General features: G+C 69.8%; 54 protein-coding genes, 1 tRNA gene and 1 pseudogene (1 of these 56 running past the window's edge). 22 read left to right on the forward strand and 34 right to left on the reverse strand.

All coding sequences use genetic code 11. The features are described from left to right. Window positions 1–13: 13 nt before the first annotated feature. From ABD289_RS23540 to ABD289_RS23550, 3 genes are all read right to left on the reverse strand, one after another. Entirely contained in the window at window positions 14–2,509 is a 2,496-nt protein-coding gene (locus ABD289_RS23540; protein WP_344137178.1) for a sensor histidine kinase, read from the reverse strand. 504 nt (window positions 2,510–3,013) lie between these two features. After that, window positions 3,014–4,147, reverse strand: a complete 1,134-nt coding sequence (locus ABD289_RS23545) for a hypothetical protein (RefSeq protein ID WP_344137181.1) — start codon at window positions 4,145–4,147, stop codon at window positions 3,014–3,016. After that, window positions 4,144–5,637, reverse strand: coding sequence for a sodium:solute symporter family protein (locus ABD289_RS23550; protein ID WP_344137384.1), 1,494 nt, complete (start codon window positions 5,635–5,637; stop codon window positions 4,144–4,146). Before ABD289_RS23550 ends, ABD289_RS23545 begins: the two co-directional genes overlap by 4 nt. 310 nt (window positions 5,638–5,947) lie before the next feature. Between ABD289_RS23550 and ABD289_RS23555 the strand changes: the two genes are divergently transcribed. The 5 genes from ABD289_RS23555 to ABD289_RS23575 all read left to right on the forward strand — a co-directional run bounded on the left by ABD289_RS23555 (window position 5,948) and on the right by ABD289_RS23575 (window position 10,234). After that, window positions 5,948–6,742 (forward strand): NAD-dependent epimerase/dehydratase family protein, encoded by a 795-nt coding sequence (locus ABD289_RS23555; RefSeq protein ID WP_344137184.1) that lies wholly within the window; start codon window positions 5,948–5,950, stop codon window positions 6,740–6,742. Window positions 6,743–7,170: 428 nt separating this feature from the next. Further along, the gene (locus tag ABD289_RS23560; protein ID WP_344137192.1) at window positions 7,171–7,407 is read left to right on the forward strand and encodes a hypothetical protein; all 237 of its coding nucleotides are present in this window, start codon (window positions 7,171–7,173) and stop codon (window positions 7,405–7,407) included. Window positions 7,408–7,478: 71 nt separating this feature from the next. Beyond that, window positions 7,479–7,760, forward strand: coding sequence for a metal-sensitive transcriptional regulator (locus ABD289_RS23565; protein WP_344137195.1), 282 nt, complete (start codon window positions 7,479–7,481; stop codon window positions 7,758–7,760). Window positions 7,761–8,099: 339 nt separating this feature from the next. Further along, on the forward strand, window positions 8,100–9,359 hold the full coding sequence (locus tag ABD289_RS23570; protein WP_344137198.1) for a multidrug effflux MFS transporter: 1,260 nt from the start codon (window positions 8,100–8,102) through the stop codon (window positions 9,357–9,359). A gap of 77 nt (window positions 9,360–9,436) precedes the next feature. After that, complete coding sequence (locus ABD289_RS23575) at window positions 9,437–10,234, forward strand: SAM-dependent methyltransferase (RefSeq protein WP_344137201.1); 798 nt, start codon at window positions 9,437–9,439, stop codon at window positions 10,232–10,234. Here ABD289_RS23575 and ABD289_RS23580 read toward each other — a convergent pair. The 3 genes from ABD289_RS23580 to ABD289_RS23590 form a co-directional block, all read right to left on the reverse strand. Next, window positions 10,229–10,501 (reverse strand): GlsB/YeaQ/YmgE family stress response membrane protein, encoded by a 273-nt coding sequence (locus tag ABD289_RS23580; protein ID WP_344137204.1) that lies wholly within the window; start codon window positions 10,499–10,501, stop codon window positions 10,229–10,231. The genes ABD289_RS23575 and ABD289_RS23580 overlap by 6 nt on opposite strands. A gap of 257 nt (window positions 10,502–10,758) precedes the next feature. Beyond that, window positions 10,759–11,646, reverse strand: a complete 888-nt coding sequence (locus ABD289_RS23585; RefSeq protein WP_344137207.1) for an SAM-dependent methyltransferase — start codon at window positions 11,644–11,646, stop codon at window positions 10,759–10,761. 224 nt (window positions 11,647–11,870) lie between these two features. After that, window positions 11,871–13,109, reverse strand: coding sequence for an NAD(P)/FAD-dependent oxidoreductase (locus tag ABD289_RS23590; protein ID WP_344137210.1), 1,239 nt, complete (start codon window positions 13,107–13,109; stop codon window positions 11,871–11,873). 211 nt (window positions 13,110–13,320) lie between these two features. Between ABD289_RS23590 and ABD289_RS23595 the strand changes: the two genes are divergently transcribed. After that, window positions 13,321–13,626, forward strand: a complete 306-nt coding sequence (locus ABD289_RS23595; protein WP_344137213.1) for a hypothetical protein — start codon at window positions 13,321–13,323, stop codon at window positions 13,624–13,626. Window positions 13,627–13,721: 95 nt separating this feature from the next. Here ABD289_RS23595 and ABD289_RS23600 read toward each other — a convergent pair whose 3' ends face one another. Next, on the reverse strand, window positions 13,722–13,973 hold the full coding sequence (locus ABD289_RS23600; RefSeq protein WP_344137215.1) for an SHOCT domain-containing protein: 252 nt from the start codon (window positions 13,971–13,973) through the stop codon (window positions 13,722–13,724). 272 nt (window positions 13,974–14,245) lie between these two features. Here ABD289_RS23600 and ABD289_RS23605 point away from each other — a divergent pair, with 272 nt between their 5' ends. Then, window positions 14,246–15,142, forward strand: coding sequence for an acyl-CoA desaturase (locus ABD289_RS23605; RefSeq protein ID WP_344137387.1), 897 nt, complete (start codon window positions 14,246–14,248; stop codon window positions 15,140–15,142). Window positions 15,143–15,166: 24 nt separating this feature from the next. Here ABD289_RS23605 and ABD289_RS23610 read toward each other — a convergent pair whose 3' ends face one another. From ABD289_RS23610 to ABD289_RS23630, 5 genes are all read right to left on the reverse strand, one after another. Continuing rightward, window positions 15,167–15,517, reverse strand: coding sequence for a TraR/DksA C4-type zinc finger protein (locus tag ABD289_RS23610; RefSeq protein ID WP_344137218.1), 351 nt, complete (start codon window positions 15,515–15,517; stop codon window positions 15,167–15,169). Window positions 15,518–15,568: 51 nt separating this feature from the next. Beyond that, the gene (locus ABD289_RS23615; RefSeq protein WP_344137221.1) at window positions 15,569–15,856 is read right to left on the reverse strand and encodes a hypothetical protein; all 288 of its coding nucleotides are present in this window, start codon (window positions 15,854–15,856) and stop codon (window positions 15,569–15,571) included. Between the two features lie 415 nt (window positions 15,857–16,271). Beyond that, the gene (locus ABD289_RS23620) at window positions 16,272–16,952 is read right to left on the reverse strand and encodes a methyltransferase domain-containing protein (protein WP_344137224.1); all 681 of its coding nucleotides are present in this window, start codon (window positions 16,950–16,952) and stop codon (window positions 16,272–16,274) included. Further along, window positions 16,949–17,602, reverse strand: a complete 654-nt coding sequence (locus tag ABD289_RS23625) for a TIGR04282 family arsenosugar biosynthesis glycosyltransferase (RefSeq protein ID WP_344137227.1) — start codon at window positions 17,600–17,602, stop codon at window positions 16,949–16,951. The genes ABD289_RS23620 and ABD289_RS23625 overlap by 4 nt, the downstream gene beginning before the upstream one ends. Beyond that, the gene (locus ABD289_RS23630; protein WP_344137230.1) at window positions 17,599–18,249 is read right to left on the reverse strand and encodes a glycosyltransferase family 2 protein; all 651 of its coding nucleotides are present in this window, start codon (window positions 18,247–18,249) and stop codon (window positions 17,599–17,601) included. The genes ABD289_RS23625 and ABD289_RS23630 overlap by 4 nt, the downstream gene beginning before the upstream one ends. 141 nt (window positions 18,250–18,390) lie before the next feature. Between ABD289_RS23630 and ABD289_RS23635 the strand changes: the two genes are divergently transcribed. From ABD289_RS23635 to ABD289_RS23645, 3 genes are read left to right on the forward strand one after another with little or no spacing between them, the layout of a single operon-like run. Then, window positions 18,391–19,674 carry a hypothetical protein gene (locus ABD289_RS23635; protein ID WP_344137233.1) on the forward strand — a complete coding sequence of 428 codons (1,284 nt, stop codon included), beginning with the start codon at window positions 18,391–18,393 and terminating at the stop codon, window positions 19,672–19,674. A gap of 5 nt (window positions 19,675–19,679) precedes the next feature. After that, window positions 19,680–20,384 (forward strand): response regulator transcription factor, encoded by a 705-nt coding sequence (locus ABD289_RS23640; RefSeq protein ID WP_344137236.1) that lies wholly within the window; start codon window positions 19,680–19,682, stop codon window positions 20,382–20,384. Next, window positions 20,372–21,391 (forward strand): sensor histidine kinase, encoded by a 1,020-nt coding sequence (locus tag ABD289_RS23645; protein WP_344137239.1) that lies wholly within the window; start codon window positions 20,372–20,374, stop codon window positions 21,389–21,391. The genes ABD289_RS23640 and ABD289_RS23645 overlap by 13 nt, the downstream gene beginning before the upstream one ends. Here the strand turns inward: ABD289_RS23645 and ABD289_RS23650 are convergent. Beyond that, complete coding sequence (locus ABD289_RS23650; RefSeq protein WP_344137242.1) at window positions 21,359–22,414, reverse strand: NAD-dependent epimerase/dehydratase family protein; 1,056 nt, start codon at window positions 22,412–22,414, stop codon at window positions 21,359–21,361. The genes ABD289_RS23645 and ABD289_RS23650 overlap by 33 nt on opposite strands. Before the next feature lie 137 nt (window positions 22,415–22,551). Between ABD289_RS23650 and ABD289_RS23655 the strand changes: the two genes are divergently transcribed. The 3 genes from ABD289_RS23655 (at window position 22,552) to ABD289_RS23665 (ending at window position 26,379) form a co-directional block, all read left to right on the forward strand. After that, window positions 22,552–24,081, forward strand: coding sequence for a molybdopterin-dependent oxidoreductase (locus ABD289_RS23655; RefSeq protein ID WP_344137245.1), 1,530 nt, complete (start codon window positions 22,552–22,554; stop codon window positions 24,079–24,081). Between the two features lie 76 nt (window positions 24,082–24,157). After that, entirely contained in the window at window positions 24,158–25,030 is an 873-nt protein-coding gene (locus tag ABD289_RS23660; RefSeq protein ID WP_344137248.1) for an AAA family ATPase, read from the forward strand. Beyond that, window positions 25,027–26,379, forward strand: a complete 1,353-nt coding sequence (locus tag ABD289_RS23665) for a vWA domain-containing protein (protein WP_344137251.1) — start codon at window positions 25,027–25,029, stop codon at window positions 26,377–26,379. The genes ABD289_RS23660 and ABD289_RS23665 overlap by 4 nt, the downstream gene beginning before the upstream one ends. On the opposite strand, the gene ABD289_RS23670 is transcribed toward ABD289_RS23665, so the two are convergent. From ABD289_RS23670 to ABD289_RS23680, 3 genes are read right to left on the reverse strand one after another with little or no spacing between them, the layout of a single operon-like run. After that, window positions 26,376–27,986, reverse strand: coding sequence for a hypothetical protein (locus ABD289_RS23670; protein ID WP_344137254.1), 1,611 nt, complete (start codon window positions 27,984–27,986; stop codon window positions 26,376–26,378). The genes ABD289_RS23665 and ABD289_RS23670 overlap by 4 nt on opposite strands. Then, on the reverse strand, window positions 27,983–28,738 hold the full coding sequence (locus ABD289_RS23675) for an ABC transporter ATP-binding protein (RefSeq protein ID WP_344137257.1): 756 nt from the start codon (window positions 28,736–28,738) through the stop codon (window positions 27,983–27,985). The genes ABD289_RS23670 and ABD289_RS23675 overlap by 4 nt, the downstream gene beginning before the upstream one ends. Further along, on the reverse strand, window positions 28,735–29,331 hold the full coding sequence (locus ABD289_RS23680) for a TetR/AcrR family transcriptional regulator (RefSeq protein WP_344137260.1): 597 nt from the start codon (window positions 29,329–29,331) through the stop codon (window positions 28,735–28,737). Before ABD289_RS23680 ends, ABD289_RS23675 begins: the two co-directional genes overlap by 4 nt. A 367-nt stretch (window positions 29,332–29,698) precedes the next feature. Here ABD289_RS23680 and lnt point away from each other — a divergent pair, with 367 nt between their 5' ends. Continuing rightward, window positions 29,699–31,264: an apolipoprotein N-acyltransferase gene (gene lnt / locus ABD289_RS23685; protein ID WP_344137263.1), complete on the forward strand. Its 1,566-nt coding sequence runs from the start codon at window positions 29,699–29,701 to the stop codon at window positions 31,262–31,264. 48 nt (window positions 31,265–31,312) lie between these two features. Then, the gene (locus ABD289_RS23690) at window positions 31,313–32,083 is read left to right on the forward strand and encodes a polyprenol monophosphomannose synthase (RefSeq protein ID WP_344137266.1); all 771 of its coding nucleotides are present in this window, start codon (window positions 31,313–31,315) and stop codon (window positions 32,081–32,083) included. Window positions 32,084–32,183: 100 nt separating this feature from the next. On the opposite strand, the gene ABD289_RS23695 is transcribed toward ABD289_RS23690, so the two are convergent. The 3 genes from ABD289_RS23695 to ABD289_RS23705 form a co-directional block, all read right to left on the reverse strand. Further along, window positions 32,184–32,522, reverse strand: a complete 339-nt coding sequence (locus ABD289_RS23695; RefSeq protein WP_344137268.1) for an RNA polymerase-binding protein RbpA — start codon at window positions 32,520–32,522, stop codon at window positions 32,184–32,186. A 486-nt stretch (window positions 32,523–33,008) separates the two neighbouring features. Further along, window positions 33,009–34,418 carry an MFS transporter gene (locus ABD289_RS23700; RefSeq protein ID WP_344137270.1) on the reverse strand — a complete coding sequence of 470 codons (1,410 nt, stop codon included), beginning with the start codon at window positions 34,416–34,418 and terminating at the stop codon, window positions 33,009–33,011. A gap of 72 nt (window positions 34,419–34,490) precedes the next feature. Then, entirely contained in the window at window positions 34,491–35,270 is a 780-nt protein-coding gene (locus tag ABD289_RS23705) for a glycerophosphodiester phosphodiesterase family protein (RefSeq protein ID WP_344137273.1), read from the reverse strand. A gap of 115 nt (window positions 35,271–35,385) precedes the next feature. Between ABD289_RS23705 and ABD289_RS23710 the strand changes: the two genes are divergently transcribed. Further along, window positions 35,386–35,733: a hypothetical protein gene (locus ABD289_RS23710; RefSeq protein WP_344137276.1), complete on the forward strand. Its 348-nt coding sequence runs from the start codon at window positions 35,386–35,388 to the stop codon at window positions 35,731–35,733. Between the two features lie 103 nt (window positions 35,734–35,836). Then, window positions 35,837–36,490, forward strand: coding sequence for a VOC family protein (locus tag ABD289_RS23715; protein WP_344137279.1), 654 nt, complete (start codon window positions 35,837–35,839; stop codon window positions 36,488–36,490). Between the two features lie 76 nt (window positions 36,491–36,566). On the opposite strand, the gene ABD289_RS23720 is transcribed toward ABD289_RS23715, so the two are convergent. The 3 genes from ABD289_RS23720 to ABD289_RS23730 form a co-directional block, all read right to left on the reverse strand. After that, window positions 36,567–37,526 carry a tyrosine-type recombinase/integrase gene (locus ABD289_RS23720; protein WP_344137282.1) on the reverse strand — a complete coding sequence of 320 codons (960 nt, stop codon included), beginning with the start codon at window positions 37,524–37,526 and terminating at the stop codon, window positions 36,567–36,569. Then, entirely contained in the window at window positions 37,508–38,230 is a 723-nt protein-coding gene (locus ABD289_RS23725) for a zinc ribbon domain-containing protein (protein ID WP_344137285.1), read from the reverse strand. The genes ABD289_RS23720 and ABD289_RS23725 overlap by 19 nt, the downstream gene beginning before the upstream one ends. A gap of 225 nt (window positions 38,231–38,455) precedes the next feature. After that, window positions 38,456–39,808, reverse strand: a complete 1,353-nt coding sequence (locus tag ABD289_RS23730) for a M20/M25/M40 family metallo-hydrolase (RefSeq protein WP_344137288.1) — start codon at window positions 39,806–39,808, stop codon at window positions 38,456–38,458. Window positions 39,809–39,930: 122 nt separating this feature from the next. Between ABD289_RS23730 and ABD289_RS23735 the strand changes: the two genes are divergently transcribed. Next, window positions 39,931–40,016 (forward strand) — tRNA-Leu (locus ABD289_RS23735). 6 nt (window positions 40,017–40,022) lie between these two features. Here the strand turns inward: ABD289_RS23735 and ABD289_RS23740 are convergent. The 7 genes from ABD289_RS23740 to ABD289_RS23770 form a co-directional block, all read right to left on the reverse strand. Next, on the reverse strand, window positions 40,023–40,178 hold the full coding sequence (locus ABD289_RS23740) for a hypothetical protein (RefSeq protein ID WP_344137291.1): 156 nt from the start codon (window positions 40,176–40,178) through the stop codon (window positions 40,023–40,025). A 146-nt stretch (window positions 40,179–40,324) separates the two neighbouring features. After that, a complete protein-coding gene (locus tag ABD289_RS23745) occupies window positions 40,325–41,377 on the reverse strand; it encodes an L-idonate 5-dehydrogenase (RefSeq protein WP_344137294.1) in 1,053 nt (350 codons plus the stop codon). 242 nt (window positions 41,378–41,619) lie between these two features. Then, complete coding sequence (locus ABD289_RS23750) at window positions 41,620–42,918, reverse strand: MFS transporter (RefSeq protein WP_344137297.1); 1,299 nt, start codon at window positions 42,916–42,918, stop codon at window positions 41,620–41,622. 124 nt (window positions 42,919–43,042) lie between these two features. Next, on the reverse strand, window positions 43,043–44,536 hold the full coding sequence (locus tag ABD289_RS23755) for a mannitol dehydrogenase family protein (RefSeq protein ID WP_344137300.1): 1,494 nt from the start codon (window positions 44,534–44,536) through the stop codon (window positions 43,043–43,045). 5 nt (window positions 44,537–44,541) lie between these two features. Continuing rightward, the gene (gene manD, locus ABD289_RS23760; RefSeq protein ID WP_344137390.1) at window positions 44,542–45,756 is read right to left on the reverse strand and encodes a D-mannonate dehydratase ManD; all 1,215 of its coding nucleotides are present in this window, start codon (window positions 45,754–45,756) and stop codon (window positions 44,542–44,544) included. Beyond that, on the reverse strand, window positions 45,756–46,760 hold the full coding sequence (locus ABD289_RS23765; RefSeq protein ID WP_344137303.1) for a 2-hydroxyacid dehydrogenase: 1,005 nt from the start codon (window positions 46,758–46,760) through the stop codon (window positions 45,756–45,758). The genes manD and ABD289_RS23765 overlap by 1 nt, the downstream gene beginning before the upstream one ends. Further along, on the reverse strand, window positions 46,757–47,767 hold the full coding sequence (locus ABD289_RS23770; protein WP_344137307.1) for a LacI family DNA-binding transcriptional regulator: 1,011 nt from the start codon (window positions 47,765–47,767) through the stop codon (window positions 46,757–46,759). The genes ABD289_RS23765 and ABD289_RS23770 overlap by 4 nt, the downstream gene beginning before the upstream one ends. Before the next feature lie 410 nt (window positions 47,768–48,177). On the opposite strand from ABD289_RS23770, the pseudogene ABD289_RS23775 reads away from it, so the two are divergent. Next, a pseudogene (locus tag ABD289_RS23775) lies at window positions 48,178–48,647 on the forward strand (integrase core domain-containing protein); the annotation flags it as partial. A gap of 24 nt (window positions 48,648–48,671) precedes the next feature. Here the strand turns inward: ABD289_RS23775 and ABD289_RS23780 are convergent. From ABD289_RS23780 to ABD289_RS23795, 4 genes are all read right to left on the reverse strand, one after another. Continuing rightward, window positions 48,672–48,797: a hypothetical protein gene (locus ABD289_RS23780; protein WP_344137310.1), complete on the reverse strand. Its 126-nt coding sequence runs from the start codon at window positions 48,795–48,797 to the stop codon at window positions 48,672–48,674. 135 nt (window positions 48,798–48,932) lie between these two features. Further along, entirely contained in the window at window positions 48,933–49,634 is a 702-nt protein-coding gene (locus tag ABD289_RS23785) for an SDR family oxidoreductase (RefSeq protein WP_344137313.1), read from the reverse strand. A 17-nt stretch (window positions 49,635–49,651) separates the two neighbouring features. Next, window positions 49,652–50,581, reverse strand: a complete 930-nt coding sequence (locus tag ABD289_RS23790) for an alpha/beta hydrolase (protein ID WP_425564769.1) — start codon at window positions 50,579–50,581, stop codon at window positions 49,652–49,654. 718 nt (window positions 50,582–51,299) lie between these two features. Continuing rightward, window positions 51,300–51,929, reverse strand: coding sequence for a cysteine hydrolase family protein (locus tag ABD289_RS23795; RefSeq protein WP_344137319.1), 630 nt, complete (start codon window positions 51,927–51,929; stop codon window positions 51,300–51,302). 121 nt (window positions 51,930–52,050) lie between these two features. Between ABD289_RS23795 and ABD289_RS23800 the strand changes: the two genes are divergently transcribed. The 3 genes from ABD289_RS23800 (at window position 52,051) to ABD289_RS23810 (ending at window position 55,690) form a co-directional block, all read left to right on the forward strand. Then, window positions 52,051–52,998, forward strand: a complete 948-nt coding sequence (locus ABD289_RS23800; protein WP_344137322.1) for a GlxA family transcriptional regulator — start codon at window positions 52,051–52,053, stop codon at window positions 52,996–52,998. Between the two features lie 1,223 nt (window positions 52,999–54,221). Beyond that, entirely contained in the window at window positions 54,222–55,310 is a 1,089-nt protein-coding gene (locus tag ABD289_RS23805; RefSeq protein WP_344137325.1) for a beta family protein, read from the forward strand. A gap of 41 nt (window positions 55,311–55,351) precedes the next feature. Further along, window positions 55,352–55,690: a nucleotide pyrophosphohydrolase gene (locus ABD289_RS23810; RefSeq protein ID WP_344137328.1), complete on the forward strand. Its 339-nt coding sequence runs from the start codon at window positions 55,352–55,354 to the stop codon at window positions 55,688–55,690. A 143-nt stretch (window positions 55,691–55,833) separates the two neighbouring features. Here ABD289_RS23810 and ABD289_RS23815 read toward each other — a convergent pair whose 3' ends face one another. Further along, window positions 55,834–56,951, reverse strand: the 3' portion of a protein-coding gene (locus ABD289_RS23815; RefSeq protein ID WP_344137331.1) for a TIGR02679 family protein. Its footprint extends 139 nt past the window's final position; only the last 1,118 of its 1,257 coding nucleotides appear in the window; its start codon lies beyond the right edge, outside the window; the stop codon is at window positions 55,834–55,836.

A 56,951-nucleotide genomic window follows, 5' to 3' on the forward strand; every position in this document is an offset into this window, starting at 1 on the left:
TTGACTGGTCTGCTCACGAGCTGCCGTCGGTTCCGTCATCGTCGGAACCACCGCGGAATGCCCGGCGGAAGCCGGCCAACTTGCTCGGGGCAGCAACCACCTGCTCCTCCTCCTGGTCGGGGTCGTCCTTGAGGCCGTCGACCAAGTGGGACTGGGGAACCCGTTTGGGCAGCGCAGGCCGCCCGCCCTTACCGGCGGACTTCCCCACCCGCTCCGGTTCGTCCTGCTGAGTCTGCCCCTGCTGGGTCTTCCCCTGCTGGGACGCGCTCTGCTGAGCCTCGCTCTGCTTCGACCCGGCCCGCCGGTTCATCACCGGCGTCTCCGGAGCCTGCTCCGAGGCCGCGGCAGCGGAGGGTCCGGCCGGCTCGGCGGCCGGCCACTCCACGGGCGTCTCCCCGGAACGGGACGCGGCCGAACGCGGCACGTCACCACCGGAGGCGAACTCGCGCGGACGCGGGACCGCGGGATCGGTCCGCTCCTGCTCTCCGGGAGCGGGAATCCGCAACGTCCCGGTGTTCTCGGAGCTCTCCCCGACGCCCTGCTCAAGGATCCCGTCCGGCAGCAGCACGGTGGCTCGCGTCCCGCCGTACGGCGAGACGCCGAACTCGACGCCGATGTCTCGGCGGCCTGCCAACCGGGCGGCGGTGAACAGGCCGAGCTGCTCGGCCTTGTTGCTCTCCAGCACCAGGCGGTCGAACTCCGGCGGACTGCTCATCATCTCGTTCGCCCGCTCGCGGATCTCCGGGGCCATGCCCAGGCCCTGGTCGGAGATCTCGATGGCGATCCCGCGCGCCACCTCGGTGGCGCCGACGTGCACCTGCGTGCTCGGCGGCGAGAACGCGGTGGCGTTGTCGATGAGCTCGGAAATGAGGTGGATGGTGTCGCCGACCGCGGCGCCGTGCACCGTCACGTCCGGGACGTGGCCGATGACCACGCGGGAGTACTGGTCGATCTCGGACACCGAGGAGCGCAGCACGTCCATCAGCGGCACCGGCTTGCTCCATCGGCGCCCCGGCTGCTGGTCACCGAGGACCAGCAGGTTCTCCACCGTGCGGCGGGCGCGGGTGGTGGAGTTGTCGAGGTCGAACAGCCGGGACAGCTGCTGCGAGCTCTCCTCGTCGCGCTCCAGGTGGTCGATCGTGGTGTGCATGCCGCGCAGCAGCCGCTGAATGCGGTGCGCCATGCCGACGAAGACCACCCGGGCTCCCTGCCTCGCGCGGGTCTCACCGGCGGCAGCCTGCATGGCCTCCTGCTGGAACAGCTGGATGGCGTGGGCCACCTCGCCGACCTCGTCGGAGCCGTAGTGGCGCATGTCGATCACCTCGGCCTCGACGTCGACGCTCTCGCCGACGCGCAGGCGTCGCACCACCTCCGGCAGCTTCTCGGCCATCGTCAGCGACTCGGTGCGCAAGCCCTGCAGCCTGGTCAGCAGCGCGTCGTCGACGACCGACTTGTAGACCCGGCGGGCGAAGACGAACGAGCCGATCGCGATGACCAGGGCGAGCACGCCACCGATCACGACCGTCCACAGCGTCTGGTTGGCGCGCGAGAGCGCATCGCTGGCGACCCGGCCCGCCTGCCCGCGCACCATGCCGGCCATCTCGGCGCTGGCCTCGTTGGTGATCCGCCGCCAGTCCGCGACCTGCACCTCCGGGGTGTTCCCGCCGGAGAAGGCGCCGTGCCCGACGACCTCGTCCTCGATGCTCTGCAACCGCTTCCAGTCCGCGGTCGAGGTGAGCCGGTCGTACCGCTGCCGCACACCGGGCAACATCGACCGCGTGTTGGACTGGACGAGCGTCTCGCGACCGGCGATGTAGCCGACCAGTTCGCGGTGCTCGGCATCGGTGAGCGAGCCCGTGCTCAGCGCGGTACCGACCATCGAGGCTTCCCGGGCCAGCATGTCCTGCGCCTGGAACAGCGCGACCGCCGCCCGAGCGCCCTGCGTCGCCTCGGAGTCCGGAGTGATCCGCGCCTGAACGTCGAAGACCCTGGTCGCCGTGTCGAACAGGTCGTTGTAGAACGAGTTGAGCTCGTTGACCGTGGCTTGGCCGGAGGCGATCCGCTCGCGCAGGTCGGGCAATCGCTTGAAGTAGCCGTTGAGCTCGTTCATCGGGGCTTGGAGATCGTCCGGTGCGTTCTCCATCACCGGCCTGGACTTGCTGGCCAGCTCCTCGAGCGCGCTATCGGTGGCGCGCTGCTGCGCCTCGAGCTCATCGGTTCCCAGGCCGGGCTCGCTGATCACCTCGAGGCTGCGCAGCCGTTCGCGCTGGACCTGGCCGAGCGCGTTGACCGCGGGCAGCGACATCGACTGCACACCCGAGGCCACGCGCTGCGCGGACAGGGCGTCGAAGGCGAACAGCGAGCAGCCGACGGCCCACAGCACGGCCACGACCACCCACGGGACGAACACCGCCCAGGTGAGCCGGGACCGAATCGAGGTGTTGGCGGGCCGCTCGCCGCGCCCGCTCCTCCGGCCATGGGGGTCTGAGGAGTCGTCTTGGTTCGTCACTTCCGGTTTCTTCCCATCGATGGTCGTCGCCCGGGCCATCCGGTCGGAACCGCACGCGGACGAGCCTGGCGCTCCCGGCGGCCCGGACCCGCTGCCCGGACCGCCGAATCGTCCTCGGGCCCGAAGGTGCTCGCGACAGCTCCGAACCGCAGTGCCGACCGCCCCGGGCGCACCCCGGAAACCGGCACGCGCACCCCGAGATACGGAAGGCACTCTATCGGATGATCTTCACTCCCCGGCGCCAGGCCGGACTCGACGCTCCCCCGCACCCGCACCCGTGCGCTTTCCCAATCTTCCGCCGAGATAACTGCTTTCGTGCTACGCGGAAACACGCGCGGCGCACGCACGACGATGCCGTCCGGGAACACGCTGGGTGATCCCGGACGGCATCGCTCTACCGTGAATTTTCCCGGTCGGCACTGAGCCGAACGGACTACTTCGAGAGCCGGCCGGACCCGTCGGGCTACCGCGGCAGATCGGCCGGCTTCGTAGAGGCGAGGTCCGTCATGGCCGGTGAGCCGCGTCCGAAGCGGCCCGCAACGCGGGCAGGCGCGCGGGTCCCGCAAGCCCCAGGTGGTAGAGGTGCAGTTCGGTCGCGCCCGCGGATTTCAGCCGCCCGACGTAATCGGCCACGTCACCGAGCTGCGGCCCGACCGCGGTGACGTAGGCGCCCACGCCCGTATTCTCCGGGAAGCTCGTGGACGCCTCGGCCACCTCGCCGAGACCGCTCGATTGCCAGCACGGCAGGACCACCGCATCGACCTCGCCGGCGGCACGCGGTGTGAGGCCCGGAAGAGCGCCCGTGGTCCAGGGGTCGGTGCTGCCGTGCAGCACGATCCGCTCGGCACCGCTCGCCGCGGCGAGAACCTCGCTCCGGAGCCGGTCGACCCCGTCCTGCCGGGTCTCGAGCAGGATCCGGCGCAGCTCGGGTGCCAGCTCGTCCTCGGTGGCCGCGAGGTCGCCGGTGCCGATGAGCCTGCGCACCTCGGCGCGCAACAGCGCCCTGGTCTCGTCGGGATCAGCCCCGCGCGCCGCCCAACCGCGCGCGCAAGCGGCGCAGCAGCAGACCGACAGCAGCCTGGCAGCCGCCGGAGACCAGACCGCGTCGGTCTTCTCGTGGTGGTGCTGGTGGATCGCCCCGAGCTGACCGCACGCCTCCAGCACGACCGAGCGCACCTCGAGGCCGTCCAGGCTCGCCGCGGTCAACCGGGCCGCGTACTCGCGCACCTCCTCGCGCGCCGGGCACAGCGCCCACGGATAGCGCTCGTCGAAGCAGTTGCGGACCGCGACGTCCGGGAACCGGGCCCCGAGCAGGGAGTTGTGCGTCAGCACCACCCAAGCCGCAGCGGGCACGCCCGCGCGCTGCAGCGCGCCGACGGCGTCTCCAGCGCTGTCCTGCCCGGCGACCCAGTCCGGGGCCGCCGGACGCAGCCGCCCCCAGCCCGTCCCGACCGGCCGGTACAGCGCCGAATGCGCGGCCACCACCGAGCTCCGCTCGGCCGAGTGCGGCGTCGCGGCGCGGGCGCTGTGGTACGAGACCGCGATGGCGACCTCGTCCACGCCCGCCGCCGCGGCCCGGTCGACGAAACCCGCGTCGACGTCCCAGGGATAGCCGTATCCGGTGACGTGCGCTCTCATCGGGTCACCGCCGGGCTGCGCTGCTTGGAAGCGCGGTCGAGCTCGTCGAGCATCCCGTCGACCTCGGCGGTGCGCTCGGAGGCCACCGCGCCCAACCCGATGAACAGCGTCAGGGACACCAGGATCGGCGAGGCCACGGTCGCCGTCTCGGAGGCGTCCATGCCGTAGTAGAGCAGCGCGTAGGTCACCAGACCACCGGCCCAGGAGATCAGCGCCGCACGCGGGCCGGAGCGGCGGAACCACGGCAGCATGCCCAGCAGCAGCGGTACCGAGATCGGCCCCATCAGGGCGGCGACCCAGGAGACCACGATCGACAGCACGCCACCGAGGTTCTCCGCCTGAGTGGCCACGATCATGGTCAGCGCGATGAACGAGAAGGTCGTGATCCGCCCCGCCCGCAGGCGCTGGCGCTCCCCGAAATCGCGTGCCTTGCGCCACATGACCGGCAGCATGTCACGGGTGATGACCGCCGAGATGGCGTTCGCGTCCGAGGCCACCATCGCCATGGTGTGCGAGAACATGCCGGCCAGCACCAGGCCGATCATTCCGGCGGGCAGCAGCTGCGCGCTCATCACGGCGTACGCCGTTGTCGGGTCTTCCAGGTGCGGGATGAACAGCGGAGCGGCGAACATCGGGAACATCAGCACCAGCGGCCAGATCAGGTACAACGCCGCCGAAAGCAGCGCGCCGCGGCGTGCCGCGTACGAACTCGGCGAGGCCATGTAGCGCTGCGCCAGGTTCCACATGCCGCCGTTGTACTCCAGCGTCTTGACCAGCACGTAGACCAGCAGGAAGACGGTGGTGTACTCGCTGGTGATCGGCGAGGTGTGCCCGGCCGGCAGCTGGCCCCACATGGTCCACAGCCCGGAGATGCCACCGAGGTTGGACAGCACCACCCAGATCATCACGATGCCCGCGAGCGCCTGGACGATGAACTGGCCCATGTCGGTGAGCGCGTCGGCCCACAGACCGCCCGCGGTGCAGTAGATCAGCGTCACCGTGCCGGTGACGAGGATTCCCCACAGAATCGGCACGCCCGCGTACGACTGCAGCAGGATCGAGACCGCGAACCACTTGGACGCGACGTCGAAGACCTTCAGCGAAGCACCGCTCCAGGCCAGCGCCTGCTGGGTGGGAATGTTGAAGCGGCGCGCCAGGAATTCCAGCGGCGACGCCACGCCGAACTTCTCGCGCAGCTGGTTCCAGCGGGTGGCGAACAACCAGGCGCCGATGCCCACGCCGATGCCGATCGAGGCGAATCCCCAGAAGTAGACGGTGATCCCCTGGGTGTAGGCGACACCGGCGTAGGCCACGAACAGCACCGCGCTGTAGCCGGACATGTGGTGCGAGATTCCGGCCAGCCACCAGGGCATTCGGCCACCTGCGATGAAGAAGTCCTTGTCGGTCTTGACTCTGCGGTGGGACCACCAGCCGATGCCCACCATCAAGCCGAAGTAAACGACCACCATTGCCCAGTCCAGCGCGTGCACCGGCCACCCCTTCGACATCCATTGTCCGAATTGGAAAAGTGAGCTGTTTCGCGGGATCGTTCCCACCCGGCCACGAACACGCCCGGCGGTTTTCCTTGTGGCGCCTGGGTTTTCGCTCCATCATCGAGATGTGGAGCGCACCGCGGGCCGCGGCGGCGGACCGGCGGTATTCGTTGATTTGTTTCGGAAAGTTGCAAGTTGCAAGTTAGTATGGCGTCGATCACGTGTCAACAGACAGAACAAGACCTCCCATGCATCGTGTAATGCGTCCCGTGCATCGTGGAATGCACTGACACCGAAAGGAAATCAGTTGCCACAACGCATTCTGATCACTGGCGCGGCAGGCGGCGTCGGAACCCTGATGCGCTCCCGGCTGCGCCGCCCGGACCGCACACTTCGAATGCTCGATGTCAAGGAGGTCCCGGCCGCCGAGAACGGGGAATCCGTCGAAATCGTCGAGGCCTCGGTGACCGACACCGAGGCGATGGTCCGGGCCTGCTCCGGTGTCGACGCGGTGCTGCACCTGGGCGGCTTCAGCCGGGAGAACGGCTGGAACGAAACGCTTTCGGTCAACATCGATGGCACTCATTCGGTGCTGGATGCGGCTCTACGAGCCGGTGTCCCCCGGGTGATCCTGGCTTCGAGCAATCACGCGGCCGGTTTCCGCCGGGTCGCCGAGGCCGGCGACAACGGCATTCCGGCGGACGCACCGCCGCGGCCGGACACCTACTACGGCGTCAGCAAGGCCGCGATGGAAGCGCTTGGCAGCCTGTACCATTCGCGCTTCGGCATGGATGTGATCTGCGTCCGCATCGGTTCGTGCTTCGAGCGGGTGCGCGACGAGCGCGGCCTGGAGCTGTGGCTCTCCCCCGACGACTGCGCCCGGCTGTTCGAGGCCTGCCTGTCGTGCCCGTCACCCGGATACCGGGTCGTCTGGGGAATCTCGGACAACACCCGCAAGACGGTCTCGCTGGACGAGGCCAGGGCGCTCGGCTACGAGCCGCAGGACGACGCCGAGCAGTTCGCCGACGAGGTCACCCCGAACACGAAGCACGAGTACATCGGCGGCCCCTTCACCACAACACCACTGGGCGAACCCAACTAACCCCAATCCAACGAACCTCCAGAAAACCCACAATGCGCAACCCGAAAACCAGGGAATTCGGGGGCCCGAATTCCCTGGTTTTCGAACCTCGACCAACCGGCCAGCGTCCACGAACCCCAACCATCCGCCGGACGCCGGGCGACGCGCCTCATCACGCCGGTGCGGATGACAGTTTTGCCTAAAACTGTCCGGACATTTCGGGCATCGGAGGCTCACAGTTTTAGGCAAAACTGTCACCACCGCCGCACTCCCGTTGCCGACGCGGGGGCAGACGCGGGGGCACTGGGTGCGCGGCGGGGTTGCGGGTGGTGCGGGGCTCAAGGCGGTGCCGTCGCGCGGGCGGCTGGCTGGTACATCTTCTCGGGCTGAGCTGTCGGGCGGCTGCGGTGCGGGGTGGTGGGCATAGACTTCGGGGTGGAGGTGCTGGGATGATCAACAAGAGTCGGCTCGGTGTGCTGCTGGTGCGCACCGGCCTGTTCTTCGCGGCCGCCGTGGTCATCGGCGTGGTGTACGGCTGGTCGTCGTTCGCGGTGATCGCGGTTGCGCTGACCGGCGGGGCGACGCTGGTGCAGCTCGGCGGCTGGTTGTGGTTGCGCCGGGCCGAGCAGCGCGATCCCGCGCCATCAGACGAGGCGAAGCCCAGGCCGCACTCCGAGTTCCTCTGAGCCGCTGGCCCTGCCTACCCCCCTGGGGTATAAATGGGGGCGGAGCCCACCGGCTCGCGAGGAGGTCTTCGATGTACGGCTACACCCACGACAAGGACAACTACGCCAAGCGACTGCGCCGCATCGAGGGCCAGGTGCGCGGCCTGGCGCGGATGATCGAAGAGGACGAGTACTGCATCGACGTCCTCACCCAGGTCTCGGCGACCACCAAGGCGCTGCAGTCGGTGGCCCTCGGCCTGCTCGACGAACACCTCAAGCACTGCGTGTCCGAGGCGATGACCGAGGGCGGCGAAGAGGCCGACGCCAAGATCCGCGAAGCCAGCGACGCCATCGCCCGCATGGTCAAGTCCTGACCTCTCCCCGGGATCCGCCCCGCGAGTCGCCCGATGGGGACGAGGGCACGCCCGCGCTCGCGACCGCGCGCACGACGCCGAAATCCGTCCCGGAAAAGCGCGGTCGCGAGCGAAATTGAACCCAGAATTCACCGCGCGCTCAGCCCATTGTCTTCCGACGAGCGCACGACCTCTCGTCACCGGATTGCCGGCCCGGAAAATCACCGCAGGTCACGCCGCCTGTAATGCGCGTCACCCATCGTTCTCCTGAAAACCCGGAACAAATCCATCCACCTCATCGCTGGAGCATGCGTCCGAGATCTCCAGAAATCGTGCATGGACTCGTTCCGAAAGGAAACAATGGAAGACGTTGCGGTGCGGACCGCGTCCGCGGACACCGGAACACCGGCGAGCCAGCAGCCGACCGGGTTGCGGCGACTGCGCATCATCGTCGTGCTCGGCGCACTGATCGCCCTGGGCCCACTGACCATCGACATGTACCTGCCCGCGCTGCCGTCCATCGGAGCCGACCTCGGCGCGCCGGACTCGACCGTGCAGCTGACGCTGACCGGAACCCTGATCGGCCTGGGGCTGGGCCAGCTGTTCATCGGGCCGTTCTCCGACGTCGTCGGCCGTCGGCTGCCCTTGATCCTGGGCACAGCGCTGCACGTGGTCGCTTCGCTGGCGTGCCTGGTCGCGCCGAACATCGCGCTGCTGGGCACGCTGCGCGTCGTGCAGGGCGTGGGTTGCGCGGCGGCCATGGTGGTGGCCCTGGCCGTGGTCGGAGACCTGTTCACCGGCCGGGCGGCGGCGACCGCCCTGTCCCGCCTGTTCCTGGTCATGGGCATCGCACCGATCCTGGCCCCGACGCTGGGCGGTGCGGTGCTGCTGTCGTCGAACTGGCGCGGTGTGTTCGGCGTGCTGGCGGTGCTCGGCGTGCTGCTGCTGATCCTCGCGGTGCTGGCGCTGCCCGAGTCGCTGCCGCCCGCACGACGCCAGCAGGCGCGGTTCCGGCCCGTTCTTCGCACCTACGGCAAGCTGCTCGCGGACGGCCAGTTCGTGCTGCTGCTGGTGGTCGCGGCGCTGGCCATGTCAGCGCTGTTCTCCTACGTCTCCGGTTCGTCGTTCGTGCTGCAGCAGCAGTTCGGGCTGGGACAGCAGACCTTCGCGCTGGTGTTCGGCGCCGGGGCGGTCTCGCTGATCGGTGCCTCGCAGATCAACGTCGTGCTGCTCAAGCGCTTCAGCTCACTGCAGATCGTGGCCACCGCGCTGATCGCCGCGACCGCGGCGGCGGTCGTGCTCACCGCGCTGACCGTCACCGACACCGGTGGCCTGCTCGGCTTCATCCTGCCGCTGTGGGCGGTGCTGGGTGCGATGGGCTTCGTGATGCCCAACGCTCCGGCGCTGGCGCTCAACCGCCACGGCGAGACCGCAGGCACCGCTTCGGCACTGCTGGGCGCATGCCAGTTCGGGCTCGGTGCGCTGATCGCTCCGCTGGTCGGCGTGCTGGGCAACGACGGGCCGGCCATGGCGATCATCATGACCGCCGGAGCCGCCATCGCTCTCGTGGCGCTCGGTGCGGTGTTGCGGCTCGATAACCGGACCGTTGCCGCGACCTGACCTCGAACCGGGGTGGTTCGGGGATTAGCATCACGGCTGGGCGGCGGCACGCCGTCCAGCCGTGAAAGGGGCGCGCGATGTCCGAGCCGGAGGAGATCGACCTGAACAAGCCGAACGCGGCGCGGGTCTACGACTACTACCTCGGCGGGGACCACAACTTCGCCGTGGACCGGGCGATGGGCGATGACGCGATCCGGATGTGGCCGGAGCTCCCGCTGATCATGCAGGCCAATCGCGCCTTCTTGCGCCGTGCCGTGCACTACTGCGTCGATCAGGGCATCCGGCAGTTCCTCGACCTGGGCTCCGGGATTCCGACAGTGGGCAACGTGCACGAGGTCGCCCAGCTGGCCGCTCCGGACAGCCGCGTGGTCTACGTCGACACCGATCCGGTCGCCGTGGCCTACAGCAGGACGCTCCTCGAGGGCAACGACCAGGCCAGCATCGTCCGCGCGGACGTGCGCGATCCGGAGGCGGTGTTGAACTCCCCCGAGGTCGCCGAGCAGCTCGACCTCGACGAGCCGGTGGCCTTGATGATGGTGGCGTTGCTGCACTTCGTCGACGACGAAGCCAACCCCCGCGAGGTCATCACCCGCTATCGCGACGCGCTCGCTCCGGGCAGCTACCTGGCGATCTCGCACGCGACCGACGAAGGACGGCCGGACCTCGCCGACGAGCACGCCGACCTCTACCGGAAGCGGACCTCGACCCCGATGACGATGCGCTCGCGGGCCCGGATCAACGAGTTCTTCGAGGGGTTCGAGCTGGTCGAGCCGGGCCTGGTCTACATGCCGCAGTGGCGCCCGGTGTCGCCGTCGGAGATCGACGACAACCCGGAGCGCTTCACCGCCCTGGTCGGGGTCGGTCGCAAGCTATGAGCGGAGGCGCCGCTTGCGACCGGTGACCTTGTTGTAGACCACCAGCACGATCACCGCGCCGATGATCGAACCGATCCAGCCCGCAGGCTGAAAACCGTTGAATCCCACGGTGAAGAACCCGAGCACCCAACCGCCGACGACGGAGCCGGCGATGCCGAGCACGATCGTCATGATCAGCCCGATGTCGTCCTTGCCCGGCACCACGGCGCGAGCGATGAAACCAGCGATCAGGCCGAACACGACCCAGCCAACAATGGTCCAGAACACGGCAATTCCCCGCTTTCCACACGACTACGTCGTAGCCAGCCTACGCCCGCCTGCCCGATCCGTTCGCGGTGATCGTCTTCACCCCGCCGCGACACCGGTCTCGGTCCGAGCGGCATCCGCATCCGGCAGATGACGCTCGGATTCGTCGGCTTTCGAGCGGGACCGCGAACAGCTGCCCGCAGTCCGGCCCAGGTCCGCTGAAAAACCGCGCGCGGCGGTGGAATCGCAAGGACACCGCCACGCCCCGGCGGAACCGCTCAAATGCCCTTCTCGGCCGCCAGGAAACGACCGACGCCCTTCATCGGGAAGGAATCGAGCGACCGACCGTAGCCCTCGGCGACCTCCTCGGCCTCGCGAACCTCGGTGGTCCAGCCGAAACCACCGACGACCTCGGCGGCGCTGCGCCGGTCGTCGGCGTGCAGCAGGTCGCGCATGTCGATGCCCCACTGCTTGCCCAGCTCGACCATCTCCTCGTCCTGGAGCATCTTGCTGAGATCGCTGAAGTCCTCCACCGCCAGGCGGCTCCCGGTCGCGGACAACCGTTCGACGGTCTCCAGCAACCGCTGCTGGGCCGCCGCGGACAGGTACGGCAGCAGCCCTTCGGCCAGCCACGCGGTGGGCGCGGATGAGTCGAATCCCGCCTCGAGCAGCGCGCTTTGCCAGTCCTCCCGCAGGTCGATCGGGATCGCGCGAGGTTCGCAGGAGGCCGTCGCACCCTGCTCTTCGAGCACGGTCTGCTTGAACTCCAGCACCTTCGGCTGGTCGATCTCGTACACGACCGCACCCGCGGGCCAGGCCAGCCGGTACGCCCGGGTGTCCAGGCCGGAGGCGAGGATGACGACCTGCTCGATGCCCGCCTCGCTCGCGGCGGCGAAGAAGTCGTCGAAGTAGCGCGAGCGCACGCCCATGTACTGGTCCATCTCGAGCTGGTTCCAGATCGAGGAGTACTGCTCGGCGAGTTCGTCCACCTCCTGCGGGGTGGTCGGCATCGGAGCCTCGGGCCTGGCCGCCTCGACGAAGGCGGCCGCGTACGGGTCGTGCACCAGTCGGTCTTCGCGGTGCGCCTCGAGCGCCCGAGCCGCGGCCACCGCCAGCGCGGTGATGCCCACGCTGGTCACGATGTCCCATTGCTGGTCAGTTGTCACGCTTGCGCCCCTTTCGAGCCCTGCCGAAACCGCTGGCTGCGCGCCGCGGTCGTCGGTTGCGCACTTCCGATCAAGACGGGCTGAGGCACCCTCAGCACTGTCCGTGACAGTAGCCAGGCTAGTTGCATAACCCAACTAATGGTGCGGTTCGCCACAAAACCCGGCGCGGAAGCGAGACAATGCGGATCTGCCAGGCAATCCCGGCTTCCGGGGCGATCTGCGCGCTAGCGCAGCGGATGCAGCGGCGCGAGCTCCGGTCGATTACGACCCGTGACGATCGAGTCGGCGAGCAGTCGACCGCTGACCGGGCCGAGGGCGATACCCCACATGTTGTGCCCACCGCAGACGTGCACCCGGGGCGAGGTGGTCGGGCCGATCAGCGGCAACCCGTCGGTGGTGCAGGGACGCGCGCCCACCCACTCGTCCTCGCGGTCGTCGAAGTCCACCCCGCGCAGCATCGGGCGCACCGACCCCAGCACGGCGTCCATCCGCCTGCGGTCGAACGGCCTGTCCGGACCGGTGAACTCCATCATCCCGGAGATGCGCAACCGATCCCCCCGCGGCGTGCAAACCGCCTTGCGAGCCGGGAAGTAGGTCGGCCCGCCCGGCAGCGTCGCACCGGAGACGCTGCAGCTGTAGCCGCGACCCGCCTGCACCGGCATCCGCACGCCGAACCGTCGGGCCAGCGGGTTCAACCACGCCCCCGCGGCCAGAACCGCGGTGTCCGCGCGCAATTCGGCACCACCGGCGGTGCGCACGGCCACCGCGTTTCCGAGATCGGCCAGGTCGGTGACCTCGGTGCCCTCCAGGACGGTCCCGCCTTGCGCGCGCACCCGGCCCGCCAGCGCGGCGAGGTAGGCGCCGGGATCGAGGTAGCGCTGCCCGGCCAATCGCAGCCCAGCGCCGGCCTCTTCGGTCAGCGCCGGGTCCAGCGCGCGGGTTTGCGCGCCGGTGAGCAGTTCGTAGTCGACCTCCTGGCCAGCGGCGCGGACCTCGGCCAGCTCCTCGACGATGTGCGCCCGCTGCGCGGCGTCGTCGAAGACGATCAGGAAGCGGTCGGTCGCGCGGGTCGGCTCATCGAGAGCGATGTCGTCGTAGGCCGCCAGGGCTTCGCGGTTGAGCGCGGCCAGCGCGGCCAGCGACACGCGCCAGCGCCGCCGCGTGCAGTTGCTCGCCAGCTGAACGAGGAAGCGAGCGAGCTGCGGGTCCAGCGCCGGGGAGACCGACAACGGCGATTCCGGGGAGAAGAGCTTGCTCAACCCGGTGCGCAGCATCGACGGTTCCGGCAGCGGCACGGCGAAGCACGGCGTCAGCCAGCCCGCGTTTCCCCAGGAGGAACCCGCCGCTACGCCCCGGCGGTCGACCACGGTGACCTCGACCCCGTGGCGTTGCAGGAAGAAGGCGGTGGCCAGGCCGGGCATCCCGGCGCCGACGACGATCGCGCTGCGCGGCTGCTCGAACATACCCGCAGGATCTACCATCGAAGAGTGAACACCAAACGAGAGCGAGAGCGCTCCTAGATTTCAACCGATTGTGCATACTCCCGATATCGTTCGGAGGAGCCCCGAACAGAGGAACCAATCGACGAAGAGGTTGCATAAATGAGCGAGATCCACCTATGTGGGTGATCTCTGGCCGCGAAAATGCCACGGAATAGCGCATAGACTCCGGCGCGTGACTGCACAACCGCATAGCTCGACCGAGGCGTCCCTGCACGACGCGGTGGACACAGCCTTCATCGACTTGCTGACCAGACCGCACGACCCCGCGGACCGAGCCAGGCAGGAGCTCAGCCGAGCCGTCGGACTGCTCGACGAGGACCCCCAGATCGCGATCTCCACCGCCGCGGCCAGCGCCGTGCGCAGTGCGGCACAGCACCTCGCGCAGGGCGAGCGCGGCTACGCCCGGACCGCGCTGGTCGCCGCGCGCAGCGGGCTGGCCGCACCCGGCTCCCGGCTGGGGGAACGCAACACCAGCTGAGCACCGCCGGCCGCGATGCAGCGGCCGGCGGTGTCGTTCGCGCGCACCTGAGCGCCGCCATCGAAGCACCGCGGAACCGCCTGCGGCCTTCGAGGTCAATCCAGTTCGCCGAGGCGTTCCCGGTATTCCTGCGCGCTGAGCTCACCACCGGCGAAGCGTTCGGCCAGGACCGACTTCGCCCGCTCGGTCGCCGACGGGCGCCGCGACCGGCGCAGCATGGTGATGATCGCGGTGACCACCAGTGCGGCGATCAGCGCCAGGAACACCAGGGGGAAGATCCAGAACGGGCCGTCCACGTGCGGACCGTGCCCGGCGGGGCCCCATTCCACGAGAAACTCGGTCATCATCGTCGCCACCTCTCGAAATCACCGGCTGATACCCATCAGCCTCCGCTCCGAGCGGTCCACCGGCGTCGGTCGGCGAGCGACATCTGCACTACCACCGCGTGCGTAGACCGGCGCGGCGCGATACGTTGCCAACCGGACGTAGTCGGCGTTCATCCCGGTTTGCCACGCAGTTCGTTGTACCCACCTGCGCACGCGCGGTTCCGTGGAAACGGGCCCGCTCGGGCAAGCAGAGGAGAGCAATCGTGGAAACTGAGATCACCGGACCGAAACCGATGCTGGCGGGACGCCGGGGCCCGGGCCCGCAGGTGGCCGTTTACGTGTTCATCCTCGGACCGTTCCTCGCCCTGCTCGCGGCCGTGCCGCTGTCCTGGGGATGGGGCCTGCGCTGGTGGGACGCCGCGCTGGCGGCGGGCTTGTTCGTGCTGACCATCCTGAGCGTGACCGTCGGGTACCACCGGTACTTCACCCACGGCGCCTTCCGGGCCAAGCGGTGGATGCGCATCACGCTGGCGGTGGCGGCGAGCATGGCGGTGCAGGGGCCGATCATGCACTGGGTGGCCGATCACCGGCGCCACCACGCCTTCTCGGACCGGGAGGGCGACCCGCACTCCCCGTGGGCGTTCGGCACCACGCCTGCCGCGCTGGCGCGCGGGTTCTGGCACGCGCACATGGGATGGGTCTTCGAGCGCGATCTGACCAACCAGCAGCGCTTCGCTCCCGATCTCCTGGCCGACCGCGACATCCGGCTGGTGCACCGGCTTTTCGGTCCGCTGACGCTGCTCACCTTCGTCCTGCCCGCGCTGATGGGCTGGGCCATCACCGGGACCGCCTGGGGCGCGTTCACCGCGTTCTTCTGGGCCGGGCTCGTCCGCGTGGCGTTCGCCCATCACGTCACCTGGTCGGTCAACTCCATCTGCCACCTGGTCGGCGAACGGCCGTTCCGCAGCCGGGACAAGGCCGCCAACTTCTGGCCGCTTGCCATCCTGAGCATGGGAGAGTCCTGGCACAACCTGCACCACGCCGATCCCACCTGCGCCCGGCACGGGGTCAAACCCGGCCAGATCGACATCTCCGCCCGCACCATCTGGCTGTTCGAGAAGCTCGGGTGGGTCTACAACGTCCGCTGGCCAACGCCGCAGCGCGTCTCCCGGCTCAGCACCGAGGACTGAGCGTCCGCCGAGCTCCCGCAGCCCTCAGCGGCGGGAGTTGGCGCAGCGGATGCAGGTCGTGGCAGCGGGCAGCGCCGCCAGGCGTTCCTGGGAGATGCGCTTGCCGCAGTTCTCGCAGGTGCCGTAGGTGCCCTTGGCCAGCCGCTCGTCGGCGTGGTCGAGGGCCTCGAGCTCGCTCTTGGCATCGCTGAGCAGCCCCTGGGTCTGGGCGCGCTCGTAGGCGATGGTCACGCCCTCGGGGTCGTGCTCATCATCGTTGGTGGTCCAGGCAGCGGACTCGACGATGGACGCGAGGTGGCGCTGCAACGACTCGATGCGCTGCTCCACCCGCTCGCGTTCCTCGGCGACCATCCGCTCCGGCGACTTGCGCGCCATGCCGTGACCAACACCACCGGACGCGGAGCTATTCCCGGTCGGGCCCCGCGCTCACCGGTTCGGGGGTAGCGGGACCTTCCGGCTTGCGGTTCCGGCAGCCTTGCGGTTCCGGGAGCGCAGCAGGCTGGCGACCGCGGGCACGGCCAAGGTCAGCACGATGAACCCCAGCGAGGTTGCGATGCCGATGTGCGGGGCGCCGCGCTTGATCTCCTCGATGTGCGAGCCGTGCAGCGCCTCCACGTGGGGCTTCGCGCCGATGAAGCCGAGAATCACCGCGAGCCCGTGGCCGAGGTAGCTGAGCCGCCCTCCGATGACGAAGTGGAGCTGGAGGTTGACCACCGGCGGGCTGTACTCGGTGATGTAACCGACGAAGAACTGCGCACCGCTAACGAACCGGCGAAGGCGTAGGGCAGTCCGCCGAAGATCGCGGCGAGCGCGACGTAGCCCACCACCCACGACCCGGGCTCGCGTATCCCGGCCTCGTGCGGCCGCCTGCCGACGACGACCAGGTCGGTCACGACCAGGCCGGACAGCGCGACCAGGATCACCGCCCACACCCGCATCGGGAAGCCCAGCTACGTCTGCGCGGCATCGTCCGTTCGAAACGCAGAACACCGCATGTACGACCCCGTTCAATCCTGCCAATGCGATGAGTTCGACCAAATCGGACAGGAATTCACGCCGAACGGAGGACTGGACGGCCGCGAGGACGCGTTTCATCGCGCTTCGACCGAATTGCGCTCACCGCACCGGTTCATCGCATCGTCCACATGGGGTTTGCTGAATCGTCTGCCTCCGGCCGCACCGAGTCGAGATCATCCGGGTTTGACGTTAGCGTTGCGAACCACCTGCCGAAAAGCTCGGTCACCCGGACGCGGCGGAACCCGGCGGCCAGCCCGAGGGCCTCGATGGCCTCGGCACCGACGACGGCCCACCGGAAGACCGCACCGCCGCGTCCGGCGCGCACCACGCGCGCACCACCGATCCAGACCCCGGCACCGGGCGGTTCGACCTCCACCCACGCCACCCCTCCGGGACGCAGGAGTCCGCGCACTCGCCGCAGCAGCGCTGCCGGATCGCCACCGATGCCGATGTTCCCGTCGATGAGCAGAGCTTCCCGCCAGTCGCCCGCACCGGGCAGCGCGGCGAAGACGTCGCGGCGCAACGCGGGCCCGTTGCGCCCGTTGGTCAGGCGCACCGCCAAGGGCGAAGTGTCGATGCCGAGTGCGACGACCCCGCGCGCCGCCAGTTCGCCGGTGAGCCTGCCCGGACCGCAACCGATGTCGAGAGTGGGGCCAGCGCAGGTGTCCAGCAGCGCCCGATCGGCCTCATCGGGCTCGTCGCACCACCGCTCTCCGCGCAGGGCGCGCGAACGTCCGTCGGAGGTTTCCAGGACACCGGAAGCGCCGTACAGCACGTCGAACTCACGGCTCATCGGAGCCCTCCGAGCGCGGCGGCGAATCGGCCGCGCGGGGCCAGGGCGCTGACGGCGCGCGCATCGGCGATGGTGTCCACATCGGTCATTTCGCGGAGCTCGTGGACCCGCAATCCGTTGTCCGCCAGCGCTTTGCGAGTGCGGTCTCCGGTATCGCCCAGGGAGGTGGGCACGTCGGCGAGCAGCGCGGCCGCGCGCGGATCGGGAAACCCGATGGCCCACCACCCGCCGTCGTCTGCGGGGCCGAACACGGCCTCGGTGCGTTCCAGCCCGGCACAGGCCTCGGTGAGCACCTCGGGGGTGAGCTGCGGGGTGTCCATGCCGATCTGCAACACCGGTCGTCCCGGAAACCGCGCGGCGGCGTCCGCGTGGGCAGCGGCCAGTCGTGCGGGAAACCCGTTGCCGCGCTGCTCGATCACCAGGCATTCCCGCAACTGCGAACGGAGCTCGACGGAGCGCCGAGCCGCGTCGAGCGAGCCGGTCATCGCGACGACCGGGCGAACCCCCGGCGTGGCGCGCACGGCCTCGAGAGTGTCCAGCAGGCAGGCCGCGGCGATGTCGGCGGCCCGTTCGGGCGTGGCGGGTGGGCACAGCCGGGTCTTGACCTGCCCCGGCACCGGAGACTTGGCCACCACCAGCAGCGCGGTCATCGCAGCACTCCTGCCATCCCGCGGGCGGCGCGCAACGTCCCGCGCACCGAACCGGACACCTTGGACCGGGTGCCAGCCGCTCGCGAGCGGTACGAGACGTCGAGCTCGGCGACCGTCCAGCCCGCCGCAGCCGCCTTGCACAGCAGCTCGAGCGGGTAACCGAAGGCGCGGTCCTCGATGCCCAGCCCCAGCAGCTCAACCCGCCGGGCGGCGCGCATCGGAGCGATGTCGTGGACCGCTAGCCCGCGTCGGCGGACGAGTGCGGCGATCAGCGCGTTGCCCGCCCTGGCGTGCCAGGGCCAAACCGCAGCCGAAACCGGCACTCGCCGCCCGGTACCGAGGTCCGCTCCGCGGCGCACCTGCTCGACCAGGGGCGGCAGCTCCTGCGGATCCAGCGACCCGTCGCAATCCAGGAAGGCCACCAACTCGCTCGTCGCGGCCTCCAGGCCGGTGTGCACGGCGGCTCCGTAACCGGGTCGCGGTTCGTGCACCACGCGAGCACCGTGTCGCTCGGCGATTCCGGCCGATCCGTCGCGCGATCCGTTGTCCACGACCAGGGCGCGGTAACCGGGCGGCAGGGCGGCGAGCACTCCGGGCAGGGCGGCCGCCTCGTCCAGGCAGGGCAGCACCACGTCGACTTGTTCCACACCGCCATGCAAGCGCACCGCCGCGAGACCGAAAAGCTCTGCGGTGCTTACCGAATCATTACGGCACAGGAATCTTACGGAGTTCTGACGGATCGCGGTGCGCGGTTGGCGGGCCGCACCGGCCGGACTACCTTGACGCCGGTGTCATCCTCGCTCCGCCGAGCCGGTCTGCCCGCGTTCCTGCTCGCCGTTCTGATCATCGCCGCCACCGCTGCGGCTGGATTCCTCGCGAACCGGGCCGGTGCGCCCTTGTTCGCCGACGCCGCACCGATCTTCGGTTTCTGGTACCCGCGCGCGGGGGTGGGCACTCCCCTGGCATTGCTGGTCGCCATCACCGTCATCACCTGGGGACCGTCGAGCGCACTGCCCTGGCGCGTCCTGCTCGCGGCCGGTTACGTGGCCTCGGTGGCCTGGATGCTGTCGCTGGCCCTCATCGACGGCTGGCACGCGGGGGTGGTCGCGCGCCTGACCGACTGGCCCGAATACCTCCACGACGTGCCCCGGGTGCACGACATCGGGACCACCCTCGCCACCTTCACCGATCACATCCTGGCAGGACAACCCGATTCGTGGACGGTGCACGTCTCCGGGCACCCGCCGGGCACGCTGCTGTTCTACGTGTGGCTCGAGCGGCTCGGACTCGGCGGTGGCACCTGGGCGGCCGTGGTCACGCTGCTGGTCGCCGCGCTGGTGGCGGTCGCGGTGCCGATGACCGCGCGGGCGCTGCGCGACGAGGCCGCGGGACGTGCCGTGATGCCGTTCGCGGTGCTGCTTCCCGGGGCGGTGTGGGCCGGAGTATCGGCCGACGGGATGTTCGCCGGGGTGACGGCCACCGGCGTCGCGCTGCTGGCGATCAACCGCGGCCGCTGGTGGCCCGCTCTGGCCGGTGGAGCACTGCTCGGGTTCGGGCTGTTCCTCAGCTACGGGCTGACGTTGATGCTGCCGGTGGTGCTGGCGGTGCTGCTGCGCACTCGAGACTGGAGGGCACTGCTGTTCGCCGGGCTGAGCACAGCGGCGGTGCTGGCGGCGTTCGCCGCGGCCGGTTTCTGGTGGCTCGACGGATATCACCTCGTCGTGCAGCGTTATCACCAGGGCGAATTCGCCAACCGGCCCTACGCTTATTGGGTGTTCGGCAATCTCGGAGCGTTTCTGCTGTCGGCCGGCCCGTTGGCGGTGGCCGCCGTGCAACGCGGTCTGCGGAACCGCGGCGCCCTGGGGTGGCTGGTGCTCGCCGCCGCGGCGTCGGTGCTGATCGCGGACCTGTCCGGGCTGAGCAAGGCCGAGGTGGAGAGGATCTGGTTGCCGTTCGCGGTGTGGTTCGCCGTCGGTGGCGCGTTGCTCCCGCGTGGCGCACATCGCTGGTGGCTGAGCCTGCAAGCGGTGACCGCGCTGGCGGTGAACCACTTGATCGCGACGAACTGGTGAGCGGGATGCGAGACAGCAGGGTGCTGGTCGTCGACGACGACCACGCGGTGCGCGACGTGGTGCGCCGCTACCTGGAGCGCGCCGGCTACGTGGTGGACCTGGCCGACGATGGGGAGTCCGCGCTGCGGTGCCACGCCGAACGGCGCCCGGACCTGGTCGTGCTGGACCTGATGCTGCCCGGCATCGGCGGGCTGGAGGTGTGCGAGCGGATCCGGAAGCGAGGGCCGGTACCGGTCGTGATGCTCACCGCGCTCGGCGAGGAATCCGATCGCGTGCTGGGCCTGGAGCTGGGTGCCGACGACTACGTGGTCAAACCGTTCAGCCCGCGCGAACTGGTGCTGCGCGTCAACTCGGTGCTGCGCCGCGCTACCAACGCTCCCCCGCCGCCGCAGGAACCCCTCGTGGACGGCTCGCTGGTGCTCGATCCGGGCGCGCGGCGGTGCACGCTCGACGAGGTGGAGCTGTCGTTGACCACCCGCGAGTTCGACCTGCTGGCGTTCCTGCTGCGCAATCCCAAGCGGGCGTTCTCCCGCGCCGAGCTGCTGGAATCGGTTTGGGGCTGGGACTTCGGCGACCAATCCACTGTCACCGTCCACATGAGGCGGTTGCGGGAGAAGATCGAGCCCAGCCCGGACCGGCCCGACCGGATCAGCACCGTGTGGGGCGTGGGCTACCGCTACGACCCGGAGGGCGACCGATGGACGTCCTGACCGAGCTCACCCACGTCGCCCCCTACGCGATCGGGCTGTCGCTGCCGGTGGCGCTGCTGGGCGCGGGACTGCTGTACCTGCTGCGCCAGCGGTCGCTGGCGACCGCGCTGACGGTGCTGGTGCTGGTGCCGCTGCTGGCCACGCTGGCCGGTGTGCTGGGTGTCACCGGGTTCATGTTCGGCCCGCTGCTGACCACCGTGGTGGTCATCTGCACCGCGGTCGGCGTGATCACGGTGCCGGTGGCGGTGGTGCTCGGCCGCAACATCGCGCGCCGGAGCGTGTGGGAGCGCGAGGCGCGTGCGCGCGAACGCCAGGCCGAGGCCTCGCGCCGCGAGCTGGTCGCCTGGATCAGCCACGACCTGCGCACTCCGCTGGCGGGCATCCGCGCGATGGCCGAGGCGCTCTCCGACGGCGTGGTCGACGAGCCCGGCGAGGTCTGCGCCTACGCCGACCGCATCCGAGACGAGACCGGCAGGCTCTCGCGGATGGTGGACGACCTCTTCGAGCTCTCCCGGATCACCGCGGGCGCGCTGCAGCTGGAGTTCTCCACGGTTCCGCTGCGCGACGTGGTCAGCGAGGCGATCGCGGCCGAGCACCCGCGGGCCCAGCGCCGGGGCGTGCGGCTGCGCACCGACACCAGCGAGTGGCCAGTGGTCACCGGCAGCGATCCGGAACTGGCGCGGGTGGTGCGCAACCTGCTGTCCAACGCCATCCGCCACACCCCGGCGGAGGGAACGGTGGTGCTCACTGCGGGGGTGGACGACGGCAGAGCCTGGTTGCGGGTCGACGACGCCTGCGGCGGTATCGACCCGCAGGACCTGGACCGCGTGTTCGAAGTCGCCTACCGGGGAAATCGGGCCCGCGACGACGAGGGCGGCGGGCTCGGGCTGGCGATCGCGCAAGGGCTGGTGCAGGCGCACGACGGCACGATCCGGGCCGCCAATCGCGGCGCGGGCTGCCGCTTCGAGGTCCGGTTACCGCTGGCCGAGCGCAGCGGCCTCGCGTAGCGGCGCGCTGGCGAATGCGGCCACCCCGTCGGCGAAATCGACCCGAGCGCGAAACCCCAGGACGCGCTCGGCCTTGGCCGGGTCGGCCACGATGTGCCGCACGTCGCCGCTGCGCGCTCCGCCCGCGATGACCGGATCCGGGCCGCCGCAGGACTCGGCGAGCGCATCGGCGAGGTCACCGATGGTGCGCGGCTGCCCGGAGCAGATGTTGACCGCCTCGAACCCGCCCGGCGGTTCGGTCTCCGCGGCGGCCAGATTCGCCGCTGCCACGTCGCCGACGTGCACGAAATCCCGGCGTTGCCGCCCGTCTTCGAGCACCACGGGCGCCTCCCCGCGATGCAGCGCGGAGCGGAACAGCGAAGCGACCCCCGCGTAGGGCGTGCCGCTGGGCATCCAGGGGCCGTAGACGTTGTGATACCGCAGCGCCCACGCGCGACCGCCCGTTTGCCGCGCCCACGCGGCCACGAGGTGTTCCTGCGCGAGCTTGGTGGCCGCGTAGGTGCTGCGCGGGTCCGGCGCGGCGTCCTCGGGTACCGGTTCCGATTCCGGTGCGCGTCCGCATTCCGGGCAGCGCGGCTCGAAGCGGCCCGCATCGATGTCCGCAGCGCTGCGGGCCGCGGGGCGCACGAGCCCGTGGCCGGGGCAGCGGTAACGGCCTTCGCCGTAGATCACCATCGAGGAGGCCAGCACGAGCCGCGAGACGCCGGTTTCGTGCATGGCGGCGAGCAGGACCGCGGTGGCGTGATCGTTGTTGGCCGTGTAGCCGGGCATGTCGCCGGGATCGACGCCATGGCCGACCATCGCCGCCTGGTGGCAGACCACGTCGACCCCGCGCAGCACGCGGCGCAGCAGGTCGCCGTCGCGGACATCACCGCGCACGAGAGATCGGTCGACCTCGGTCTCGACCCCGTGCGCCTGCGGCAGCAACGCGTCGAGGCGCACGGTCTCGTGACCGTGCTCGGTCAGGGTCCGGGCCACGGCCGACCCGATGAATCCGGCCGCGCCGGTCAGCAGTACTCGCATGACACCGACGCTAGGCACGTGTTGAGCCGGATGGACCCGCGCGCAGCGGGATGTCATCGTTTCACAAGAACTTTCGAGTCCCTTACCGATGCGGCCCGCCTGTGGCGTCCGGAGCCCGGGCGGCGTGTGATGGCGGTATGACGTCTCAACCGCGCGGCCGGGCGGCCGCGATCGGGCTTCTGTCAGCGGCGGCCGCGCTGGCCGCCGGGCACTTCGCCGCCGCGCTCGGTGATCCGCGCACTTCACCACCGGTGGCCGTCGGCGGTGCGGTGATCGACCTGGCTCCTGCGTGGGTCAAGGAGTTCGCGGTCGCGGTGTTCGGCACCGCCGACAAGATCGCCCTCCTCGTCGGGATGCTGCTGGTGGTCGCCGCGCTCGCCGTCGGAGCCGGACTGCTGTCCTGGTTGCGCTGGTGGCCGGGTGCGCTGGTGATCGCAGCGTTCGGGGTGGTCGGGCTAGCGGCGGCGGCCACCCGGGCAGGCGGTGGGGTGCTCCCGGCGCTGGTGTCGCTGGTCGTGGGTGTCGGCGCCTTCGGGCTGCTTTGGTGGATCGCCGCGCGGCCGGATCGCGCTGAGCAGCAACTCGCTCCGGCTTCCAGCGGCTGGGCCCGGCGCCGGTTCCTGGCCACCTCCGGTCTGGTCGTGGTCGGCTCGGGCCTGGCCGCGGCGGGTGGCAGCGTCTTGTCGCGGGGTTCGGGAGCGGTGTCCTCGCGAGCCGAGGTGGCCTCGCGGCTGCCACGTGTGCCCCTGCCCGCGATCCCGTCCGGTGCGGATTTCGCCGCTTCGGGCACGCCGACCTTCCTGACCGCCAACCGCGACTTCTACCGCATCGACACTGCCCTGGTCGTGCCACAGCTCAGCGCCGAGGACTGGCGGCTGCGGGTGCACGGCATGGTCGGCACCGAGCTCGACCTGAGCTTCGACGACCTGCTCCACCGACGGCTGGAGGCGCGCGCGATCACGCTCGCCTGCGTGTCCAACCCGATCGGCGGCGACCTGATCTCCACCGCGAACTTCGTCGGCGTACCGGTCCGCGACCTGCTCCTCGAAGCCGGGGTCCGACCGGGAGCGCAGCAACTGCTGACCCGCAGCTCGGACGGCTACACCGCAGGCACACCGCTGGACGTGCTGCTCGAACCGGATCGCGGCGCGCTGCTCGCCTTCGAGATGAACGGGCGGCCGCTGCCCGCTGAGCACGGATTCCCGGTGCGGATGGTCGTGCCCGGCCTCTACGGCTACGTCTCGGCGACGAAGTGGCTGGTCGACGCGAAGGTCACCACGTTCGCCGAGCAGCACTACTGGCAGCGGCGCGGCTGGGCCCGCGACGCCCCGATCAAGCCCCAGTCGCGCATCGACCGCCCGCGACCGAACTCCTCGGTGCCTGCCGGGACGGTGACCGTGGCCGGGATCGCGTGGGCTCAGCCCACCGGGATCCGGGCGGTGCAGGTCAGCGCCGACGGCGGCCCCTGGCAGAACACCGAGCTCACCACCGAGGTCAGTCGCGATACCTGGCGCATGTGGCGCGCCCGGCTCGAACTGGAACCCGGTGATCACGTGGTGCGCTGCCGCGCGATCGACAGCACCGGCGCCGCGCAGACCGACGTCGTGCAGGGCGTGCTGCCCGACGGGGCGACCGGGCTGCACGAGCTCCGCTTGCGGTGCACGTGATCGGCGTCACTTCCACGGGACAACCGCGCGCGGGCTGAGCAACCGTTCGGCTGGGAAACAGTTGACGGGAGTGCTCATGAGCGACGGTGGAACCGGTTTCTTCGACTCGGTGGACGACGTGATCGACCGGCTCGCCGAAACCGGCTACCTGGCCTCGACCGCGGTGGCCACCACCGTTTTCCTCGCCGATCAGCTGGGCAAGCCGCTGCTGGTGGAAGGACCGGCGGGCGTGGGCAAGACCGAGCTGGCCAACGCGGTGGCCGAGGTCGCCGAGGCCAGGCTGGTGCGGTTGCAGTGCTACGAGGGCATCGACGAGTCCCGCGCGCGCTACGAGTGGAACCACGCCAAGCAGCTGCTGCGCATCACCGCGGGTCGCGACGAGACCTGGGACGAGGCCCGCACCGACATCTTCGGCGAGGAGTTCCTGCTCCCCCGGCCGCTGCTGAGCGCCATCCGCGGCGACGAGCCGACGGTGCTGCTCGTCGACGAGACCGACAAGGCCGATGTCGAGGTGGAGGGCCTGCTGCTGGAGGTGCTCAGCGACTTCCAGGTCACCGTTCCCGAACTGGGCACGGTGCGCGCCTCGCGGCGGCCGTTCGTGGTGCTGACCTCCAACGCCACCCGCGAGTTGTCCGAAGCGCTGCGACGCCGGTGCCTGTTCCTGCACATCGACTTCCCGGAGGCCGATCTCGAGCAGCGCATCGTCCGGCTCAAGGTGCCCGGTCTCGACGACGCGCTGACGGCCTCGGTGGTCGAGGTGGTCGGCGCGCTGCGCGAGATGCGGCTGCGCAAGTCGCCATCGGTTTCCGAGACGATCGACTGGGCCCGCACCCTGCTGGCGCTGGGCGCCGAGGGTCTCGACGAGGACGTGGTGCGCGACAGCCTCGGGGTGGTGCTCAAGCACCAGGAGGACGTGCGCGCAGCGGTCGAGAAGCTGGTCGTGCCGTGACGTTGCCCGCACGTCTGGTCGGCTTCGCCGGAGCGTTGCGCGAGCGGGGAATTCGCGTCGGTCCCGGTGAAACCGTCGATGCCGCAGCCGCGTTGGAAGCGCTCGGGATGGCCGACCGGGAGCGACTGCGCGAAGGCCTGGCGGCGGCGCTGCTGCGCGCCGACGGCCAGCGCGCGGTCTTCGACGCGCTCTTCGACCTCTACTTCCCGCTGGGCGTGGGCGCCCCGGAAAGCGCGCGCGGTGCGGAGGGAACCGATCTGGAGCAGCGGCTGGTGCGGGCGCTGGCCGACGGCGACTCGGCGAGTCTGACGCAGCTGGCGGGGCAAGCCGTCGACTCCCTCGGCCGGATCGGCGACGGGGATTCCCCGCAGGGCTGGTCGGCGCACCAGGCGCTGGACCGGTTGCAGCCGCAGACCGTGCTGGCCCCGGCGCTGGCCGCGATGCGCGCCGACGTCGAAGACGAGGAGGAGTTCACCGACCGGCTCGACCGCGACGAGGTCCGCAGGCGCATCGAGTCCTTCCGCGAGCGCGTCCGCGCCGAGGCGCGCCGTCGGGCCGCCGAGCTGCGCGGCACCGAGCAGGTCGCCCGGCACGCCGTCGCCCCGAGCGCCGACCAGGTGGACTTCCTCAACGCCGGGCGCGAGCAGCTGGCCGAACTGCGCCGGACCGTGCAGCCCCTGGCCAGCAAGCTCGCCACCCGGATGGCGGCTCGCCGTCGCCGGGCCGCGCGCGGCTCCATCGATCTGCGCCGCACGCTGCGCCGGTCGCTGTCCACCGGCGGCGTTCCGCTGCGCCCGGCCTACGCCCACCAGCGTCCGGCTCGACCGGACATCGTGCTGTTGTGCGACGTCTCGGGGTCGGTGGCCGGGTTCGCGAACTTCACGATGCTGCTGGTGCAGGCGCTGCACGACCAGTTCAGCAAGGTCCGCGTCTTCGCCTTCGTCAACCGCACCGACGAGGTCACCCACCTCGTCCAGCCCGGCGCGGCGGACCCGGCCGAGCTCGGTCAGCGCATCCGCGCCGAGGCCACCGTCACCGGCTGGCACGACAGCAGCGACTACGGCAACGCCTTCGCCGAGTTCGTCGCCGAGCACCTGGACGCCGTGGGACCCCGCACGTCGGTTCTCGTCCTCGGCGATGCCAGGACCAACGGCTGGAACCCCGATCTCGAGTCGCTGCGGGCCATCGAGGAGAAGGCGCGCAGGGTCTTCTGGCTCAACCCGGAGGCCGAGAGCCGTTGGGCCACTGGCGATTCGGCGGCGCACGCCTACGCGGACATCGTGGACATGCACGAGTGCCGCAACACCCGCCGCCTGGCCCACCTGGTCTCCACCCTGCTACCGGTCTAGCCGGCGGCGGATTCGCTCCGGAGCCGGGTGGCGTCGCCCGCCGCCATGGCCGAGAGCAGGGCCGGTCCCGTTCGCCCGAGATACCGGGAGGTCAGGCGAGACAGCACGAGCGCGAGCGCCGCGCCCGCCGCCGAGCCCAGCGCCAGGTGCGCGGGCCAGATCCCTCCCGCACCGCTGAGCTGAGCGAGCACCACCGGGACGGCCGCGGCGGCGGCCACGGCGGTGAAGACCGCGTACTCGGCGCCCGCGGAGTTGCCGGAGTTGTCCGCGGTGGACACGCGGTCCCGGGCATCGGCGCCGAGGGCGGGCATGAGGACGCCGCACAGCGGTGCCGCCGAGCACGCGGCTCCGGTCGCGGCCAGCGTCATCCCGAGCGCCACGGCCCAGAGGGGAGAACCGCTGGCCAGGCACAGCAGCACCGTCAGGACCAGGCCCGGAGCGCCGAACAGCAGCAGCCACGCGAGTTGCCTGCCGCGAACATCGGCGTCGACGGCCCCAGGAGTGGTGAGGAGCTGCCACAGCGCGGTGCCGTCGAGCGCGTAGGTGTTGACCGCGACCATCGCGCCGAGCGCGGCCGCCATGACGCCGATGAACGGCAGCGCCCAGGACCAGCCGCTGGGCGCGACCAGGAAGATCATCAGCAACGGGGTCAGCCACGCGTGGCCCAGCCCGAGCTTGCGGTGCGGGTCGCGCAGCCAGGTCTTGATCTCGCGCGTGGCCACCGCCCGCACGGCTCCGCCGTCTCGCGGACCGAACGCGGCAGCCCTGGCCGTGACGTTGCTCCGTGCCCGAGCCGGCGGCCTGCGGAGCGTGTGCGCCGTCAGAGCGATCCAGAGACGGCGCAGCGCCGCACCGGCCACGACCAGCCCGAGGATCGGCACCGCGGCGAACCAGGACTTCGGAGGGCTCGCGGCGTCGACGGCCGCGAGGCCCCAGCCGGTGGGCAGGGCCAGCAGCGCGTTCTCGATCGCCGCGGGCACCGCGCCGCTCACCTGCGGCGTGACGAGCTCGGTGCCGCCCTCGCCGAGGTTCGGCAGGACCAGCGCGACGACGGGCACCCAGCCGGCGAACGAGATCGCCAGCAGCGCCGACATCTGAAACGCCGCGACCCACATGCCCAGCGTCGAGCGCAGCAATCGGGAGACCGCGGCCGTGGCGCACCTGCCGAGCCAGAGCAAGAACAACAGCTGCGCCACCACCGCGAGCACCGCGACGATCAGCGCGACCGGACCGTGCGGCGCGGCGATCACGAGCATGCCGCTGAGCGCGACGGCGGTGATGACCGTTCCGACCCCGATCGCCTCGCCGGCGGCCATCTCGCGGGCGATCCGGCTCGGGCGCCGCGGCAGCGTCCGGAACCACTGCGGGTCGAGGATCGGTGCCGAGCCCGGAAGCAGGATCGGGCCCAGCAACCAGGTCAGCCCGAACGCCGAGATGCCGACGGTCAACCAGCTCGGGTGCAGCGTCCCGGTCCGGGCGAGCACCGCGAGCGCGAGCACCCCGGCCGCAGCCACCAATCCGGTGATCAGCCCGAAACCGCGCTCGTCGTTCGGACCGTGCCGGATGATCCGCCAGCGCAGCGCGGCGAACGTCGTCCGCGCGCTCATGCCAGCCACCCGATCTCGCGCTGCGGTGCGGCGCCGACGAGCTGCAGGAAGGTCTCGTTGAGCGTGCCGCCCGCGCTGACCTCCTCGACGGTGCCCTCGGTCAGGACGCGGCCGTCCTTGATCAGAGCCACCCGCTCGCAGATGCGCTGCACGACGTCCATGACGTGGCTGGACAGCAGCACGGTCCCACCGCCGTCGACGTACTGCCGCAGCAAACCCTCGATGGCGCGCGCCGAGACCGGGTCGATGGCTTCGAAGGGTTCGTCGAGCACCAGAACTCGCGGGCGGTGCAGCAGCGCCACGGCGAGCCCGATCTTCTTCCGCATCCCGGTGGAGTAGTCGACGATCAACGTCGACGGTGCGCGGTCGAGCTCGAGGACCTCCAGCAGGTCGGTGGCGCGCAGTCGCCACCCCCGGTCGAGGCCGCGCAGCCGCGCGGTGTACTCCAGCAGTTCGGCGCCGGTCAGCCGCTCGGGAAGGGAGAGCCCTTCCATCATGATCCCGAGAGCGCCCAGCGCATCCTCGCGCTGCCGGGTGGTGTCGAACCCGGCGACGCGCACGTCACCCGAATCCGGGGCGAGCAGCCCCGCGATCATCGCCAGCGTCGTCGACTTGCCAGCGCCGTTGGGGCCGAGAATGCCGTAGAAGGTGCCCGGTGGGACGGACAGGTCGATCGAGTCCACGGCGATGTGCTCGCCGAACCGCTTGGTGAGCCCGGAGAGCTCGACGGCGGGTGTGGTCGTCGCGGTCAAGCTTGCACTCCTCGCAGGAACAGGGCCGTCAGCTCTCGGGCGTAGGCGTCGATGTCGAAACCGGGATCGGCGACGATCTTCACGGCGGCGCCGTCGATGCAGCGGCGCAGCGCGTACGCGGTGGTGCGCGGATCGATCTCGCGGAACTCGCCCGTGGCGAGCCCGTGCTCGAACAGCAGGGCCGTTCCCGCGATGATCGGCTCCTCGGCCGCGTCGTCGAACCGAGCGGAGCCGTCATCGCGGCGGAGGTTGGGCATCACCTGCCCCAGCGCGGCCATCTCGCGCCGGTGCTCGGCGATGAAGCGCAGGTTGCCCTCGATGTAGGCGGCGAGCTTGTCGCGGGCCGAGGTCGCCGCGTCGATCCGGGCCTGCGTGGCTTCGGAACCGGCGCCGAAGATCGTCTCCGCCACCGATTCCAGCACCGCGCGGTGCAAGTCGTCGCGGCCCGCGAAGTGATACGAGATCAGCCCTCTGCTGATCCCCGCTTCCGCCGCCACGGCGGCCAGCGTCGTCGCGTGCCATCCGTCGCGCGCGAGGCAGTCGATCGCCGCCTCGACGATCCGCCGCCGGCGCACCTCCTGCGTCAGCGTCACCCCGGCTCACCCCCTTGGCACCGATGCCAAAACTTTGGCACTGATGCCAAGGTATCCGATTTTCCCGATTCCGGGCAGCGGTACGCACGGCCGCCGGAGGCCCGAGCGAACGGGCCGGCAGGCGTTCGCCGAGATCGGCCTCGCAGCGCGGATCCATGCGGTGCGGAAACAACGGCGCTCCGCGCTCGCGCGCGGCTGCCGGCGGACGCGGGCGGCGACTGCCGAGTCGGAAGGTCGGCCTCCGCCTCGAAGGCGGCCGGGGTCGGATCCGAGGTCGGCGCGTACATTTGGGTCGAGCGTGTCCGAGCACGCGGCAACGTTGGTGGCCCCTGGGGTGGGGCCGAGAAGCACCGAGAAGGTTGGTCGGGTGGTAGTCCCCACGGCTCCTGCGCAGGACGAAGCGCAGCCGGATCGACGCGTTCCCGGACGACGAGCCGCCTGGGCGCTGCGCCTGGGCGCGGTGATCGCCGCCGGGTTCGCACTCTACGCGGGGTCTCCCCCACGCGACCTGTGGTGGCTGGCGCCATTGGCGTTCGCGACCCTGGCAGCGGTCGTGCGGCATCGGCGCCCGCGAGCCGGGTTCGGCTACGGCATGGTGTTCGGGTTCGCCTTCCTGCTGCCGCTGCTGGGCTGGCTGCAGGACTTCCTGGGCGCCGATTTCGGCCCGTGGCCGTGGCTGGGCGTAGCCGCGGTGGAAGCTCTGTTCATCGGCCTCGGCGGCGCGGGAATGGCACTGGTCAGCCGCCTGCGGCTGGCGCCGGTGTGGATGGCGGCGGTGTTCGTCACCGCCGAGGCGATCCGCTCGGCGTTCCCGTTCGGCGGCTTCCCGTGGGGTCGGCTGGCGTTCACCCAGGACACCGGCGCGCTGCTCCCGCTGGCCTCGATCGGCGGTGCCACCCTCGTCTCGTTCGCCGTGGCGCTGATCGGCTCCGGACTGGCCGAGCTCGCCTGGCGCGCGCGCAGGCCGCGCGGCTGGGCCGTGCCGCTCGCCGCAGTCCTGGTCCCGCTGCTCGGGGGGCTCGCGATGTGGCCGCTGATCGGCACCGAGGCCCAGGCAGGCACCAAGCGGGTGGCGGTCATCCAGGGCAACGCGCCCAACATCGGTCTCGGGCTGCTCAACTCCGACGACGTGCTGCACGACAACCACATCCGCGCCGCGCGCAGGCTCGTCGACGACGTCCGCAGCGGCCGAGTCCCCAAGCCGGACTTCGTGGTCATGCCCGAGCAGGTCGGCAGCTGGGGCCCCTCGCGCACCGACCCGCAGCTCTCGGCGATCGCCGGGCAGCTGGACGTGCCGCTGATCGTCGGCGGACTCGGCCAGGACTCCAACGGGGCGCTGCGCAACGAGATCGTGCGCTGGGATCCGGAGGACGGCTTCAGCCAGCGCTACATCAAGCAGCATCTGGTCCCGTTCGCCGAGACCATCCCGATGCGCTCGGTCGCGAGCCTGGTCAGCCCGTTCGTGGACCGGTTCCCGCAGGACATGGTCCCGGCCAACACCCCGGGAGTGCTCGAGGTCGCGGGCACCAAGATCGGGGTGGGCATCTGCTACGACGTCGCCTACGACGACGTGTTCGGCCCGGCCGCCGCCAACGGCGCGCAGCTGCTGGTCGTGCCCACCAACAACGCCTGGTACGGCCACTCCGAGATGAGCTATCAGCAGTTGGCGATGTCGCGGCTGCGCGCAGTCGAGACGGGCCGGGCCATGCTCGTGTCCGCCACCAGCGGCGTCAGCGCCTACGTGCGGCCGGACGGATCGGTGGCCGAGCAGACGCAGCTCTTCACCGCGCGGAACCTCAACGTCGAGGTTCCGCTGCGCACCGAGCGGACGATCGCCACCGAGCTGGGATCGACTCCGATGTGGACACTGGCGGTACTGGGGGTCGGTGCGGTCGTGCTGGCCGGGTGGAGGACCCGGCGCGCGAACGCCTGATCCGCGAGAGCACGAGCCGGCTCGCGCGAGCCGGTCAGGAGGAAACGCATGTCGAAACGCCCGGACGGCGCGACTCTGGTGGTGATCCCCACCTACAACGAACGGGAGAATCTCGCAGCGATCCTGCGGCGCCTGTTCGACGCGCTACCGACGGCGCACGTGCTGGTGGTCGACGACGCGAGCCCGGACGGCACCGGGAAGCTCGCCGATGATCTGGCCGGCGACGACGAGCGGCTGCACGTGCTGCACCGCGCGGGCAAGGCCGGGCTGGGAGCGGCCTACGTGGCCGGGTTCGACTGGGCGCTGGAGCGCGACTACGCGGCGATCATCGAGATGGACGCCGACGGTTCGCACGCCCCGGAGGACCTCCCGCGGCTGATCGGCATGCTCGGCCCCAGCGGAACGGGTGCCGACGTCGTGCTGGGCTCGCGCTACGTCACAGGCGGCCGGACGGTGAACTGGCCCTGGCACCGGGCGTTGCTCTCGCGCGGCGCCAACGTCTACTCCAAGCTGGCGCTGGGCGTCGCGATCAACGACATCACCTCGGGCTTTCGCGTTTACCGCAGCGAGGTCCTGCGGACCGTGCGGCTGCACGACGTGGCTTCGCAGGGTTACTGCTTCCAGGTCGATCTGGCCTGGCGCGCGGTCGAGGCCGGATTCATCGTGGCGGAGGCGCCCATCACCTTCGTCGAGCGCGAGTTCGGCGCCTCCAAGATGGATGCGGACGTGGTCCGGGAGGCGCTGCTGCGGGTGACCAAGTGGGGCCTGCGGCGCCGCGGCAACCAGGCGATGGGGCTGGCGCGCTCGCTGCTGCGCTGAAAGGCCACACCCGCTCGACGAGCCGACGCGCGTTCGCGCGCACGTGTAAGCGCCCGGAGCTCTCCGGGCGCTTTGTCGTGTTCCTCCTGTGCTCGGGGGCTCAGTGCCCGCGGCGGGCGCGCAGCACCTCGAGGCGCTCGTTGAGCAGTTCTTCCAGCTCCGGAATGGTGCGGCGTTCCAGCAGCATGTCCCAGTGGGTGCGCGGCGGCTTGGCCTTCTTCTGCTCCGGTTCGCTGCCGTCGATGATCTTCGACTCGGAGCCGTGCAGACGGCATTCCCAGGTCGGCGGCACCTCGGCGTCGTCGGAGAAGGGAACCTCGAACTCGTGGTCCTTGGGGCAGGCGTAGCGCACCGTCCGGCGCGGTGCGAGGTCGTGGTTACGGTCGGTCTCGTAGCTGACAGCTCCGAGCCGGCTGCCACGCAGAACGCGGTCGGCCATGACGGTTCCTTTCCCTTCGGCCCGGGCACGTGACCCGAGCGGTTGTGCTCACCGTGTGCAACGACGGGATATCCGTCGTCTGTTCCCGGTGTCGTGCTTTTGGTTGCCGTCGGTGACATTGTTCACCCAGCAACCACGGCTGTCTCTCTAGAGATGTCGTCGGACCGCGTTCGTGACGCGTTTTCCCGCCCGCAATCTATAAGAGGGTTCGAACGGGTGATAGTGCCAGATACTCAGTCACCATCGCCAAGCGCAACCCAGGATTGTTCGTCAATGTGGGACACAGATCACTACCCGGACGGCCCAACATGGACACCGTGGGTGACCGCTCGTAATTCCATGACACTCCCCATTGTCACGACGCAGCGTACTGGCATATTCCGCCGAAGGCGATGACCACCGCCCATTCGATCACCAGCATGGAGCAATCGCCGCAAAACCGCGCGGTGAGCACCGGTGATTACGCAGCGAACACGACACGCCGGGCTACAGCAGCTTCGGCGGCGTGTTGCCCACGGCCTGGATCGCGCGCCGCACCGGTACCAGCGAGACCAGCACCAGACCGACCGCGAAGAAGATCACCAGCGAGACGATGGCCAGCCGGAACGACCCGGTGGCCTGCCCGACAGCGGCGAACACCAACGGACCCAACCACGAGGTGGACCGCTCCCCCACCTCGTAGAGCGAGAAGTACTCCGCCTCACGACCCGGCGGGACCATCTGGCTGAACAACGAACGGGACAGCGCGTTCGTTCCGCCGAGCACCATGCCGATTCCCACGGCCAGGCCGTAGAACTGCAGCTCCTGGCCCCGCTGCACGAAGTAGGCCGAGACCAGCACGGCCAGCCAGGTCGCCAGGCTGATCATGATCGTCTTCTTCGCACCGATGCGCTTGGCCACGACACCGTGCAGCACACCACCGATGAAGGCGATGAACTGCACGATCAGCAGCGTGACGATCAGGGTTTCCTGCGGCAGGTGCAGCTCGAGCTTGCCGTACTGGGCCGAGACCTGGGTGACGGTGGCGATGCCGTCGGTGTAGACCCAGTAGGCGCAGAGGAACGCCAGCGTCAGCGGGAAGTGCCTGGCCTGGCGAAGCGTGCTGATCAGCTGCTTGAACCCGGCGGTGATCGCCGTGGCGCCGCTCTCCCGGCCGCCGCTCTCCGGCGCCCGATGACGCCGCAGCGCGGTCAGCGGCAGCAACGTGAACGCCGCCCACCACACCCCAGACAGGAAGAAGATCAGCCGCACCGCGGTCTCGGTGGACATCCCGACCGCGTCGTGGCCCAGGTAGATGACCAGGTGCAGCGCCAGCGCCGAGCCACCGCCGAGGTACCCGATGGCCCAGCCTCGGGTGGAGACCGCGTCGCGCTCGTCGGCATCGGCGATCTCGGGCAGGAACGAGTAGTAGACCACCACCGAGGCGCCGAAGCAGATGTTGGCCAGCACGAACAGCACCACGCCCAGCTGCCAGTTCGATCCGGCCACCAGCGCGAGCAGTCCGGTGGCGAAGGCGCCCCCGAAGGCGAAGATCGCGAGCATCAACCGCTTGCTCTGGGTGCGGTCGGCGACGGCGCCGGTGATCGGCAGGACCAGGACCTGCACGACGGTCGCCACCGAGAGCAGATATCCCCACAACGAGCCCGCCGGGAAGGCCAGGCCCAGGAACGAGATGTCGCAATCGACGAGGGCGTTGCCGCTCGCGCAGGCCCGCGGCCCGTTGCGGGCGACGTCGGCCTTGGCCGCCTCGGTCGCCACCGAGGTCAGGTACAGCGACAGGAAGACGGTGGTGACCGAGGTCGGAAAGACCGAGTTGGCCCAGTCGTACCAGCACCACCCCCGTTGTTCGCGCCGTCGCACGGCACCGGGCGCCGCCTCGCCGTCCATCACGCTCATCCGTCCTCCGGAAGTGCCAGACCACTCGACTGCGGGCAGCCTACTGGCCGGTCGATCACCGCACGGACACGATCACCCAGGAGCCGGGTCCGCCGAGCGCTGGCGCAACACCTCGCGCAGCACATCGGGCCGGTCGGTGACCAGACCGTCGACGCCCAGGTTCAGCAGCCGGGTCATCTCGGCGGGCTCGTCCACGGTCCAAGCATGCACCTCGATGCCCCACCGGTGCGCCCGCTCGACGAACCGCGAGTCGATCACCTCGAGGCCCTTGTGCCGCGGCGGGACCTGCGCGGCCGCGCCGCGCACCAGCCCGCGCAGCGGCAGGATCGGCACCCGCGCGGACAACCACAGCAGCCGGGCCGAGCGCTGGCCCGCCGAGGTCAGCAGCGCGTCGCCACCGCCCGCGCGCAGGCGGGCCAGCCGCCGGTCGGAGAACGCCGCCAGGCACACCCGATCCCAGGCGTTGTGCCTGCGCACCGCCCGCAGCACCGGTTCGACCGCGGAATCGGCCTTGACGTCGATGTTGAACGCCGTGTCGGGCAGCTCCTCGAGCGCCACGTCCAGGCTGCAGACCGGTTCCCGGCCGCCCACCTTGGCCTTGGACACCTCGGCGAAGGGCAGGTTCGCGATCTCACCGGAGCGGTCGGTGGTGCGGTCCAGGCTCGCGTCGTGGTGGACGATGACCACTCCGTCGGCCGTGGCGTGCACGTCGGTCTCGATGTAGCGGTAGCCCTCGGCAGCGGCCCTGGTGAACGCGCTCAGCGAGTTCTCCATGCCGGCGAGGTCGTCGAGGTGCCAGCCGCGGTGGGCCAGCGCTCGCGGCCGCGGCCCGTCCAGGTAGGGATGCGTCACGGGCCCAACTCTCCCGCAGCCCGGTGAAGCTCGGGTATACCCGCGGTGGCCTGTGGCGAGGTTAACGGCGTGGCTTCCGCGGCGTGGTAGTCGACATTGGATAACGTGAATCTTCGTGGAGAACCTCGAGACTCCCCGGCAGCGCCGCGTGCGGCACTGCGCCTGGTGCGGGCGGCGTGTACCGGGATCGGGACGACAGGGCAGGCCGAAGCTCTACTGCGCCCAGTCCTGCAGGCAGCGAGCCTACGAGCGACGCACCGCCGTGCAGCGGGGCGGTCTGCCGGAGGACGCCGTGGTGCTGTCGGCCACCGAGCTGGCCGATCTGCAGGACCGGCTGTTCCAGCTGCGCTGCGCCGCCGAGGACGTCTCGACCGCGGCCGATGACGGCGCCGATCACGCCGAACTGCGCAAGCTCGCCTCGCAGGTGGTGGATGTGGCCACCGAACTGGAGCGGCTACGGTAAGGGTTCTTCCACCCCACGTGACGCGTTCACGCCCTGGGACGAACGGAGCATTGTGCCGGACAGCCCGGGTGTCGAAGATGAGTTGATCCCCGGCGGCAAGGAAATGACGGTGCCCGCAAGTGGTGCGGTCCGCGGGTTGCGCCGCGTCGACCTGCTCTGTCTCGACCCGATGGCCGCGGCCGTCTTCTACCGCGCCGTCCTGGACTGGTCGCCGGTCCCGGTGGAAGCGGGCTTCGACTGCTGGGTGGGCAACCGCCGCTGCGCCACGATCCGCAAACCCCGCGCCGGCGAGAGCTCCGGGTTCCGCCCGGTGTTCGCGGGCGCGCCGATGGACTGCACGCTGACCGGTCCGGACGACACGGTCGCTCAGGTCACCAGAGGACGCGCCCAGCACGGACCCTGGGCCCCTGACCCGCGCTCGGGCGAGCCCTGCTGGGTCGAACTCGCCACGACCTCGCCGATGCGGGCCGACGCGTTCTGGTCCGACACGCTCGGCTGGCAGGTCAGCACCGGTCAGCCGGTCGAGTACCTGACTTCCGGCCGTGCGATCGCCAACCGGACCGCGGAGAACCTGCCCGCGGGGCCCGGCTGGCTCTGCTACGTCTCGCTGCCCGATCTGGCGGGCATCACCCGCCTGGCCACCAAGCACGGCGGCCGGGCGGAGCACATCGAGCACCCGCGCCTGACCGAGACCGTGCTGCTGACCGACCCCGACGGCGCGATGATCGGGCTCACCACGACGCGCTCCTGGCAGTAGCGGGGTGGCGCGGATCCAGGAGCCCGACGCCTTCTGAGGGCCGCTACCCGCATCGCCGCGCCGACCACGAACCGATCTAGGACAACTCGCCCAGGACCTGCAACGTCCGGTTCGCCTGGACCGACAGGCGCTGCTCGCGGGCCGTGACGTCGATGTAGCTCTGGCTGGCGTTCATCGAGGCGTGCCCGAGGAGCTTGGCGATCTCGGCGGCGTTCGCGCCGTCCTCGGCCAGCCGGGTGGCGAAGGTGTGGCGCAGGGCGTGCACCATCGCTCCGGGCTTGACCCGGTCGGACACGCCCGCCGCCTGCAGGCACCTGCGAACCAGGTACTGCAGGCCGCCGCGCTTCAGCGCCTCGCCGCGGTGATCGACGAACAGCGGTTCGCCACCGGGCAGCCGGTTGCCGAAGCGCTCGCGCCGCGAGGCGAGGTAGTTGCGGAGCAGTTCGTCGAGGCTGTCGTCGATCGGGATGGAACGGCTCTTACCGCCCTTGCCCGCGACGTGCAGGCGCCGGTCGCCACCGCGTCCGGCCAGCGACGAGACCGTCAGGTCGAGCAGCTCGGCCGAGCGCACCCCGGTGCACAGCAGGGTGGCCAGGATCGCCAGATCGCGCTCCGGCCAGGGATCGCGCGCCTGCCGCGCCCCGGCCGCCACCATCCGCAGCAGCCGCTCCGGCGTGTCCTCGCCCTGCAGCGGCTTGGGCGCAGCGGGCACGTGACGCGGCTTGGGCACCACCTGCATCGGGTTGCCGGTCGCAGCGCCCTCCACGACGAGGAACCCGAAGAACCCGTTCCACGTCGACCACGCGCGGGTCACCGTGGCTGCCGACCGCTCCCCCGCGTACCGGGCGAACGCCGAGCGCAGCACGTTCGTGTCCACCCGCTCGATGTCGAGCTGATCGGCGGGTGAGCCGGTGAGCTCGACGAGCTCACCGGCCACCGAATCGAGGTCTCTGCGGTAGGAGCGCAGCGAGTTCGCCGCCAGCTTTCGGGCCTGCAAGTGCTCCAGATAGGTCTGCATCAAGCGCGCCAGGTCCACGCGACACCTCCCGATGTTGACGTCCTCCCCATAGCTAGAGCCGGGGGTTCAAGCGGCGCTGACGCCGGTGGGGGTTCCTGCTTCGCAGACCGGCCTGCGCCGGAGACTCCACAGGCTGCGACCACCCGTCCGGCGGCCAGCGCGTACCTTGCCGCGTTGAGATCTGCGTGTGCGGTGCGGCCGCAACCGGTGCACCGGAAAACCGCTTGGCTGCTGCGGCTTTCCGGGTCCACGTGGCGGCACACCGCGCACGTCTGCGACGTGCGCGCAGCGGGCACCGTCACTCTCTCGCTGCCGGTGCAGCGGGCAATGTTGTGCAGCGCGAGTCCAAGCTCGTGCCACTCCTTTTCGAGGACGGCGCGGTTCAAGCCGGACTTCTGGCGATGTTCCGGCCGGGTTCTTCGGTGGTGCCGCTCGCCCCAGCGGGTCATGCTGCGAGTGCGCAGATCTTCCAGCGCGACCAGCGCGTCGCGGTCGACGAGCTCGACGGCGACCCGCGAGCAGAAGTCTTGCCACCGATCGCGTTCGCGGCGCTTCAACCGGCGCATCCTGCCGTGCAGTTCATCCACGCGCCGCGCTCGCGGTACTGGCGACGCTGGTCCAAGGGCGGTGTTCCACACCGCGCGGCACACGTTGCCGAACCCCTCGCACTGCGCGGCCTGCGCAGCGGTGAGCTCCAAGCAGTACTCGCGACCGGAAAGCATGGAACACCTCCCCCGTCGGACGTTCTGCTGGTTCCCTGCGCACTCGCGGATGGCCTCCAGCGGTGCGCCGCCGACCGCCGCGACGAAGCACCCGTTCGTCCACAGCGTCGCCAGCTTCGACCGCAGCCACCGGAACTCGTCCCGCGAACACGTGATGACCAGCCCTTAACGCACCTCACCGGTTTCGATCAACTGCCGGTAGATGCAACCAGACGCCCCCGACAGTCAGCTGTTGCGGATGAACCGGTCCAGCACCCGCACGCCGAACTGCAGCGCATCGACCGGCACCCGTTCGTCGACGCCGTGGAACAGCGCGGAGAAGTCCAGGTCGGCGGGCAGCTTCAGCGGCGCGAACCCGTAGCAGTTCATGCCCAGCCGCGCGAAGGACTTCGCGTCGGTGCCACCGGACATCATGTACGGCAGCGCCTTGGCCCCGGGGTCCTCGGCCAGCAGCGAGCTCTGCATCTGCTCGACGAGCCGCCCCTCGAACTTGGTCTCCACCGGCGGCAGGCCGACCCACTCGCGCTCGACGTCCGGGCCCAGCAGCTCGGCGAGCTCCCGGTCGAAGGCCTCTTCCCGGCCGGGCACGATCCGGCAGTCCACCGCCGCCTCGGCCACCGAGGGGATGACGTTGTGCTTGTACCCGGCGGTGAGCATCGTCGGGTTGGCGGTGTCGCGCAGGGTGGCCCCGATGATCCGGGAGATGTTCCCCAGCTTGGCCACCGAGCCCTCGATGTCGTCCGCCGGGAAGTCCCACCCGGTGATCTCGCTGACCCCGTCCAGGAACTCCTGCACGCTCTCGGACATCACCAGCGGGAACCGATGCGCCCCGAGCTTGGCCACGGCCTCGGAGAGCTTCGTGACGGCGTTGTCGTCGTGCACCATCGACCCGTGCCCCGCACGCGCCCGCACGCGCAGCTTGAGCCAGCGGATGCCCTTCTCCGCGGTCTGCACCAGGTAGGCCCGCACCCCGTCCTTGAGCGTCAGCGAGTAGCCGCCGACCTCGCTGATCGCCTCGGTGCACCCCTCGAACAGCTCGGGGCGGTGCTCGACCAGCCACTGCGCACCCTGGAACCCGCCGGCCTCCTCGTCGGAGACGAAGGCGAAGACGATGTCGCGCGGGGGAACGATGCCGTCCCGCTTGAACCGGCGCGCGATGGCCAGGCTCATCGCCAGCATGTCCTTCATGTCGACGGCGCCGCGGCCCCACACGTAGCCGTCCTGCACCGCCCCGGAGAACGGGTGCACCGACCACTCGACCGGATCCGCGGGAACGACGTCCAGGTGCCCGTGCACCAGCAGACCACCACGCGAGGAGTCGGCCCCGGGCAGCCGCGCCACCACGTTGGCCCGGCCCACCTGGTCCCCGGCCTCGACGTAGGTCACCTCGTAGCCGACCTCGGCGAGCTTGGCGGCCACGTACTCGGCGGCCTCCCGCTCGGGAACCACGGTGTCGGCCTCGCCCGTGTTCGTGCTGTCGATGCGGATCAAGTCACTGGCCAGCCCGACGACCTCGTCCTGGGCCAGCGCCAACCCCGCGTCCTGATCGCTTCCGGAGATACCGTTGTGCTCGCTCACCAGGCATTTCTATCACCCAGCGCCCGAAGAGGGGGGTGGGTGACAGGCCCGGATGACCATGGGCTAATCTATATGCACAACAGAACGGGGCCGCCCGGGAAACACAGCGGCGGACCTGAGGCGTCGGAGTGGCGGAAAGGCAGACGCGCTAGCTTGAGGTGCTAGTGCCCTACTAATGGGCGTGGGGGTTCAAGTCCCCCCTCCGACACGCAAACTATTCACCCGGTTCCCAACCGGGTGAATTTTTTTCGGCGGTGTCCGTTCCGTGCTCGTAGGTGACGTGCAGGTCCATCGCGGCGTACAGCGCTTCGAGGCGATCACGTCGGCCACCTTTAAGGGCGCTACCGATGTCGCCGAGCGAATCGATCACAGCTTTGATTTGACCGGGATGCGGTGGACTTCGAGGTTCGTAGGGCGGTGGCAAGCCGCAGGATGTGTTCGCGTGACGAGGCACTCCTACTCAGCCCGGTCAGCCAATGCTCCGAGAGGAGCCGTAGACCGACCGAGAGGGCCGCGTCAGTGCGGGAAGCGCAGGAGGACTTTGCTCGTGGTGGCGGCGTTTTTAGCGTGTTGGAAGGCCGCCACGGCGCGGGTGACGTCGTACTCAGCGCTGATGATCGGTTCGACCTTCAGCGAGCCGTCCGCCAGGGCCTCGATCACGTCGTCGATCTCGTCGTTGAACCGGAAGGAGCCGACGAGGTCGAGTTCGCGCGTGATCACCGTGGACATGGGCACGGGTTGGTCACCGGTGGGCAGCAAGCCGACCAGCACGATGCGCCCACCACGCGCGGTTCCGCTGATCGCGGATGCAAGGCCGCGGTGATTGCCCGAGCATTCGATGGTCAGGTCGGCTTCGACCTCGGCGATCCGGTCCGGTTCGGATACCGGAATGGTGCGGTGCGCACCCACCCGCGCGGCGAGTTCGAGCGGATGCGGGTGCACGTCGACCGCGGTGATGGCGGTAGCTCCGGCGCGGGCGAGTACCGCGACCGTCAGGGCTCCGATGGGGCCCGCGCCGATCACCAGCACGGACTTTGCGGCGACAGATCCGGCTCTCCCGACCGCGTGCCACGCCACGCTCGCCGGTTCGGTGAGGGCGGCCGTTCGCAGGTCCATCGCGGTTGGCAGCGCCCTGAGCATGCGGGTCGGCAGGGCCGTCATCCCGGCGAATGCTCCGTCGGTGTGCGGGTTCTGGGCCGCGCTTCCCAGGTACGTGCAGCCGGGCGAGAGGTTGGGCCGATCAGCCGGGTAGCGGGCACCGGACCCCGCACCCGGGGTCGCCGGGTGCACGGTGACCGGCGTTCCCTCCGGTGGCCCGGAACCGTCGGCCGCAGCTCGCACGACGGTGCCGGAGACCTCATGTCCCAATCTCATCGGCGCGCGCAGGATCGACTCACCTGCGGCACCGTGCTGCCAGTAGTGCAGATCGGACCCGCAGATGCCGCCGTAGGCGATGCCGATCAACGCCTCGTCGGAGCGCGCGCGGTCCACCGGCACAGTCTCGACGCGCAGGTCACCGGGGCCGTGGGCCACGACCGCGGTTGTCGTTCGTGGATCTGGGTGGACCATGTCTCCTCCTGGAAGCGATCCGACAGCGGGAAGCGGATTCGGGATCGGGCATTAGGTGGCGGAGTGCCGCGCGCGGGCCGGGTACCTGGCGGCCGTCCCCGCGGTGCCCGCTGGGGACACCGCGGGCGTTGTCGAACCGCGGTGGCGACGTCGAGCTCTCCGCTCCGCCGACGACCGGTAGCCGGGGCCCGAGCGAGACCGCGGTGCTCGCGGGCTCCGCGGTCTCGCCGAACGACGTGCCGTCACCGCGCCCCTGCGGGATCGTGATCGGTCGCGTTGTGCGCGAGAGTGAGGTCACGGTTCCTGGTCTCGGGCGCGAACATCGCTGCGATCAGCACTGTGATCATCGCGATCATCATGTAGATCGCGACCGGCACCCAGGAGCCGAATGCCGCCATCAACGCCGCGCAGATCAGCGGAGCGAACCCACCGCCGAGAACCGCGGCGATCTCGCGCCCGATGGTGACGCCCGCGTAGCGGTACCGGCTGCCGAAGATCTCGGGGAAGTAGCTCATCGTCACGGCCACGGAACCCTGACCGGCCAGGACGAAGCCGGCGATCATCACGACGGTGATCCAAACCTGCGAACCGGTGTTGAGCGCGAGGAACGTCGGGATGGGGAGCACGATGAGCGACGACACGATGGCGATGTAGACGGGCTTGCGGCCGACCCGGTCGGTGAGCCAGCCGAACAGGTAGGCGCCCACGCCGCCGCACAAGGCGCCGACCAGCAGCACCTTCGGGATGAAGTCGGGGTCGACGGCCACGTCGTTCTTCAGGTACGACGCCATGAAGACCTGGTAGGTGTAGGACTGCACGCTGATGCCGACCGTCATGAACACGACGATCAAAAGCGGCTTCTTGCCGCTGGCGAACACCTCCTGCACGGGGGCCGGTGCGGTCGTCCGCTCCTGCTTGATCTTCTCGAACACCGCGGTCTCGGAGAGCTTGCGGCGGATGACGAACGCGGCGATGGTCACGAAGACGCTGCTGATGAACACGAGGCGCCAGCCCCACGCCATCAGCTGCTCCTCCGGCAGCAGCTGGGCGAGCACCCACGCGAGCGCGCCCAGCGCGGTGCCCAGCGCGGCTCCGACCATGACGAGGGACGCCAGCCGGCCGCGCATGCCCTGCGGGGCCGCCTCGGTGAGCAGTGTGGCGCTGCCGGCCTGCTCGGCCCCTGCGCCGAAGCCCTGCAAGAATCGGCAAACCACGAGAAGCAGCGGCGCGAGGATGCCGACTTGCCCGTACGTCGGCAGCAATCCCATCGCCAGCGTTGCCAGTCCCATTAGGGCCAGAGTGGTGACGAGCACCCACTTGCGACCCCACCGGTCGCCGTAGCGCGAGAAGAACAACCCGCCGAAGGGCCGGGCAACGAAGCCGACGGCGTACGTCGCGAAGCTCGCCATGACGCCGGCCGCTGGTGAGGCGTCGGGGAAGAAGATCGTGTTGAAGACGAGCGCCGCGGCCGTGCCGTAGATGACGAAGTCGTACAGCTCGAGCGTCGTGCCGATGCAACCGGCCCAGGCGGCGCGGCGCACATTGCGTTGCTCCTCCGGCCGAACAGCCCGATCCGGACTGTCGCCGCCTGTCTGCAGTGGTGTTCCGGGCGTCACGTTCATCGCGATCCTCCACGTTGAGGCGAGATGGCTGGGGTTGGACGGGTTAGTTCCGGGTGGCTCGGTCGGCGTCGGCGCAGGCCTGGGCTGGTCCGTGCCGGACGATGAGGTCGGCGAGGGCGGCGACCCTGTCGACGAACGGCTCGTGGGCCGCCAGCTCGCGGGGAAACAGCCGTCCGGATTCGAATATGGAGCGGACGAAGCGAGGGATCGAGGTGGTGTTGGCCGACAGCTCTCCGAGCTGCCGGGCGGCCGGATCGACCATGGCTCGAGCGTGCGGGCCCGGATCGAAACCGGGGGGTGGAGCGACGCAGCACAGGTAGGCCGCGACCGTCAGGGCGAGATGGTGCGGTAGGTCACCGCCGGCGAGGTGGTGGAGCGCGGGGGCGGGTACGCGCTGCCCCAGCTTCACGGATCCGTCGGATCCGACCTGCGAGGTCCGGTGGCCCAGAGCGGTATTCGACCAGCGGCCGAACAGATCGCGGGTGTAGGAGTCGATGTCGACCGAGTCCGGGACCTTCACCGTCGGCAGGTAGTCCAAGCGAAGCACGGCCGATGCGGCGTTGGCGATGTACGGCTGTGCCACCGCGTCCGGGATCGTGGCCCGCCCATCGAGGGCGCCGAGGTAGGCGATGAGCGAGTGCGTTCCGTTGAGCAGGCGCAGCTTCATCATCTCGTACGGCTCGACGTCGTCGGTGAAGACGGCTCCCGCGCGTTCCCACGCCGGGCGTCCGGCGAGGAAGCTGTCCTCCAGCACCCACGCCGAGAACGGTTCGGCAACGACCGTCGCGGCGTCGTGGACCCCGAGCCTCCGTTCGGCGGCGGCTCGGTGGTCGTCGGTGCTGGCCGGGACGATCCGGTCGACCATGGAGTTGGGGAAGGTCGCGCGCGCGTCGAGCCATTCCAGCGTCCGATCCCGACGTGCGTCGGGGAGCGCGCCGATGAATTCCCGGACGAGCCGTTCGGTGCGTCGTCCGTTGGCCAGCAGGTTGTCGCAGCTGACCACCGTCACCGGAGCGCCGTGCGTGTCGGCTCGCAGCGCCAACCCGTACGCGATGTGACCGATCGTCGTGAGCGGCTGCGCGGGGTTCGCGAGATCGTGCCGGATGGCGTCGGAATCGAGGTCGAGCGACCCCGTTTCGGCGGAGTAGTGGTAGCCGTTCTCGGAGACCGTGATCGTGACGATCCTCGTGCCGGCATCGCCGATCGCGCCGATCACGGCTCCGGGATCGTACGCCGCGACGAGCGCTCCCGTGTGCACGGCGGGAACGGATACACGCTCGTCGTCCGGCGAGATCGTGACGACGCTGTAGAGCAGGTCCTGCTCACTCATCGCGCGCGCCGTCGTGGCGGACCTGCTGGCGACGCCCAGGATGCCCCAGGGGTGGGATTCGCCCGCCGCTGCCGTAGCGGTGTAGACGGCCTGGTGTGCCCGGTGGAAGTTCCCGAGTCCGAGATGGACGATTCCCGTCGCGGTGGGAGGTGCGACCGAGAGCAAAGTGCTCTCCGGAACCGTCGAGCGGGAGAGGCGCCTGTGCATCGCTGTCACCAGTCCGTGATCGAGCCGTCGCGTTGCCGCGCGACGGGCAGGTAGGCGGGCTCGTACGGGTACTTCGCTGCCAGCTCCTCGTTCAGCGCCACGCCGATGCCCGGTGCGTCGCCGGGATGGAGATAACCGTCGTCGAACGACCACGCGCCGGGGAAGACGTCGCCGACCAGCGGGTCGTAACCCATGTACTCCTGAATCGCGAAGTTCGGCGTGGCGAGGCCGACGTGCAGGCTCGCCCCGAGCGTGATGGGCGAGACGTCGGAGGGCCCGTGCGGCGCTCCCCTGACCTGGTGCACGTCGGCCAGGGCGTGGATCTTGCGCATGTGGCTGATCCCGCCCGCGTGGCTGACCGCCGCGCGCACGAAGTCGATGAGCTGGTGCTCGATGAGCCGGTGGCAGTCCCAGATGGAGTTGAAGACCTCGCCGATCGCCAGGGGCGTGGTGCTGTGCCCACGCACGAGTCGGAGGGCGTCCTGGTTCTCGGCGGGCGTGACGTCCTCGAGCCAGAACAGATCCACGGCCTCGACCGCGGCGGCGAAGCGCGCCGCTTGCTGAGGCGTTAGCCGGTGATGGGTGTCGTGCAGCAGCTCGAGTCCCTCCCCGACGTGCCGCCGGACCTCGGCTAGCAGACCGGGGACGTGGCGCAGGTAGGCGCTGGAGTCCCAGACCTCTTCCGGCGCCGCGGTGGAACGTGCCGCGGGCTCGTACCCGCTGCAGTCGCGGTGCACGCCGTAGACCGTGTCCAGGCCGGGGATGCCGGATTGGGCGCGCACGGCGCGAAAACCACGCTCCCGGAGCGCGTCGACGGCGTCGAGCAGCGCGGGCAGCTCCCAGCCCATCGCGTGGGTGTAGGTGAGCACGCGGTCGCGAACCGCGCCGCCGAGCAGCTGGTACACGGGCTGGCCCAGGGTCTTGCCCTTGATGTCCCAAAGCGCGACGTCGACGGCTCCGATCGCCGCCATGGTGACGGGACCGCGCCGCCAGTAGGCGCCGCGGTAGAGGAGCTGCCAGGTGTCCTCGATGCGGCTGGCATCCCTGCCGATCAGCAGGGGGGCGACGTGGTCGCGGAGGTAAGAGGCCACGGCGAGCTCGCGCCCGTTGAGCGTCGCGTCGCCGTAGCCGACGACGCCGTCCGCCGTGGTGATCTTGAGGGTGACGTAGTTCCGAGTCGGGCTGCACACGACGACCTCGGCGCCGGCGATGTGGTCGATCACGAGACGGCCTCCGTCGACGATCGGCCGGCCCGCACGACGTTGCGCAGCGGAACTCCTCGGACGAGCCTGGCGATGTTGTCGGTGATGTCGTCCACCCGACCGAGGAACGTCTGCCTGGTGATACCGGAGCTGTGCGGCGTGAGGATGATGTTGGGCAACGTCGCGAATGGCAGGGAAGCGGGCTCGCCCACGCCGTCGGTGCCCGGATAGGCGTACCAGACGTCGATCGCCGCCCCCGCGATGAGCCCGCCGGACAAGGCGTCGAACAGGGCACGTTCGTCGACGACGGGACCGCGGGCGACGTTGACCACGATTCCGCGCTCGCCGACGTCCCGCAGCTCGCGCTCGCCGACCAGCCCCCGCGTGCCCTCGGAGAGGGGCACCGCGATGACGACCACGTCGGACTCCCGCAGCAGCGACCCGAGCCGGGTGATGTCACCGGCCCACCGCAGCCCCTCGGCACTGGCGTCAGTGCTCCCACTGGCGGTGACGGCTACCGCATCGCAGCCGAAGGCCCGGAACAGCCGCCACGTCTCCCGGCCGATGTGGCCGAACCCTACGAAGCCGATGGTGGCGCCGTGCAAGGTGTTCGGCTGCGGGATCGCCGGGTCGTGGACAGGACTCGCCCACCGCCCTTCGCGCAGCGCCCGGTCCGCCGCCGGGATTCCCCTGCGCAGCGACACGGTCGTGGCCACGACGTGCTCGGCGATTGCGGCCTCGTGGTGAAAGGTGTTGGCGACGGCGACGCGCTCGGGCAGGTCGGCGATCGCGATGTTGTCGGTTCCCGCTCCGGCCACGTGCACCAGGCGGAGGTTGGGCGCGGCGGCTGCCATCGGCGCCGTGAAGACACCGCCGACGTAGACCTCGGCTTCGGCGAGATCGTCGAGTACCGAAGCGTCTCCCGACGAGTCGTACCAGGACACCGAGCACCCGGGGGCGAGAGCGTCCTCGAAGCGGGCGCGATGGGGCGCGAGGTTCCGGTCCGTCACGATGATCTTCATGCCTCGGTCCTCCCTGTTGGGCGGGCGCCGCTTGCGCGCGCGGGCCCCGTGGATCCCCGCACCACGAACTGAGTCGGTAGGTGGATCTGCCGGTTGGGGGCGGCGGGTTCTGCGGCCCGCTGGTGCACCAGGTCGAGGCTGAGCACCCCTGCCTTCGCCAGCGGGACGTTGATGCTGCTCAGCGAGGGGTGCGTGAGCTGCGCCAGCGGGGAGTCGTCGATGCCGACGATGCTGAGGTCACCGGGCACGGACAGCCCCATGTCCCGGACCCCGTTCATGACGCCGATGGCCATCGGATCGTTGTGCGTCAGCACCGCGCTCGCCCCGGTGACCATCACTCCGGGAGCCGCGGCGTGCCCGCCGGCCAGCGTTTCCTGCTGCCAACCGAGCAGATCCAAGTGCACCCGACGCTCCTCGCAGAGCGCCTTGATCGCCTTGAGCCGCCGCTCGTTCGACCAGGACTGGGGCGATCCGGGGAGGTACGCCAGGTGCTGGTGCCCGAGCGCCACGAGGTAGTCCACGGCTTGCCGCAAGCCGTCCTCGGAATCGGCTACGACGCAGTCGCAATCCTGCGAATACCGGTTGACGAGCACGAGAGGCGTTTCCCCGGCGAGCTCGACGATGTCTTCGGCCGGCAGCCGTGGGGAGCACACCACGAGCGCGTCGACCCTGCCCTGGAGCTCTCCCAGCGCTTCGCGCTCGCGATCCGGACTGTCATCGGTATCGGTCAGCACGACGGTTTGCCTGCGGTGCCAACCCTGCGCCTGCGCGGACTTGACGAACTGGGAGAACACGGTGTGCCCGACGTCCGGCACGATCACCGCCACCGTGGTCGCGGTCTGCTCGACGGCCGCGGGCCTGGCGGCGTGATACCCGATCTCATCGGCCGCCTGGATGATCCGGGCCAGCGTCGCCTGCCCGATGCGGTCGGGCGCGTTGAACGCCCGCGACGCGGTGGACAGGGAGACGCCGGCGCGTTCGGCGACTTCCGTGAGTGTGGGTGCCACGTGACCTGCCTCCGACTACGTCTGCTCGAACGCCACCAACAGTGCAAGAGTTGTACAAGCAGAGTCAATACTTGTACAAGGTTTGGTCGATGGGTGGCAGGGCGACGAGTACATGATCGGACCGTTCTGGGTGGCGCGATGCGCGAAGCTGACACGCCGAACGTCCTCCACCGCAACAACCCCGAACAGGGGATAGCTACCAACAACCCTGCGTAGTCGGCCAGCCGCGTCGAAGCGGTGAGCTAGATGTACTGGGCCGTGGGGTTGGTGACGCTTGGGCGTGTTGGCTTGATCATGAAAAAGACCTCCAGGTGCGGTGGAGATGACGGTCTTCACCCGACACTTGGAGGTCTTCGGTGCCCCACGAACGCTCGGCTGACCGTTTCGTGGTCGGTGCTCGCTGGTTCATGGTCGGTGCTTGCTGGTGCGCCCACGGCCGCAGCGAACACGTGCGGGGCCGCGACGACTATGTCCACGCCGCCGTCGACGACCACACCCGCCTGGCCTACGCCGAGATCCTGCCCGACGAAAAAGGGCGCCACCTGCAGGCTTTCTCCGTCGCTCCGTCGGCTGGTTCGCCCAACAGGGCATCCCCGCGATCGGCCGCGGGCTCACCGACAACGCCCCCGGCTACCGGCACTCCCACGATTTCCGCGCCGCCGCTGCCGAACACGGCGCAAGCCAACGTTTCACCCGACCACACTGCCCCTGGACCAACGGCAAAGCGGAACGGTTCAACCGCACCCTGCAAACCGAATGGGCCTACCGCCACATCTTCACCAGCAACACCCAACGCGCCCACGCGCTCGGACCCTGGCTACACCACTACAACACCCAACGACCCCACACCGCCCTCAACGGCCACTCACCAGCCGACTGACACCAACCTGACGGCCCAATGCAGCTAGGGCCCGAGGACGAACAGCGACAGCATGACCGTGGCCAGCACCAACAGCATGACGAGCGCGATGCTCAGCGTTGTCCCGTCGATCGTGATCCTGGTTCCTGCGCCGTGGTGCGGTGTGGCCATGCCACGTCCCCCTTTGCCCCCGAGTCATCAGTGGGACCCCGGCCGGGTCGACCGGGCTTCCACCAGAAGTGAACCGACCAGACGCGCAGGTCAACAGGTCCAAAAGTCTCGGCACCCCGGCGATCACCGCTGGGCTCAGGCTCGGCCGTAGACGGGCACCACCCCTCCTGTGGTGACCTCGTTGTCCGGAGCGGCCAGAAAACCGACCGTTGCCGCGATCTCCGCCGGCGAAGGCCAGCGCTGGTGGTCGGCACGCGGCATGGCCGCCCGGTTGGCCGGGGTGTCGATGACCGCGGGCGCGACCGCGTTGACCAGGACGTTCTGCTGCACCACCTCAGCGGCGAGCGCCTGGGTGAGAGCCGACACACCGGCCTTGCTGACGGTGTAGGCGGTCGTGCCGGCACCCTGACGGGGTTCCAGCGCGGCCCGGGCGGCGACGTTGACGATGCGGCCGCCCTCCGGGCCGAAAGCGGCGAGCGCTCGGCGGCAGCACAGGTAGCAGCTGACGAGGTTCATGTTCAGCATGCGCATGAGGCTGTCCTTGTCGGTGTCGGCCAGGTCCCCCATGCCGAACCCGCCCGCGAGATGAATCGAGGCCCACAGGTTGGAGACCCCGTCGTAGAGGCGATCGACGTCCGACTCGTCGGTCAGGTCGCACCGTGGAACCAGGGTGACCCGATCGCGATGTGGAAAGGAATCGGCCTCGGCATCGATGAGGTACGGGACGCGGCACTGCGCGCCCGCGTCCAGCAACGCACCCACGACGGCGATGCCGAGCGCGCCGGTGCCGCCGGTGACGATGACGGTTCGGTTCCCGAAGTCCATGTGCTCCCCCACTCGTCTCCTGGCCAGGGTCATGCGACAGGATGCAGGGCTCGGCGAAGCGCGTCGAGGATTTCAACGGCCTGACGCCGCGACACCGCCGCACCCGTGAGCACCGCGGACCGGTGGAACGTCCCGGGGAACAGGTGCAGCTCGACCGACACGCCCGCGCGCAGCAGCCCGGAGGCGTAGGCCAGGCCCTCGTCCCGCAGCGGGTCGTTCTCGTACACCGACACGTACGCGGCAGGAAGCCCGGACAGATCCCCCGCGCGCGCCGGAGCCGCGTAGGCGGGCACATCCCCGCTCCACCCTCGCAGGTAATGCCGCCAGCTCAACACCGCATCGGAGTGGTTCCACAGCGGCGTGTTCTCGAACGTGCGTGCCGAGAACGTCTCGACGCGATCGTCGACCTCCGGGGCGTCGAGCACCTGGAAGCACACCGGCGGACCACCCCGGTCCCGGACCAGCAACGTCAGCGCCGCGGCGAGCCCACCGCCCGCGCTCATGCCGTACACACCGATGCGATCGGCCGCCACGCCGAGCGACTCGGCCTCCGACGCCACCCAGCCCAGCGCGGCCTCGCAGTCCCGCAACGCCGCCGGGTACGGGTGCTCGGGCGCCAAGCGGTAGTCGACGGCGACGACGACCGCAGGAAGGTGCGTGCACAGGTCCACGGCCTGGGCGGTGAGGCCCTCCAGGCCTCCCATCACGAACCCGCCCCCGTGCAGCAGGAGCACCGCGGGCAGCGGACCAGCCGCCTCTGACGGGCGGAACACCCGGACCGGCACCGGAATGCCCTCAACACCCGCGACCTCGTGATCGGACACGGTGACCTCGTCGGTCACGACCTGCCCGGCGGACGAGGCGAGCTCGGCCATCCGCGCCCGCGCCCCGTCCAGGTCATGGATGTGCAGGTCCGGCAACGCAGTCACGACTGCCGCCAGTTCACGATCAAGATGCACCGTTCGCCCCCAGCACCACGGGAATGACGCCACGGTCCCACCGACCCGGCCCGATCCGCCACCGCTGCCACCAGCTGCATGCTCTCCTGCGGCGACCACGCCATGCGGATTATCGGTTCTGGCTATAAGCGTGACTCGAGATCCGGCCTTGTCGACGCCCTCGGTCACCTGCTGATCAGCCAGGCACGGATCATCAGTTCAACGGCATCCCGTCGACCCCTGTTCGCAATCTGCCGCTCGCGGAGGAGTCTACATCTGAGACGCACACAGGCACCGATTTCCTCCCGCGCAGAAACGATTCTTCCCGGTAATGAAGTGCAGGCCTAACTTTAGCCTCGACCCACCGATGCGGTTGGTCGGATGAAGCGTGCCTTAGCATGCGGATGCCATTACCACGCAGTGAGTCGCTCCAGCTACGACCCACTCGAGTGCCCACCCGGACCCGGGTGGGACTCACCGTCTCGGGCCGCCACGACTACCGGCAGCAGCGGATGCGGCACACACCGCCAGCTGCGCCCACCACTCGGTGGACGCAGGCTGGCTTTCGAAAGACCCCTGCTTCAACTGATTCCAGGAAGCAGAAGGCGGGCGAATCGCGTGCGAGTCCGTCCTCGGCTACCAGTGGGCGGGATCCATCCCACGACACCACAGATGGTTTCGATGGGTCCGCCGTTCCCGCAATCGAGCTGCGTCCGCCCCGCCGAACCGCGGGATCGGGTCAGTTCGCGGATTGGCCTTGCACGGCTGATGTTCCGAGGTCGCTCTTGTCCAGGGGCTGGTGATTCGACACCGCCTCGGTCCAGGCCACGGTGTCGGTGACCGCGGCCCAGTTGGAGTGGAGCAGGACCATCAGCGTTTCGTGCACCTGCTGGGCCGAGACCTTGCCGGCCTCGTTCGCCAGATGGATGGCGCCGGTGGCGTCCGAGAGCACCTCGACGGCGAAGCCGAGCGGTTCGGCGGCCGCGGCCGTGGCCAGCACGCAGTTGTTCGTCATGTACCCGACCAGGGTGAGCGTGTCGATCCCGTTGGCGCGCAGCCACTCGGTCAGATCACCGGCGGTGAACACGCTGGAGAAGCCCTTGATCACGTGCTTCGACGCCGATCCGGAGCGCCGCTCGATCTCGGGATGCAGCTTCCAGCCCTCCGAGCCTGCCGCGAAAACCGGTGCACCTTCCGCAGTTTCGTGCTGAACCGTGATCACCGGAAGCCCGGCTCCGGCAGCGACATCCATCGCCCCCGCGATCCGCGCCAGGGACTCGTCCCGGGGCGGGTGCTGGACGGTCAACGGCCCTTGGAAGTACTCCTGCTGGGCATCGATGACGACGAGGGCTCGGCGTGGGACGTTCACTGGAAAACCTCCGGGGCTGTGGGAGTGATGGCCGGTTGCACCAACACCGTCCATCGTGCTGGCCCGCGCTCAGGTACCGTGAGTGGCAGAGATGCCGCTCTTCGATGAAATCAGGCCAACCATGCGGATCGCCATCCACGCCTTCGACGGGATCACCACGTTCCACCTCGCCGCACCGCTGCTCACCTTCGGCGAGGTCGACCGGCAGAACCTCGCCGAGGGCTGGGGCACGACCGTCTGGAGCTCCGATGGACGTCCCGTGCGCGCCGACGAAGGCATCGTCATCGACGACCTCGCCGGCCCCGACACGACCACATCGGCCGACGTGCTGGTTTTCCCGTCCTGGCCCACGCACCTGCCCACCCCAGATCCGGGTTTGCTCGATCGCATCCGAGAGGCGCACGGCAGGGGCGCGACGATCGTCGGGCTGTGCCTGGGCGCGTTCCCGGTGGTCGCCAGCGGGATCCTCGACGGCCGGAGCGCGACGACCCACTGGGCCGCCGCCACCGAGCTGGCCGAACAGCACCCGACCGTGCGGGTCCAGGCCGACGCCCTCTATCTCGACCACGGAGACGTGCTCACCTCGGCGGGCACGGCCTCCGCGCTCGACGCCTGCCTGCACCTCGTCCGGGCCCGGCTCGGTTCGACGGCCGCCACAGCCCTCGCCCGTCACCTCGTCATCGCCCCGCACCGCGACGGCGACCAGGCCCAGTACATCGAACGCCCGCTATCCAGCAGCGAGGACGGCCCCATGGGCGAGACCATCACGTGGGCGCTGGCGAACCTCAACCGATCGCTCACCGTCGAGGAACTGGCCGCCCACGCGTCGATGAGCCCGCGGAACTTCACGCGCCGGTTCCGCGACACCACCGGCATGAGCCCCGCGCGATGGGTGCTCACCCACCGCCTCGACGAAGCGCGCCGACTCCTGGAGACGACGGCCTGGAGCGTCACCCGCATCGCCGATGCCTGCGGGTTCGCCAGCGCCGTGACCTTCCGGCAGAACTTCGTCAAGCACTACAGCACCACGCCCACCTCCTACCGGCACCGATTCACCACCACGCCGTGATTCACGCGCGGGGCGCGCGCTTCGAGGAGACGGCGATGACCGCGGCAACGGTGAGGAGCGCGGGCGCGGCGCCGCCCAGGGCGAGCAGCGGATAGCCGGTCACCGCGACGACGAGACCGGAGGCGAATCCGCCGGTGGTTCCACACCTCGCGCCCCGTGTAGCGCGGGTTCTCCAAAATCCCCGTCACCGTCCGCAGCATCCACGTCTGTCCCCGCCGGTGCGGATTGCGCGCCTGGTCGGCACCCGATGGACACAGCACCCACGTTCGTTGAGCTCCCGCGCCAGACTCGCCACGCTCCGTCCGCTCGCCCGTGGCTCGAAAATCCACCTCACCCACGGCGCCGTGTTCGAATCGAGGTCCACGCGGCGTCGCCGACGTCCCCACCGCGCGTGCGCCCGGTTCGGATGCGGCCCGTCATCGGCCAGCCAATACCCGTACGGCGGCCGACCACGCAGGAACCTCCCCTGCTCACCGGCCTGTACCCGCATCGCCGCCACTACCCGGTGCCGCGCCCGGACCACCTCGCGCCGCGACCGCGCCCCCAGCAACATCATCAACGCCTGATGCGCCGGATCTTCCGCATCGAAAGGACCACCCACCTCCGGTAACCACAGCTCCACTCCCAATTCCCGAAGTACCGCCATCACCGGCCGGAACTGCTCGCCGCAAAACGCGCGCTCGTACTCCCCGACCACGACCGCGTCGAACTCCCGCTCACCACCGCTGATCGCAGCCAGCAAAAGCCGCCGCAGCCGGCCGCTCCCACCAGGACAACCGACGCGAACACCCCTCGTCGAACAACTCCCCCACGATCACCCCACGCCCCGCGATCGCCTCCTCAGCCACCTCCCGCTGCCACCGCAACGACGTTTCACGATCCTGCGCCTCCCTCGTCGACATCCGCCCGTAGAACGCGAACCGCAACCCCCTGCCCGTCACCGCTCCCGCACGCTCTCCCACGTCGCACCCACCTCCACCATCAACTGCAGGTCAGGAGCGAAACGCAGCAACCCCAGCCGCATGACGCAACACCGGTGCGGATAACCCAAATGGCCACTCGCCCAACCGCACCCTGCCCGTTCCACTCGCCGCGAGAGATTCGTTTCGCGCCGCGCGCCACTCGTTCGGCCGTTGGAACAGTGCTCCTTCGCTTGCCACGATCAGGAAAGCGACTTCACGTTCCTGCGACATCGGTTGGGCTACATCGGGAGGTTGCCACAGATGCCGCATGCTGGAACCACTCCCCTTCTCGCGATCAAGAGCAAGCAGGGCGAACTAGAAGCCCTTACCCGTTCCGCCGGCGTCAACGATCACGTCCGGGTCATGGTCGAGCTGGTCGGCGATTTCGCGCCAGGCGGAGACAACGCCAAGAAGGTCGTCGCCGCCGGCGTCGAGGCGGCGCTGGCCGGCAAGCCGCTGTGGATCGACACGACCTGGCTCACCTCCGACAGCCCGTTCGGCGGGTCTTCCCACGGCGTGCTGGAACAGCTCGATCGCGACATCGAAGGCAAGATCGACGAAGGCTTGCACGACTTCCACGGCCCGTGCCTGATCCCGGTCCTGCGCGCTCGGGTCGACCAGCACGAACTCCACCCCGTGCACATGCTTCTCGAACACCAGCAGCGACCCGTGGCCATCCGCGCGCAACGCGCCGCAGCGGCGCCCGACCTGGCACAGGAGATCGAACGCATCACCACGTCCCTGCACCTCGCGCCCGACGACGTGCACGTCCTTCTCGACGAGGGCTACGCGCCCGAGGTGCACGAGCACCAGGTGGAGGCACTCGCCCACCGCATCGGCGAGCTGTCCGGTCTCGAGCTCGGCTCGATCACCCTGCTGGCCGGGTCGACGCCGCCGAAGCGTGACGACTACGCCACCCACACCCGCCCACGAACCGAGGTCCTGCTCCACAACGCGGTCCAGCAGTACTGCGACCGCGAACTCGCCTACGGCGATTACGGTGTCGTGCACCCCGTGCCCAATACCGGTAAAGGACCGAAGTTCCCACCCAACCCCTACCTCCACTACACCGTGCCCGGGGCCACGCTCTCGGTCGCGCGCAAGATCCCGGACCGAGGAAGAGGAGCGCCACCACGCGGGGCTCTCGCGCGCTACTTCCTCCGAGTTGCCGAAGAACTCGTCTCTCGCCGCGAATTCGCCGGCGCGGGGTTCTCCTGGGGCGACCGCGTCCTCGACTCCTGCAGGTCGACACCCATCACCCCGATCGGTAGCTCGAACAAGTGGATCGCCGTGGCCACGTCGCACCACGTGATGCATCTCGCCCGGCGCCTCGACGACGTGGCCGCGTGAACCCCGCGGGTAGCTGACACGTCCTCGTAGAGTTGACCATCGTGACGATCGAGGAACTCCAGCACCGCTTGTACGCGTTCGCCGACGAACGCGATTGGCACCAGTTCCACACGCCCAAGAACCTCGCCATGGCGCTGTCCGCTGAAGCCGGTGAGCTGCTCGAGCTGTTCCAGTGGCGCACCCCGGAGCAGTCCGCGCAGATCACCGGCTCCGCCGCGGGCATCGAGGTGCGCCATGAGCTGGCCGACGTCCTCCGGCTAGCCCATGTACTCGAACCTAGCTCCACCACGCCCCGTTCGGAGACACGTCGGGACGATCGGCAGCACCCGCATTGGGCGTCACCGCTTAGCTGCGGGATCTTTCGGTGGGAACGAGGATAAGTTCAAGAGATCGCACCGCGACCCGATAGCCCGCTGTTGGTTCTCCGCGACCAGCACCAATGGTCTCACCCGTCTGCACGGCTCTCGACAACAATTCACCGAACAATTCAGCGGGGATGACCCATCTCCGGCGTTCTGACTGCTCACCCGGCTTCGTCGAACTTCCCCTGCTCGAATCCACCAGATAGAGAACCCGGTGCAGACTCTGCCAGGTCGTTCAGCAGAACCCCCGCGACCTGCTCCTCCGATACGGTGCGTTGCTCGGAGCGGACGGTATCAGCAAGCAGCGCGTCCCAAGGTACTTGCGTAACACGGCCCGGTTCAGGGGAGTTCGAGTGGCAGGCATCGAGGTAGTCCCGCGTGCTCATGCGCCACGGGGTCGCGCCGACCTTCTCCATAACGTAAGCGGCGATGCGAAGACCCTCGCCGTCGAAATCACCGTGGTAGTGCAGCCGCGCACCGCCCTCGGCAAGTCGGCGCAGCAATAGCATCACCGCGGTGTTGGGCCAGCCCGACGTGCAAACCAGGGGCGGGCACCGCAGTCCGAACCGATGCGTCGCCATCGCGACGATGCTCGGGTTCTCCACCACCCACACCTCGGTCGGGACCGCTCCCAGCTCGCTCGCGCGCAGTTGCGCGAGTGTGAGCGCTACCGCTTGCCCCGCATCCGCGCACGCGGTTGTCAAGCTCGCAACGACCCCCGCACCGCTCAGTCGTACACCGGCGGCGAGCACCACGCTCGAAAGCTCGTCGTCGGCGACCCCCGCGCGCTGCCAGAGCAGCCGACGCTCTTCGGCGCTGCCCGGCAGATCAACGTTGAACACCGAGCTCATCGCACGTAGCACCACCGCGCCGAGCCGGGTCCCGTCATCCAGCGCATGCGGATCACCCGTGACTTCGTCGGCGATCGTGGCCAGCGGTTGTCCCTCGGCAGGCAGCCGCGCGAGGACCGCGAGGGCGTCGGCCAGCACCTCGCGCGTGCGAGTGACCGATCCGTCCAGCACACCGGCTCGTCGAACCTGCTCGGCCCAGCTCTGCAGCGCTGGCTGCCGTTGAACCTCGGGGTGGTCGCTAAGCCATTCCCACAACGCCGCCCGTTCGGAAGCCGCGCGAGAACGCTCACCCGCGCGGTCACCGACCGGCCCCACGATTTCGGTGACCACCGCGGACACGTCCGTGCCAGCCTCGGCCAACACCGCATCGAGCTTGCTGAGCGACACGGTGCAGTACTCGCCCGGGGTGCGCTCCATGCCGAGCAGAT

Origin of the sequence: Saccharopolyspora halophila (assembly GCF_039531955.1) — a bacterium.
Classification (GTDB): domain Bacteria; phylum Actinomycetota; class Actinomycetes; order Mycobacteriales; family Pseudonocardiaceae; genus Saccharopolyspora; species Saccharopolyspora halophila.

Excerpts from the sequence above, each read along its gene's own strand:
- ABD289_RS23545 (WP_344137181.1), bottom strand. The coding sequence starts at position 4,147 with ATGAGAGCGCACGTCACCGGATACGGCTATCCCTGGGACGTCGACGCG.
- ABD289_RS23560 (WP_344137192.1), top strand. The coding sequence starts at position 7,171 with ATGATCAACAAGAGTCGGCTCGGTGTGCTGCTGGTGCGCACCGGCCTG.
- ABD289_RS23565 (WP_344137195.1), top strand. The coding sequence starts at position 7,479 with ATGTACGGCTACACCCACGACAAGGACAACTACGCCAAGCGACTGCGC.
- ABD289_RS23570 (WP_344137198.1), top strand. The coding sequence starts at position 8,100 with ATGGAAGACGTTGCGGTGCGGACCGCGTCCGCGGACACCGGAACACCG.
- ABD289_RS23575 (WP_344137201.1), top strand. The coding sequence starts at position 9,437 with ATGTCCGAGCCGGAGGAGATCGACCTGAACAAGCCGAACGCGGCGCGG.
- ABD289_RS23590 (WP_344137210.1), bottom strand. The coding sequence starts at position 13,109 with ATGTTCGAGCAGCCGCGCAGCGCGATCGTCGTCGGCGCCGGGATGCCC.
- ABD289_RS23600 (WP_344137215.1), bottom strand. The coding sequence starts at position 13,973 with ATGATGACCGAGTTTCTCGTGGAATGGGGCCCCGCCGGGCACGGTCCG.
- ABD289_RS23605 (WP_344137387.1), top strand. The coding sequence starts at position 14,246 with ATGCTGGCGGGACGCCGGGGCCCGGGCCCGCAGGTGGCCGTTTACGTG.
- ABD289_RS23610 (WP_344137218.1), bottom strand. The coding sequence starts at position 15,517 with ATGGCGCGCAAGTCGCCGGAGCGGATGGTCGCCGAGGAACGCGAGCGG.
- ABD289_RS23620 (WP_344137224.1), bottom strand. The coding sequence starts at position 16,952 with ATGAGCCGTGAGTTCGACGTGCTGTACGGCGCTTCCGGTGTCCTGGAA.
- ABD289_RS23625 (WP_344137227.1), bottom strand. The coding sequence starts at position 17,602 with ATGACCGCGCTGCTGGTGGTGGCCAAGTCTCCGGTGCCGGGGCAGGTC.
- ABD289_RS23640 (WP_344137236.1), top strand. The coding sequence starts at position 19,680 with ATGCGAGACAGCAGGGTGCTGGTCGTCGACGACGACCACGCGGTGCGC.
- ABD289_RS23645 (WP_344137239.1), top strand. The coding sequence starts at position 20,372 with ATGGACGTCCTGACCGAGCTCACCCACGTCGCCCCCTACGCGATCGGG.
- ABD289_RS23650 (WP_344137242.1), bottom strand. The coding sequence starts at position 22,414 with ATGCGAGTACTGCTGACCGGCGCGGCCGGATTCATCGGGTCGGCCGTG.
- ABD289_RS23655 (WP_344137245.1), top strand. The coding sequence starts at position 22,552 with ATGACGTCTCAACCGCGCGGCCGGGCGGCCGCGATCGGGCTTCTGTCA.
- ABD289_RS23660 (WP_344137248.1), top strand. The coding sequence starts at position 24,158 with ATGAGCGACGGTGGAACCGGTTTCTTCGACTCGGTGGACGACGTGATC.
- ABD289_RS23670 (WP_344137254.1), bottom strand. The coding sequence starts at position 27,986 with ATGAGCGCGCGGACGACGTTCGCCGCGCTGCGCTGGCGGATCATCCGG.
- ABD289_RS23690 (WP_344137266.1), top strand. The coding sequence starts at position 31,313 with ATGTCGAAACGCCCGGACGGCGCGACTCTGGTGGTGATCCCCACCTAC.
- ABD289_RS23695 (WP_344137268.1), bottom strand. The coding sequence starts at position 32,522 with ATGGCCGACCGCGTTCTGCGTGGCAGCCGGCTCGGAGCTGTCAGCTAC.
- ABD289_RS23700 (WP_344137270.1), bottom strand. The coding sequence starts at position 34,418 with ATGAGCGTGATGGACGGCGAGGCGGCGCCCGGTGCCGTGCGACGGCGC.
- ABD289_RS23715 (WP_344137279.1), top strand. The coding sequence starts at position 35,837 with ATGACGGTGCCCGCAAGTGGTGCGGTCCGCGGGTTGCGCCGCGTCGAC.
- ABD289_RS23725 (WP_344137285.1), bottom strand. The coding sequence starts at position 38,230 with ATGCTTTCCGGTCGCGAGTACTGCTTGGAGCTCACCGCTGCGCAGGCC.
- ABD289_RS23745 (WP_344137294.1), bottom strand. The coding sequence starts at position 41,377 with ATGGTCCACCCAGATCCACGAACGACAACCGCGGTCGTGGCCCACGGC.
- ABD289_RS23755 (WP_344137300.1), bottom strand. The coding sequence starts at position 44,536 with ATGCACAGGCGCCTCTCCCGCTCGACGGTTCCGGAGAGCACTTTGCTC.
- ABD289_RS23765 (WP_344137303.1), bottom strand. The coding sequence starts at position 46,760 with ATGAAGATCATCGTGACGGACCGGAACCTCGCGCCCCATCGCGCCCGC.
- ABD289_RS23780 (WP_344137310.1), bottom strand. The coding sequence starts at position 48,797 with ATGGCCACACCGCACCACGGCGCAGGAACCAGGATCACGATCGACGGG.
- ABD289_RS23800 (WP_344137322.1), top strand. The coding sequence starts at position 52,051 with ATGCGGATCGCCATCCACGCCTTCGACGGGATCACCACGTTCCACCTC.
- ABD289_RS23805 (WP_344137325.1), top strand. The coding sequence starts at position 54,222 with ATGCCGCATGCTGGAACCACTCCCCTTCTCGCGATCAAGAGCAAGCAG.